At 67.3% G+C, this 57,671-nt stretch carries 54 protein-coding genes and 4 pseudogenes (1 of these 58 running past the window's edge); 30 read left to right on the top strand and 28 right to left on the bottom strand.

The window, feature by feature from the left end; all coding sequences use genetic code 11:
* Positions 1-106 precede the first annotated feature (106 nt).
* The 14 genes and pseudogenes from OG817_RS12875 (at position 107) to OG817_RS12810 (ending at position 10,404) form a co-directional block, all read left to right on the top strand.
* Positions 107-1,336, top strand: a complete 1,230-nt coding sequence (locus OG817_RS12875) for an ABC transporter substrate-binding protein (RefSeq protein ID WP_406054390.1) — start codon at positions 107-109, stop codon at positions 1,334-1,336.
* Between the two features lie 13 nt (positions 1,337-1,349).
* The gene (locus OG817_RS12870) at positions 1,350-2,279 is read left to right on the top strand and encodes a carbohydrate ABC transporter permease (protein WP_406054388.1); all 930 of its coding nucleotides are present in this window, start codon (positions 1,350-1,352) and stop codon (positions 2,277-2,279) included.
* 25 nt (positions 2,280-2,304) lie between these two features.
* Positions 2,305-3,204: a carbohydrate ABC transporter permease gene (locus OG817_RS12865; RefSeq protein ID WP_406054386.1), complete on the top strand. Its 900-nt coding sequence runs from the start codon at positions 2,305-2,307 to the stop codon at positions 3,202-3,204.
* Positions 3,201-5,327: a hypothetical protein gene (locus OG817_RS12860; protein ID WP_406054384.1), complete on the top strand. Its 2,127-nt coding sequence runs from the start codon at positions 3,201-3,203 to the stop codon at positions 5,325-5,327. Before OG817_RS12865 ends, OG817_RS12860 begins: the two co-directional genes overlap by 4 nt.
* Positions 5,324-6,382 (top strand): aldo/keto reductase family protein, encoded by a 1,059-nt coding sequence (locus OG817_RS12855; RefSeq protein WP_406054382.1) that lies wholly within the window; start codon positions 5,324-5,326, stop codon positions 6,380-6,382. The genes OG817_RS12860 and OG817_RS12855 overlap by 4 nt, the downstream gene beginning before the upstream one ends.
* Positions 6,383-6,400: 18 nt before the next feature.
* Positions 6,401-6,841 (top strand): RbsD/FucU family protein, encoded by a 441-nt coding sequence (locus OG817_RS12850; RefSeq protein ID WP_406054380.1) that lies wholly within the window; start codon positions 6,401-6,403, stop codon positions 6,839-6,841.
* Positions 6,842-6,898: 57 nt separating this feature from the next.
* Entirely contained in the window at positions 6,899-7,588 is a 690-nt protein-coding gene (locus tag OG817_RS12845; protein WP_406054378.1) for a GntR family transcriptional regulator, read from the top strand.
* A gap of 30 nt (positions 7,589-7,618) precedes the next feature.
* Positions 7,619-7,837: pseudogene (locus OG817_RS12840) on the top strand (transposase); the annotation flags it as partial.
* A 77-nt stretch (positions 7,838-7,914) separates the two neighbouring features.
* A complete protein-coding gene (locus OG817_RS12835; protein WP_406057679.1) occupies positions 7,915-8,127 on the top strand; it encodes a hypothetical protein in 213 nt (70 codons plus the stop codon).
* Positions 8,128-8,277 carry a transposase gene (locus OG817_RS12830; protein WP_406057426.1) on the top strand — a complete coding sequence of 50 codons (150 nt, stop codon included), beginning with the start codon at positions 8,128-8,130 and terminating at the stop codon, positions 8,275-8,277.
* Positions 8,278-8,669: 392 nt separating this feature from the next.
* Positions 8,670-8,762: pseudogene (locus tag OG817_RS12825) on the top strand (hypothetical protein); the annotation flags it as partial.
* Between the two features lie 65 nt (positions 8,763-8,827).
* On the top strand, positions 8,828-9,136 hold the full coding sequence (locus OG817_RS12820; RefSeq protein ID WP_406054376.1) for a sulfatase/phosphatase domain-containing protein: 309 nt from the start codon (positions 8,828-8,830) through the stop codon (positions 9,134-9,136).
* A 177-nt stretch (positions 9,137-9,313) separates the two neighbouring features.
* A pseudogene (locus tag OG817_RS12815) lies at positions 9,314-9,718 on the top strand (sulfatase-like hydrolase/transferase); the annotation flags it as partial.
* Entirely contained in the window at positions 9,601-10,404 is an 804-nt protein-coding gene (locus OG817_RS12810) for a sulfatase/phosphatase domain-containing protein (protein ID WP_406057424.1), read from the top strand. The pseudogene OG817_RS12815 and the gene OG817_RS12810, both read left to right, overlap by 118 nt.
* Here the strand turns inward: OG817_RS12810 and OG817_RS12805 are convergent.
* Positions 10,316-11,305: a DMT family transporter gene (locus OG817_RS12805; protein ID WP_406054374.1), complete on the bottom strand. Its 990-nt coding sequence runs from the start codon at positions 11,303-11,305 to the stop codon at positions 10,316-10,318. The genes OG817_RS12810 and OG817_RS12805 overlap by 89 nt on opposite strands.
* Positions 11,306-11,378: 73 nt before the next feature.
* Here OG817_RS12805 and OG817_RS12800 point away from each other — a divergent pair.
* Together OG817_RS12800 and OG817_RS12795 are read left to right on the top strand one after the other, a co-directional pair.
* Positions 11,379-11,516 (top strand): annotated as a pseudogene (locus OG817_RS12800) (Lrp/AsnC family transcriptional regulator); the annotation flags it as partial.
* Positions 11,517-11,543: 27 nt separating this feature from the next.
* A complete protein-coding gene (locus tag OG817_RS12795; protein WP_406057422.1) occupies positions 11,544-11,873 on the top strand; it encodes an Lrp/AsnC family transcriptional regulator in 330 nt (109 codons plus the stop codon).
* 365 nt (positions 11,874-12,238) lie between these two features.
* Here OG817_RS12795 and OG817_RS12790 read toward each other — a convergent pair whose 3' ends face one another.
* From OG817_RS12790 to OG817_RS12755, 8 genes are all read right to left on the bottom strand, one after another.
* On the bottom strand, positions 12,239-12,880 hold the full coding sequence (locus OG817_RS12790; RefSeq protein WP_406054372.1) for a TetR/AcrR family transcriptional regulator: 642 nt from the start codon (positions 12,878-12,880) through the stop codon (positions 12,239-12,241).
* A gap of 50 nt (positions 12,881-12,930) precedes the next feature.
* Complete coding sequence (locus OG817_RS12785) at positions 12,931-13,686, bottom strand: ABC transporter ATP-binding protein (RefSeq protein WP_406054370.1); 756 nt, start codon at positions 13,684-13,686, stop codon at positions 12,931-12,933.
* On the bottom strand, positions 13,683-15,578 hold the full coding sequence (locus tag OG817_RS12780) for a dipeptide/oligopeptide/nickel ABC transporter permease/ATP-binding protein (protein ID WP_406054367.1): 1,896 nt from the start codon (positions 15,576-15,578) through the stop codon (positions 13,683-13,685). The genes OG817_RS12785 and OG817_RS12780 overlap by 4 nt, the downstream gene beginning before the upstream one ends.
* Entirely contained in the window at positions 15,578-16,585 is a 1,008-nt protein-coding gene (locus tag OG817_RS12775; RefSeq protein WP_406054365.1) for an ABC transporter permease, read from the bottom strand. Before OG817_RS12775 ends, OG817_RS12780 begins: the two co-directional genes overlap by 1 nt.
* A 17-nt stretch (positions 16,586-16,602) precedes the next feature.
* Complete coding sequence (locus OG817_RS12770) at positions 16,603-18,213, bottom strand: ABC transporter substrate-binding protein (RefSeq protein ID WP_406054363.1); 1,611 nt, start codon at positions 18,211-18,213, stop codon at positions 16,603-16,605.
* A complete protein-coding gene (locus tag OG817_RS12765) occupies positions 18,210-19,334 on the bottom strand; it encodes a threonine aldolase family protein (RefSeq protein ID WP_406054361.1) in 1,125 nt (374 codons plus the stop codon). The genes OG817_RS12770 and OG817_RS12765 overlap by 4 nt, the downstream gene beginning before the upstream one ends.
* Positions 19,331-19,972 (bottom strand): TetR/AcrR family transcriptional regulator, encoded by a 642-nt coding sequence (locus tag OG817_RS12760; RefSeq protein ID WP_406054359.1) that lies wholly within the window; start codon positions 19,970-19,972, stop codon positions 19,331-19,333. Before OG817_RS12760 ends, OG817_RS12765 begins: the two co-directional genes overlap by 4 nt.
* A gap of 79 nt (positions 19,973-20,051) precedes the next feature.
* Positions 20,052-20,435, bottom strand: coding sequence for a cupin domain-containing protein (locus tag OG817_RS12755; RefSeq protein WP_406054357.1), 384 nt, complete (start codon positions 20,433-20,435; stop codon positions 20,052-20,054).
* A gap of 127 nt (positions 20,436-20,562) precedes the next feature.
* Here OG817_RS12755 and OG817_RS12750 point away from each other — a divergent pair, with 127 nt between their 5' ends.
* Complete coding sequence (locus OG817_RS12750; RefSeq protein ID WP_406054355.1) at positions 20,563-21,924, top strand: alpha/beta hydrolase-fold protein; 1,362 nt, start codon at positions 20,563-20,565, stop codon at positions 21,922-21,924.
* The gene (locus tag OG817_RS12745; RefSeq protein ID WP_406054353.1) at positions 21,921-23,336 is read left to right on the top strand and encodes a M20/M25/M40 family metallo-hydrolase; all 1,416 of its coding nucleotides are present in this window, start codon (positions 21,921-21,923) and stop codon (positions 23,334-23,336) included. Before OG817_RS12750 ends, OG817_RS12745 begins: the two co-directional genes overlap by 4 nt.
* 92 nt (positions 23,337-23,428) lie before the next feature.
* On the opposite strand, the gene OG817_RS12740 is transcribed toward OG817_RS12745, so the two are convergent.
* From OG817_RS12740 to OG817_RS12725, 4 genes are read right to left on the bottom strand one after another with little or no spacing between them, the layout of a single operon-like run.
* Complete coding sequence (locus OG817_RS12740; RefSeq protein ID WP_406054351.1) at positions 23,429-24,586, bottom strand: acyl-CoA dehydrogenase family protein; 1,158 nt, start codon at positions 24,584-24,586, stop codon at positions 23,429-23,431.
* A gap of 9 nt (positions 24,587-24,595) precedes the next feature.
* A complete protein-coding gene (locus tag OG817_RS12735) occupies positions 24,596-26,017 on the bottom strand; it encodes an aldehyde dehydrogenase family protein (protein WP_406054349.1) in 1,422 nt (473 codons plus the stop codon).
* Positions 26,014-27,585: a thiamine pyrophosphate-binding protein gene (locus OG817_RS12730; protein ID WP_406054347.1), complete on the bottom strand. Its 1,572-nt coding sequence runs from the start codon at positions 27,583-27,585 to the stop codon at positions 26,014-26,016. The genes OG817_RS12735 and OG817_RS12730 overlap by 4 nt, the downstream gene beginning before the upstream one ends.
* Positions 27,585-29,693 carry an acetate--CoA ligase family protein gene (locus OG817_RS12725; RefSeq protein ID WP_406054345.1) on the bottom strand — a complete coding sequence of 703 codons (2,109 nt, stop codon included), beginning with the start codon at positions 29,691-29,693 and terminating at the stop codon, positions 27,585-27,587. Before OG817_RS12725 ends, OG817_RS12730 begins: the two co-directional genes overlap by 1 nt.
* A 126-nt stretch (positions 29,694-29,819) precedes the next feature.
* On the opposite strand from OG817_RS12725, the gene OG817_RS12720 reads away from it, so the two are divergent.
* The 4 genes from OG817_RS12720 to OG817_RS12705 all read left to right on the top strand — a co-directional run bounded on the left by OG817_RS12720 (position 29,820) and on the right by OG817_RS12705 (position 33,141).
* Positions 29,820-30,437, top strand: a complete 618-nt coding sequence (locus tag OG817_RS12720; protein WP_406054343.1) for a TetR/AcrR family transcriptional regulator — start codon at positions 29,820-29,822, stop codon at positions 30,435-30,437.
* 85 nt (positions 30,438-30,522) lie between these two features.
* Entirely contained in the window at positions 30,523-31,722 is a 1,200-nt protein-coding gene (locus tag OG817_RS12715; protein WP_406054341.1) for a Glu/Leu/Phe/Val dehydrogenase dimerization domain-containing protein, read from the top strand.
* Between the two features lie 16 nt (positions 31,723-31,738).
* Positions 31,739-32,158, top strand: a complete 420-nt coding sequence (locus OG817_RS12710; protein WP_406054339.1) for a cupin domain-containing protein — start codon at positions 31,739-31,741, stop codon at positions 32,156-32,158.
* 2 nt (positions 32,159-32,160) lie between these two features.
* Entirely contained in the window at positions 32,161-33,141 is a 981-nt protein-coding gene (locus OG817_RS12705) for an NADPH:quinone reductase (protein WP_406054337.1), read from the top strand.
* Between the two features lies 1 nt (position 33,142).
* Here the strand turns inward: OG817_RS12705 and OG817_RS12700 are convergent, their stop codons facing one another.
* On the bottom strand, positions 33,143-33,436 hold the full coding sequence (locus OG817_RS12700; RefSeq protein ID WP_406054335.1) for a hypothetical protein: 294 nt from the start codon (positions 33,434-33,436) through the stop codon (positions 33,143-33,145).
* 164 nt (positions 33,437-33,600) lie between these two features.
* Here OG817_RS12700 and OG817_RS12695 point away from each other — a divergent pair, with 164 nt between their 5' ends.
* From OG817_RS12695 to OG817_RS12680, 4 genes are all read left to right on the top strand, one after another.
* Complete coding sequence (locus OG817_RS12695) at positions 33,601-34,011, top strand: hypothetical protein (protein WP_406054333.1); 411 nt, start codon at positions 33,601-33,603, stop codon at positions 34,009-34,011.
* Positions 34,008-34,130, top strand: a complete 123-nt coding sequence (locus tag OG817_RS12690) for a hypothetical protein (protein ID WP_406054331.1) — start codon at positions 34,008-34,010, stop codon at positions 34,128-34,130. The genes OG817_RS12695 and OG817_RS12690 overlap by 4 nt, the downstream gene beginning before the upstream one ends.
* 659 nt (positions 34,131-34,789) lie before the next feature.
* Positions 34,790-34,996: a helix-turn-helix domain-containing protein gene (locus OG817_RS12685; protein ID WP_406057420.1), complete on the top strand. Its 207-nt coding sequence runs from the start codon at positions 34,790-34,792 to the stop codon at positions 34,994-34,996.
* A gap of 309 nt (positions 34,997-35,305) precedes the next feature.
* Entirely contained in the window at positions 35,306-36,586 is a 1,281-nt protein-coding gene (locus OG817_RS12680) for an ATP-binding protein (RefSeq protein ID WP_406054329.1), read from the top strand.
* Between the two features lie 539 nt (positions 36,587-37,125).
* On the opposite strand, the gene OG817_RS12675 is transcribed toward OG817_RS12680, so the two are convergent.
* Entirely contained in the window at positions 37,126-37,359 is a 234-nt protein-coding gene (locus OG817_RS12675) for a hypothetical protein (RefSeq protein WP_406054327.1), read from the bottom strand.
* A gap of 94 nt (positions 37,360-37,453) precedes the next feature.
* Between OG817_RS12675 and OG817_RS12670 the strand changes: the two genes are divergently transcribed.
* The 4 genes from OG817_RS12670 (at position 37,454) to OG817_RS12655 (ending at position 41,848) form a co-directional block, all read left to right on the top strand.
* Entirely contained in the window at positions 37,454-37,717 is a 264-nt protein-coding gene (locus OG817_RS12670) for a hypothetical protein (RefSeq protein WP_406054325.1), read from the top strand.
* 472 nt (positions 37,718-38,189) lie between these two features.
* On the top strand, positions 38,190-38,945 hold the full coding sequence (locus OG817_RS12665) for a hypothetical protein (RefSeq protein ID WP_406054323.1): 756 nt from the start codon (positions 38,190-38,192) through the stop codon (positions 38,943-38,945).
* A 10-nt stretch (positions 38,946-38,955) separates the two neighbouring features.
* Positions 38,956-39,492: a hypothetical protein gene (locus tag OG817_RS12660; RefSeq protein ID WP_406054321.1), complete on the top strand. Its 537-nt coding sequence runs from the start codon at positions 38,956-38,958 to the stop codon at positions 39,490-39,492.
* A 229-nt stretch (positions 39,493-39,721) separates the two neighbouring features.
* Entirely contained in the window at positions 39,722-41,848 is a 2,127-nt protein-coding gene (locus OG817_RS12655; RefSeq protein WP_406054319.1) for a DUF4157 domain-containing protein, read from the top strand.
* On the opposite strand, the gene OG817_RS12650 is transcribed toward OG817_RS12655, so the two are convergent.
* The 13 genes in view from OG817_RS12650 to OG817_RS12590 are tightly spaced (at most 56 nt apart) and all read right to left on the bottom strand, a layout consistent with a single transcriptional unit that may run on beyond the window.
* A complete protein-coding gene (locus OG817_RS12650) occupies positions 41,841-44,819 on the bottom strand; it encodes a lantibiotic dehydratase (protein WP_406054317.1) in 2,979 nt (992 codons plus the stop codon). The two genes, OG817_RS12655 and OG817_RS12650, sit on opposite strands and share 8 nt — an antisense overlap.
* The gene (locus tag OG817_RS12645; protein WP_406054315.1) at positions 44,816-46,105 is read right to left on the bottom strand and encodes a lanthionine synthetase C family protein; all 1,290 of its coding nucleotides are present in this window, start codon (positions 46,103-46,105) and stop codon (positions 44,816-44,818) included. Before OG817_RS12645 ends, OG817_RS12650 begins: the two co-directional genes overlap by 4 nt.
* Positions 46,078-46,440, bottom strand: a complete 363-nt coding sequence (locus tag OG817_RS12640; RefSeq protein ID WP_406054313.1) for a hypothetical protein — start codon at positions 46,438-46,440, stop codon at positions 46,078-46,080. The genes OG817_RS12645 and OG817_RS12640 overlap by 28 nt, the downstream gene beginning before the upstream one ends.
* On the bottom strand, positions 46,427-47,932 hold the full coding sequence (locus tag OG817_RS12635; RefSeq protein ID WP_406054311.1) for a tail fiber domain-containing protein: 1,506 nt from the start codon (positions 47,930-47,932) through the stop codon (positions 46,427-46,429). Before OG817_RS12635 ends, OG817_RS12640 begins: the two co-directional genes overlap by 14 nt.
* An 18-nt stretch (positions 47,933-47,950) precedes the next feature.
* Entirely contained in the window at positions 47,951-48,157 is a 207-nt protein-coding gene (locus tag OG817_RS12630) for a hypothetical protein (protein WP_406054309.1), read from the bottom strand.
* Between the two features lie 5 nt (positions 48,158-48,162).
* The gene (locus tag OG817_RS12625; protein ID WP_406054307.1) at positions 48,163-50,166 is read right to left on the bottom strand and encodes a hypothetical protein; all 2,004 of its coding nucleotides are present in this window, start codon (positions 50,164-50,166) and stop codon (positions 48,163-48,165) included.
* A gap of 56 nt (positions 50,167-50,222) precedes the next feature.
* A complete protein-coding gene (locus OG817_RS12620; RefSeq protein ID WP_406054305.1) occupies positions 50,223-51,914 on the bottom strand; it encodes a phage tail protein in 1,692 nt (563 codons plus the stop codon).
* 1 nt (position 51,915) lies between these two features.
* The gene (locus OG817_RS12615) at positions 51,916-54,135 is read right to left on the bottom strand and encodes a putative baseplate assembly protein (RefSeq protein WP_406054303.1); all 2,220 of its coding nucleotides are present in this window, start codon (positions 54,133-54,135) and stop codon (positions 51,916-51,918) included.
* Positions 54,135-54,521, bottom strand: coding sequence for a GPW/gp25 family protein (locus OG817_RS12610; protein WP_406054301.1), 387 nt, complete (start codon positions 54,519-54,521; stop codon positions 54,135-54,137). The genes OG817_RS12615 and OG817_RS12610 overlap by 1 nt, the downstream gene beginning before the upstream one ends.
* On the bottom strand, positions 54,518-54,865 hold the full coding sequence (locus OG817_RS12605; RefSeq protein WP_406054299.1) for a hypothetical protein: 348 nt from the start codon (positions 54,863-54,865) through the stop codon (positions 54,518-54,520). The genes OG817_RS12610 and OG817_RS12605 overlap by 4 nt, the downstream gene beginning before the upstream one ends.
* A 16-nt stretch (positions 54,866-54,881) precedes the next feature.
* Positions 54,882-56,465 carry a phage baseplate assembly protein V gene (locus OG817_RS12600; RefSeq protein ID WP_406054297.1) on the bottom strand — a complete coding sequence of 528 codons (1,584 nt, stop codon included), beginning with the start codon at positions 56,463-56,465 and terminating at the stop codon, positions 54,882-54,884.
* Positions 56,462-57,256, bottom strand: coding sequence for a LysM peptidoglycan-binding domain-containing protein (locus OG817_RS12595; RefSeq protein ID WP_406054295.1), 795 nt, complete (start codon positions 57,254-57,256; stop codon positions 56,462-56,464). The genes OG817_RS12600 and OG817_RS12595 overlap by 4 nt, the downstream gene beginning before the upstream one ends.
* Before the next feature lies 1 nt (position 57,257).
* Positions 57,258-57,671: the 3' portion of a DUF4157 domain-containing protein gene (locus OG817_RS12590; RefSeq protein WP_406054293.1), read on the bottom strand. Its footprint extends 525 nt past the window's final position; the window shows 414 of its 939 coding nt (coding positions 526-939); the start codon falls outside the window, past its right edge; the stop codon is at positions 57,258-57,260.

Genomic DNA, 57,671 nt, shown 5'->3' with positions numbered 1-57,671 from the left:
GTGTTCGTCGTCGAGCCCGACCACGACCTCGTTGGTCGAGTCCAAGCTCTACCCTGCCACAGGCGCCCAGAAGCTCAACGACAGCTTCGATTGGGGGAAGTCGGCCGTGGCCGACCCGAAGTCATCGGTGACCATCACGGTGGCGCATTCGTGGTCGCCGGCGGACTTCGTACGTCAGCAGCAGTTCGACTACTTCTTCCAGAAGCGCCATCCGAACATCAAGATCGTGGCCGAGAACGCCGGTGACAGTTCAGCCGACTACTTGAAGAAGTACTCGAGCCAGGCCGCGGGCGGCAGCCTGCCGGACGTCATGTACAACGGGTTCGGCTTCGCGCAGAACTTCATCGGTTCGGGTGCGTTCCTGGCGCTCAACGACTACATCTCCGCCGAGCCCGGCTTCAATCCCTCGGATTTCGCAGACGTGTCGACCGGGTATTACAAGCGCGACGGAAAGCAGTATTCGGTGCCGTACGACTGCGGACCCGTCATGATCTACTACAACAAGAGTATTTTCTCGAAGGCGGGCGTCGACCTGCCGAGTGCGAGCTGGAGGTTCGACGACCTGCGCAACGCGGTCCTTGCGACGACCAGCGGCCAGGGCGGCTCCAAGATCTTCGGCCTGTCCCTGCCGGTTACCCCCGCGGACACGTTCTGGGACCCGGTGCGCCTGGCTCCACTTGGTGGCCACTATCTGAGCGACGACGAGTCGCAGGTCCTCCTGGACCAGCCCGAGTCGATCGCCGCAGTGGAGTGGTGGGTGGACATGTACCTGCAGAAGGGTGTGTTCCCCTCTCCGTCGGAGTTGCAGGGGTTGTCGCAGGCCGACGCCTTCACCCTCGGCCGGGCCGCCATGAAGGTGGACGGATCCTGGGGAGCCCCATCGCTGCGCGAGCAGGCGAACTTCGAGTGGGGCATCGCCGACTGGCCGGCCGGCCCGAAGGGCCACTCCACGGCCGCTGTCGGCAGCGCCTACTCGATCACCACCAAGAGCGGGAACAAAGACGCGGCCTGGATCTACCTCAACGAGTATCTCTCGACGTCGGGCCAGGTGTTCATGTTCGCCAGCACGGGCAAGGGCAACATGACGAGGAAGTCGGCATGGCCGGCATATCTCAAGTCGGAGGCTGCGCCGGAGGGCGCCGACGCCATCTACCGCGCGCTCAACACCTATGCGACCAGCAAGGGCGTCGTGTTCGGTCCGGCGACCCCGCAGATCACCAATGCGGCGACCCCGATCTGGGATCAGGTGATGGGAAAGTCGCTCGGCGTCTCCGACGCGTGCAAGAAGATCGCGGCGATGATCCAGCCGCTCCTGAAGAAGAACGTCGCGGGCTGAGACGAGAATCGGTATGGCACAGGCTGCACCCGCACTCGAGACGAGGACTCGACGGAACCGGCGCACCAGCAAACTGGCGCGCCGCGAGGAGCGAGCGTTCTACGGCTTCGCGTCTCCGTGGATCCTCGGCTTCATCCTGTTCGGTGGCGGCCCGGTCGTTGCCGCACTCCTGTTGAGCTTCGCCCACTGGTCGCTGCTCTCCACGCCGAGCTGGGCGGGCCTGGCGAACTACCGCAAGATGTTCGCAGATCCGCTGTTCTACAAGTCGATCGTCAACACGATCTACTTCGGCGCGGGCTCAGTCTGCCTCGGGGTGGTCACGAGTTTCCTGCTCGCGATCTTGCTCAACCAGAAGGTGCGCGGCCTCGGGTTCTTCCGCACTGTCTTCTACCTGCCTTCTGTCGTGGCCGGCGTCGCCACAGCTATCCTGTGGGTCAACATCCTGCAACCAGACTCAGGCCTGATCAACAGCTTCCTGAGGTTCTTCGGCATCGAGGGACCGGGCTGGCTGGTCGACGAGCACTGGGCGATCCCGGGCCTCATCCTCATGTCGGTGTGGGGCGCGGGCAACACCATCGTGATCTACCTGGCCGGTCTCCAAAGCATCTCCCCCACGCTCTACGAAGCTGCCCGCATCGACGGCGCCGGATGGTGGGACCGGTTCTGGAACGTCACCGTTCCGATGATGTCCCCGGTCATCTTCTTCAACGTCGTCACGAGTCTCATCGCCAGCTTGCAGGCCTACACGCTGGTCCTGGTCATGACTGAGGGCGGACCGAACAACGCGACTCTGATGCTGGGTCTCTACATCTACCGTCAGGCGTTCGAATACTTCGACATGGGCTATGCGGCCGCCCTGTCGTGGGCGATGTTCGCCCTCATCGGCGTTGCGACCGCCCTGCAGTTCGTTCTCGCTCGCCGCTGGGTGCACTACGACGCCTGACCCGACCATGGATCGGAGCTCCACCATGACCTTGACAGCGACGCCGCCCAGCCAGACCCGGCCGGTGCAACGCCAGCCCCGCACCACCAGCCAGACCTCCGTCGCGCGAGTCCGGAAGACGAGCACCTACATCCTGCTGATCGCCGGCACCGCGGTCTTCGTCATCCCGTTCCTGTGGATGTTGACAACCTCCCTGAAAACTGCACAGGAAGTGCTCGCCTACCCGCCCAAGTTGCTGCCGGCCACGCCGCAGTTCGACAACTATCCCACGGCGTGGACCTCGCTGCCGTTCACCACGTTCCTCATCAACTCGATCATCATCACCGGCCTGTCGGTGATCGGGAACCTGGTGTCGTGCGTGCTACCCGCGTACGCGTTCGCCCGCCTTCGGGCCCGCACCCGATCCGCGATGTTCGCCCTCATGGTCGCAACCATGGCGATCCCCGCCGAGGTGACGCTGGTGCCGACGTTCATCATGTTCAGCAAGTTGAACATGGTGAACACCTACTGGCCGCTGTTCCTGCCGGCCTGGTTCGGCTACGCCTTCTTCATCTTCCTGCTGCGCCAGTTCTTCCGGTCCATCCCACAGGAGATCACCGACGCTGCCGCCATCGACGGCGCCGGTCACCTTCGCACCCTCTGGTCGATCTTCCTGCCGATGTCCAAGCCAGCGATCGCGGCCGTCGCCATCTTCAGCTTCGTCGGCAACTGGAACAACTTCCTCACACCGCTCATCTATCTGCGGACGCAGAACAACTTCACGCTCGCCCTCGGCCTCAGCTTGTTCAAAGGCCAGTACGAGACGCAGTACAACCTGATGATGGCGGTCGGGATCATCTCCCTGCTCCCGATCCTCATCGTCTTCTTCCTCGCACAACGGACATTCGTCGAAGGCGTGCGGCTGAGCGGACTGGGGGGCCGATGAGCACCGTGTATCTCGTCAGCGAAGTGCGGTCACCCCTTGTGGACTTCGGCCTCGCAGAGGTCCGCCAGGCTCTCCAGACAGCCGGCCACGATGTCGTCGGTCCTTCGCCGGTGCTCCGCAACGACCCACGTCTCACGCCGGTGATCGTCGTACGAGCAGCCGGCTCGTACGACGAGGTCGACGCGTTCATCGCCGGAGCCGACGGCCGGCCAGGCCCGACGTACCCGGACGAGTCCTTCACCATCGCCGGCGACGGGAGCCGGATCGTCATCGAAGCCGCCCACCCCCGCGGTCTCCTGTACGGCTGCCTCGAGGTCGCCGACCTCGTCCGGGCGAAGAGCTGGGCCGATGACGGACTCGAGGTGACGAAATCGCCATCGCTCGCGGTCCGCGGCGTCAAGTTCAACCTGCCGTACGAGCCCTACTCCAACGGCGATCCGTTCAAGCAGAACCTGGAGACCTGTTTCGATCTCGAATTCTGGCGGGACTACCTCGACGAGCTCGCCCGCAATCGCTACAACTGCCTGAGCTTGTGGTCGCTCCACCCGTTCCATCTGATGGTGAGCTCTCCCGAATTCCGCGACGCGAATCCTTTCACCGACAAGGAGATCGCCGACCACGAGAGGTTCTTCCACGCGCTGTTCGGCCACGCCCGCGATCGCGGTATCGACATCTATCTGTTCACCTGGAACATCTACCTGCCCGAACCGGTGGCTCGTGGCCTCGGCCTGCCGGCCGCCTTGGCGAACAGCAGCGAAGGCACCGAGACCATCAATCGCTGGGATGCCGCGCGCGCCAGGCAACGCGCCCCACAGGTGTCCGCCTACTACGAGGAGATGATCTATCGCCTCCTCATCACCTATCCCGAACTGGACGGCATCGGCACCAGTGGTAGCGAAGCCATGAGCGGGACGGGCAGCGAGAAGGAGCAGTGGGTGGTCGACACCTACCTCCGGGGAATCGAGCGGTCGGGGCGGCGGGTGAAGTTCCTGAACCGCACCAACATGCAAAGCACCGCCGACATCATCGCGCTGGCGAAGCCGAGGATAGACCCGAGTCGCTTCTACATCAGCTGGAAGTACTCGATCGCGCACTGCTACTCACATCCCCGTCCTGCCTTCGAGGACTTGCTCCACGCGTGGGACGGGGTGGATCTCGAGGAGACACAGCTCCTCTTCACCGTGCGGAACGACGATGTCCACACGCACCGCTGGGGTGACGTGGAATACGTTCGGGAGTATGTCCGCGGGATGGTCGAGAAGACCTACGTCCACGGCTTCTACTGGGGCGCGGACGGGTATCTCTGGGCCCGTGACTTCCAGCATGTCGACCACGGCCACAAGGCCTGGCGCTGGGATTTCGAACGACACCGATTGCAGTTCCAGCTGTGGGGCCGGCTTGCCTATGATCCCGACACCGCTTCGGAGGTCTTCGAACGCTTGGCGCGAATCGACTACGGCGACGACGCTTCGAACCTGTACGAAGGGCTCCGGCACGCGTCGAGAATCATCCCCGCGGTCAATCGACTGTGTTGGCGGGACCTCGACTTCCAGTGGCATCCAGAAGGATGCCTGACTCGCGACCACGGGCTTCGGACCGTGCTCGACTTCCTCGACAGCTCTCCCATGCCGGGTGCCGGGACGCTGGGCATCCGCGAGTTCGCGCGGGCCGAACGACGCGGCGAAACGTCTGCAGAGACTCCCCTCGACGTGATCGCAGTACTGACCGAGGAGTCACGCGCGGCCGAAGAATTCGCAGCGGCGGCAGAGGACCGCAACCCGGAATGGCAAGAACCGCTCGCCACCTGCGCCATCCTCGACCTCCGAGCCACGGCTGCACTGGGCAGGTACTACGCGGCGAAGATCGAGGCAGCATTGGAACTGGCCCGTGCCGAGGAGCGCGGGGAGCCGGAGCGCGCCGTACGGTCGGCCGAACTGCTCGACGAGGCAGTCGAACACTGGACAGCCCTCGGCTTCTTCTGGAGTCAGCACTATCGGCCGTACCAGATGGCTCGCGTCGACCGAATCTTCGGCTACCTCTTCTACCTCGACGACGTGCGCCGCGACGTGCACCTTGCGCGCAGTTTCGGGGACAACCTTCTACCAGGAGAACTCACGCCATGACGTTCCTGCCGACCGAGGTTGATCCTGGTCTGGTGCCCTCGCGGGTGCTCGCATCCGGAGCACCTATCCCCCTGATCGGAATGGGCACCTTCGGCTCCGACCGCTATTCCGCGGACGAGATTGCTACCGCAGTCGTGGGGGCAATCCGCAGCGGCTATCGCCTCATCGACTGCGCCGCCGTCTACGGCAACGAGTCGGAGATCGGCGTTGTACTGGAAAGCGCGATCGCGGAAGTCGCACCTCGCGAGGACCTCTTCGTCATGTCGAAGGTCTGGAACGATGCGCACGCCCCGGCGGCTGCAGTGGGCTCTGTCCACGAGTCCTTGCGACGGCTTCGACTGGAGTACCTCGACGCCGTGTTCGTGCACTGGCCGTTCCCCAACCATCACCCGCCGCACGCGGTGGCCGAGATGCGCGACCCGCGGGCCACGCCGTACGTGCACGAGCGGTACATGGAGATGTGGCACGCTCTCGAGAACCTCGTCGACGCAGGTCTGGTGCGCCACCTGGGCACGTCGAACGTGACGATCCCGAAGCTCGCGCTCATCCTCCGGGACGCTCGAATCGCTCCCGCTCTCATCGAGATGGAACTCCACCCGTGCTTTCAGCAGCCGGACTTGTTCCGGTACGCCGTTGACCACGGCGTCCAGCCGATCGGCTACTCCCCCTTGGGCTCGCCATCACGTCCCGAGCGCGACCGCAGCGAAGACGATCTGGTTGACGTGGATCACCCCACCGTCCGTCGCATCGCACGCAACCATGGAGTGCATCCGGCCCTCGTCTGCCTGAAGTGGGCCGTCACGCGCGGTCAGATCCCCATCCCGTTCTCTGTCAAGCCGGAGCAGTACACCGCGAACATCGCCGCCGTCCTGTCCGACCCGCTGACGCCCGCCGAGATCGAGGACATGCGCGGAGTCGAACGCAACAACCGCCTCATCAAGGGACAGGTGTTCCTCTGGGAGGGATCGGAGTCGTGGCTGGACCTCTGGGACGTCGACGGCACGATCCCGGGCTGGAACGGCTACGGATCCCCGCGCGCCCAAGACGACCGCTGATCAGGGAGAGAAATCCATATGCTCAACCACGAGCTCATCCACCCACCGCTCCTCGAGGCCCTGGCAGTTGCCGGGCACGGTTCACGGATCCTTCTCGCAGACGGGAACTATCCCTACCTGACGATGATCAATCCGTTGGCCCGTCTCGTGCATCTCAATCTCGCACCCGGCATGCTCACGGTGACCGACGTCCTGCCGCTGATCCAAACCGCCGTGAACTTCGAGGGCGCCGTCGTGATGCGCCCCGCCGAAGGAGTGGACGCATCCGTGCAGGAGGAGTACCGCCAACACCTCGGGAACGACGTGCCGATGGAGCAGGTCGACCGATTCGACTTCTACGACATAGTCCGCTCCCCCGATGTCGGCCTGGTGATCGCGACCGGCGAAGAGCGTCTGTACGCGAACCTTCTACTGACCATCGGGCTTCGCTCCGCCGCAACGGCGAGTCCAGTCAACTAAGATGCGCATACCGACCGAGACCCGAGTCGGGTGCACAAGCTGAAGGAGGCGGCACGAGTGAGTATCGAACTCGAGAACACCTCGCTGACCGACTCGCTCACCACGGCACTGCGCAAGCAGATCATCACCAGTGAGATCCCACCGGGTGAAAAGCTGTCGGAGATCTGGGTCGCACATCGATTCACTGTCGCCCGGCCCACCGCCAAGGCCGCCCTGGATCGACTCACGAACGAAGGACTTCTCCGCCGCGGCCCCCGCCGTACCGCCGTCGTGCCGCAGCTGTCGGCCGATGATGTCAGTGACCTCTACTTCGCCCGGGAGCCGATCGAGTCCCGGGCAGTGGTGACGCTCGCGCGCCGCGCCGAGGTGCCCGGTGACGCGGACCGCTCGTTGGTTCTGATGCGAATGGCCGCCGACCGCAACCAGCACGGCGAGCACACCGAGGCCGACATCTCGCTGCACCGAGCGTTGGTCGCCGCCACCGGCAGCAAACGCCTGCGCCGCATGCACGAAACCGTGATGGGCGAGACGCAACTGTGCATCGCACAGGTTCGCGCCCACGCCGGCGTCGACCTCATGGCCCTGACCGACCGCCACGCTGCGATCCTCGATGCCATCCGCGGCGGCAATCCGGACGAGGCCGTGACCGCGCTGCTCACCGACCTCAACAACTGCCGCGACACCCTCCTGTCCGATCTCAGGGCAGCACAACGGCGAGGCGAGGTCGCGGTGGGTTTCCCGTCTTAGCGTGGAGACATCCCCTTTGAGGTGAGGGTGATGGCTGAGGTGCGTAGGAAGTTTGATCGGGAGTTCCGGGAGCGTGCGGTTCGGATTGTCCGGGAGACCGGCAAGCCGGTCGCGCAGGTGGCCCGGGAGCTGGGTGTGAACGCGGGCACGCTGGCGAACCGGGTGGCCAGAGACAAGCGGGCCTACGGTGGTGACGGTCTGTTGAGCGAGGACGAGCGGGCCGAGCTGGCCAGGTTGCGGCGGGAGAATGCGGAGCTGGCGATGGAGCGTGATGTCCTCAAGCGCTCGGTGGCCCTCTGGGTCAAGGATGCGATGGGCCGGCAGCCGTGGCCGCCTTCATCGTCACCCAGAGGGACGACTACCGGGTGCCGCACGCGACGAGTTGCCGGGCACTGGGGGTCAGCCAGGCCTGGTTCTACAAGTGGCGCCACGTGATCAGGTACGGCGACGCTTCGCCCCGGCATGCCCGACGCGAACAGCTCAAGATTGCGGTCGGGCAGTGGTTCGCCAAGCATCACCGGACCTACGGGTCGCCCTGAATCACTGCCGACCTGCGCGACGAGGGCTGGCGGCTCAGTGAGAACACCGTCGCGCAATTGATGCGGGAGCTCGGGTTGAGGGCGCGGCGGAAACGACGCCGCAAGCAGACCACCCGTCCGGGCGGGGCCGGTGGCGGGCACCGGACCTGATCCGGCGTGACTTCGGTGCCAGTCAACTGAGCCGCAAGTGGTACGGCGACGGCACCGAGGTCCTCACCGCCGAGGGCACGCTGTTCTTGGACTCGGTGCTTCACATGGCGTCGCGGCGCATCGTCGGCTTCGCCTTGGGCGAGCACCACTACACCGAACTCGCCTACAACACGCTCGTGATGGCGGTCGCAGTCCGCGGTGGCAAAAGACGCGATCACCGGCGTGGTCATGCACACCGATCAGGGTCATGTATCTGTGCACCTCACCGAGGCCCACCAGCTGAACGGTCTCAGCCCGGCGATCGGCATGAGCCGTGACGCCTACGCGCTCGCCGAGACCACCATCGGGCTCAAACCGAACATCCGTGACGACTCACCGTTTCGCCGCGAACCATTGACCGGCCTCAGCAGCCTCGGGGCCATCAGTGCAGCCTGGCATCGATCGACGACAACGTCGGCCGGCTCACGGACTGGCTGCGCGAACGCGGCGAGCTGGACGACACGCTGATGGTGTACTCGTCCGACCAGGGCTTCTTCCTCGGCGACCACGGATGGTTCGACAAGCGGTTCATGTACGAGGAATCTACGGACTTGCGGGCAGCGGCGTCTTCGAGTACCCGCCCGAGTGGGAGCTCTTCGACCTCGACACCGATCCTCACGAACTGCGCAACGTCTACGACGATCCCGCGTACGCGCAGATCCGCGAGGAGCTCAAGGTCAAGCTGTACGCCGCGCAGGCCGCGGTCGGCGACGAGCCCGCGACGAACGACCAGCCGGCGCAGGACGAGCGGGCCTCCGTGCTCGCACGGTTCACGGGCAGCTCGGACAGGAACCCCGTCGTCCCGGCCGGCCGGAAGTGACCGGCATGACCTCGGCCGCACCGCCCAACATCCTGTGGATCTCGACCCACGACATCAACCCCCACCTCGGGTGCTACACCGGCGTCTGGCCTGGTGCCGAGGTCGCGCGAACGCCGAACCTCGACGCGCTCGCCGCCGCCGGGGTCCGCCTCGACCTTGCTGAGCGAGAACTTCCGGATGGCCGGCTACTACGCAACCAACAACGTGTTCACCGATTTCCAGGTACCGGTGCCCGGCATAGCCTTCGACGATTGCTCGCCCACTGCGCACTGGCGGAGCCGCCCGTCCGGCGAGACGCCGTTCTTCGCGATGTTCCACGGCATGACGACGCACGAATCGCAGCTGTACGTCGACGACGCGCGATTCGCCGAAGTGACTCGCGAGCTCCCCGATGAGCACCGGCACGGCCCCGGCTCGACGCCCGTCCCGCCGTACCACCTCCAGAACGACGTGTTCGCGACGGCCTGGGCCCGGTACCACGATCTGATCTCGGTCATGGACGCCTGGGTCGGGCGCCTACTGCGCGAGCTCGAAGACGACGGTCTCACCGACAACACCATCGTCGTCTTCTGGAGCGACCATGGCGCAGGCTTCCCACGAGCGAAGCGCTGGGCACCGAGGCGGGTCTTCGCGTTCCGGTCATCGTCCGCTGGCCGGAACGCATCGCCGCCGGCCAGGTCCGCGACGACGTCGTACACCTCGCGGACCTGGCTCCGTCGATGCTGCGGATGGCCGGACTCGACGTCCCTGCTCACCTGCAGTTCTCGGCCCTGTTCGACGCAGCGGGCGCGAATCTGATCCAAGGCGAGTACACCTTCGGCGGTCGCGACCGGATGGACGAGCAGCGCGACTCGGCGCGTACCGTCCGGGACGCACGTTTCCGCTACGTCCGGCACCGGCACCCGGACCGGTCTGGGTTCCAGTACCAGCACTACGCGGACCAGTTCCCGACGTGGAAAGAACTGCGCCGAGCCGTCAACGACGAGGCACGCCAGCGCGCCGCGGGCCAAGCACCCGACGCTTGTCCACACTGCAGCGCCGAGTCACCGCCGAACGGAAGCCCCGTCACGAGCTGTACGACGTACAAGCAGATCCCCATGAGACGACCGATCTGGCCGAGGACCCTCGGTATGCCGACACCCTGCACAGACTCGAGGCGGCGTTGGACGACTGGATGTCTCAGGTTGTACACGTCGATGCGGGAGGCAATGTACCCCCCTCGGCCCGGCCGGCGCTTTGGTCGCCTGCGAAAGCCGACCCGGGGGTGACGAAGTTCCGGAGTCGTCTGGGATATGGCAGCGACACGACGACCAGACCGCCGAGCAGCATCAAACAGCCGGCCAGCGCGGTTGCCGAAAGACGCTCACCGAGGATCAGGACGCCCAGAACGCTGGCGGCAAGTGGTTCGACGAGGCTCAGTGTGCCCGCCGTTGTGGCGTTCACGTGATTCAACCCGGTCGTGAACATCCAGTACGCAGCGGCGCTGGTGACGACGCCCAACCACGCGATCAAGGTGACGGACCGCAGGTCGGGCAGTCCCGCCGTGTCCGTGGCCATCCAGGGAAGCAGCATGAACGCACCTGCGACCAAGGAGATCGCAGCGGCTGCCGGGGCATCCACGTCAGGGTTCTCGAGGGCGAATTTCTTGGCGAAGACCGTGTACAGGCCGTAGCAGGCGCCGGCCACACCGCCGAGCAGTAGGCCCACAGCGTCCACTCCGGCGCCACCTGGCGCCAGCAGCAACGCGCAACCTCCGACGGCCGCGACAGTGCTCACCAACCAGCTGGCGCGAATGCGTTCGCCAGTCACCCAGCGGGCACAAACGCCGGTGGCGGCCGGCGCGGTACCCAAGGCAACGACCGTGGCCAACGCAGCACCTGTTCGCGACACGGAGTGGAGAAATGCCACTTGAAAGACACCCGTTGACACAGCGCACACCAAGATCGTCCGCCAGGCCCGTCGCACCGTTGGGAGGCGAAACCTCCGGAGGTGCGGCATACAGAACACACCGAGTACGACGCCTCCGATCAGCAGCCGCCATCCGCCCAGGGCGGACGGCCCGATCGGGGCTTTGGCCAGGACCTGCGCCGGCCCGACCGTGCCCCACAGCACTGCCGCGCCGACGACCGAACCTGAGCCCAGCAAAGATCTGCTCTTCTGACTACTCATATTCGATTATGCTAGGCACTCACGCGGATGTATTTCCCACCAATCAAACTTCCTGCGGCAGATTGGCAAAATTGTGGAACTTGATGCGGTAGACCGGGCACTTCTGAGGGAGCTGCAGCACGATGCACGGCAAACCAATCGCGACCTCGCAGCGAAAACAGGAGTCTCTCCGTCGACCTCCCTCGAACGCGTCCGGCTGCTCCGTGAGCACGGAGTCATCACGGGTTTCCATGCGGCGTTGGATCTGGAGGCCGCGGGGCGCGCCGTCCAGGCCCTGATCTCGGTGCGGATCCGGCCGCCGGCGCGTCCCGTCATCGAAGAGTTCCGCGAGTGGGCGGCGCAACTGCCCGAGACCATCGGCCTCTTCGTGACGTCCGGCGCCTATGACTTCGTGATCCACATCGCCGTACCGGACGTCAACGGCGTCTACGCCTTCGTCATCGACCGTCTCACCGAACGCCGTGAGGTCGCCGACGTCCAGACGTCTATGGCCTACGAGCACGTCCGGTCCCACGACATCGAACCCGCCGGCGACGATCACCGGCGCAAGGCCTCCAGATCTCGATGACGCACCACCGGGGTTCTGATGCTCGTGCCGACGCCGCCGTCACAATGGCAGATCCGTCGGTGCGGCACCGGCCCACTGGCGTCCCGCCGCAAAGTTGTTTGGTGTCGCTCAGCAAGACGAGGTGCTTCTTCACGAGCGCGCGGACCCGGAAGACACCGGCCGGACCGTTGAGCGGTAAGCACTGCCCCGGCGCTCCTACCTGATGAACGCAGTCGCGTCGGAGACTCCGTTGCCCTTCTCCAGTCGCGAGACTGCGCGAGCAGTGCGGGCTGGGAAGGAGGACGGGCCGAGGGCAGCGCGTCGCCCCAGGCTACGTTTTCGGGTACCGAACAACGAACGACGGAGAAGTAGAGCCGACCAGCGGATCAGCGAGCGTCCCAGCCACTGGCGAGGAGAGACAGCGCGTAGTCGCAGGCGTCTGCCCACGCTTCCGGCGACACGAGAGCGGACTTCATCTCCGAAAGCCCGTCGAGCATGCCCATCCAGGCCACGCACAGCAGGTGCAGGTCGTTCCTGGACATCCCCGCCGCTTCGGCCCGCGGAAGCAGCGCACCGACCAGTTCCTCGGTCTGACGGACCTGCTGGTTGCGGCTCGCTCCGCGCAGAATCGGGTCGCTGTTGATCATCCGCATGATCTTGACCGACCGTTTGAACTCGGCCTTGGTCAGATCCCGCTGACTGTCGTTGATCCTCCGCAGCGCCTCGATCGGGCCCTCCGCGGCGGGCCGGGCAGCCAAGGCCGCCACGGTGCGGTCCATGCTGCCCTGGTACTGCAGGACGGCATCGACCAGGTCGGCGCGGCTCGGGAAGTAGTTGTAGACGGTGACCTCGGACAGGTCGGCGGTCTCGGCGATGCTGCGGACCGTCGCATTCGCCACGCCGTCCTTGGTGAAGTGCAGCCAGGCGGCGTTCAGGATCGTCTGCCGCGTCCGCAGCCGCTTGCGCTCCCGCAGGCCAAGCTTGGGCTCGCTCGGATCAGGCGCCGGCCTGGTTTCCGGCAGCACCATGCTTCCTCCTGCTGGTCAGAACGTGTAGTCGGCTAAGAGTATCTTTCTTTCTAAACGATTCCAGAGATCTGTGGTGTCTCGTCGAGTTCCAGCCGGGCCGCGTCCAGCAGTTTCCGGGTGTACGGATGCGACGGGGTGTTGACAATCTGTTCGCTCGGACCGGACTCGACGATCGATCCCTCGCTCATCACTGCGATCCGGTCGCTGACGTACCGCACGACGGCCATGTTGTGCGAGATGAACAGCATCCCGATCCCGAGCGTCGTCTGCAGGTTCCGGACCAGGTTCAGCACCGCTCCCTGCACCGACGCGTCCAGAGCCGACGTGATCTCGTCCGCGACGATCACCATCGGCTGCGCCACCAGTGCGCGGGCGATGCCCACCCGCTGGCGCTGCCCACCCGACAGCTGCGCCGGCAACAGGTCGTAGCGGCTCGGATCGATGGCGACCTGAGCCAGCGCCGCTTCGACGGCCGACCGACGCTCGCCGCGTCCCAACCTGGCCGGCAAGGCTTCGGCAATGCTCTTGCCGATGCTCATCCGCGGGTTGAGCGATGCGTAGGGGTCCTGAAAGACCATCTGCAGCCCAGGGTTCGCGCCGCGCCGCACCGGTTTCCCGGCAAGCCGGACAGTGCCCGAGCTGATCGGCTGGAGCCCGACCGCCGCCCGGGCCAGGGTCGACTTCCCGCACCCGGACTCCCCTACCAGACCGACGATCTGTCCGGACGGCACGACCAGGCTCAACGAGTCGACTACCTTGTGGTCGCCGTACGAGATCGTCACGTTGTCGAACTCGAGCTCGCTCATACCAGACTCTCCTGGGTCGTCGGCCGGACGCGATCGGCCGCCAAGTCCGGGTAGAAGCACGCCACCCGGTGCAGTTCGCCCGCGGGGACCAGTTCCGGCTCGCTCGCGCGGCACTTGTCAGTGGCGTAGTCGCACCGCGGGGCGAACGGACAACCCGGCCCTACCTCCGACGGGTCAGGGGCTCGCCCCGGTATGACAGTCAAGGGCAACGAGCGGTCCGTCTCCAGATCCGGTACGGCGGACAGCAGTGCCGCCGTGTACGGGTGCAGCGCCTTCGTCTCCAGCTCTGCCGCCGGAAGATCCTCGATGACCCGGCCGGCGTACATCACCAGAACTCGCCGGGTGGTCCGCTTGATCACCGCGATGTCGTGCGAGATCAGCAGCAGCGCCGCGTTGTCCCTCTCGCACAGGCGTTTCAGCAGCTTCAGTACCCGGCTCTGCGTGGTCACGTCCAGCGCTGTGGTCGGCTCGTCCGCGATGATCAGTCGTGGACTGCCCATCAGTCCCATCGCGATCATCGCCCGCTGCTGCATCCCGCCGGAGAATTCGAACGGGTAACGCTCGGCTTGAGCCTCCGGCTCGGGCAGGCCCACCTCCGTCAGCCGACTGACGGCTCGGTCGTGGGCCTCCTGACGGCTCATGCCGAGGTGACGCTGTACTCCGTCGGTCAGCTGGTGACCGATCCGGCGGATCGGGTTGAACGAGGTCATCGGGTTCTGGAAAACGACGGCCAGTGCGGTTCCGAGCAGGCGGTTCTTCTCGGCTTCCCCGACGGAGCGCAGTTCGTTGCCGTCGAACTCCAGCCGGGCCGCCGTCGCACGGCCTGGTGCTTCGATCAGCTCGGCGATACCGAGCGCCGTGAGCGACTTGCCGGAACCGGACTCTCCTACGACGCCGACCGAGTCTCCGGCCTCGATCTCCAGACTCACTCCGCGGACCGGGCTGAACGAGTTCTCTCCCGCGCCGAACGTCACCTCCAAGTGCTCAACGCACAGCACCTTCGGCGAGCCCGGGCGCAACCGTTGCTCACCGGCAGCCTCATTCTTCGGGTTCCGCGTGCTCGTGGCGGCCGCGCGTCCGCTGACCGAGTGGGCAGCTGCCTCACCGAGGAAGTTGAACCCCAGCCCCGCCAGGATGACCGCCGCGGCCGGCCCGAGCACGGCCATCGGGTTCACGTAGAACTGCGAGAAGCCGTCATTGAGCAGCCGGCCGTAGTCGTACTGCGGCGGCTGGATCCCGATGCCCAGGAACGAGAGACCACCGAACGCGAGCATCGCCGTACCGGCACACAACGTGGCATTCAGGATCAGCGCCTCCGCGACGTTCGGCAAGACGTGCCGGACCAGGATCCGGGGCCGGCTGACGCCGATCACCTTCGCCGCGTCGACGTAGCCGAGGCTCTCGACGGAAGCCGTCAGTGTCCAGGTCAGGCGCGCGAAGACCGGCGCCGTCGCGAGTGCCAGGGCCAGCACCGCACCGGTCGTGTTCACACCGAAGATCGCCGCGAAGAACAGGACCATCAGCAGACTCGGGAACGCGTTCGTCACGTTGATGAACACATCGACCGCTCGCCCGGCCACCGGCCCCAGGAGCACTCGTCCCGAGCCGACGACGACGCCGAGAGCGACACCGACGACTGTGGCCACCACAGCGAGCGCCAGCGACAGCCGGGTCGCGACCATCACCCGCGCGAAGATGTCCCGCCCGAGCGAGTCGGTCCCGAACCAGTGCCCGGCCGAGACCCCTTGGTTCAGGCTGTCGGTGTGGACGGTCGACGCCGCGTCCGCCCAGACCTGCGGGCCGATCACCGCGATGACGACCACGGCCGAGACGATCAGCAGGCCCAGTACGCCGACCGGACGACGTACAACCGCTCTCCACGGACTCGCCATCAGCCCTCAACCGTCCCACGTTTCAGGGCCGACCTCGGGTCGATGGCGGCCAGGATGATGTCGACCACGAGGTTGGTCACGATGACGCCGAAGCCGTAGACGATCAGGATCGCCTGAACCATCGGGTAGTCCTTCTGCCGGATCGAGGTCACCATGCTGGTTCCGAGCCCCGGCCAGGAGAAGACGTTCTCGACGAGGATCGTGCCGGCGATCAGTCCGGTCAGGATCAGCCCGGCCATCGTCAGTGTCGCGGTCATGGCGTTCGGCAGCGCTTCCCGGCAGTACAACCACCAGACCGGTAGCCGTTTCGACCGGGCTGTGCGGATGAAGTCCTGATCCAGCACCGCCAGCAACTCGACTCGTACGATCCGGGTCAGGATCGCTGCCGGAGTCACTGCCAGCGCGACGACGGGCAGCACGTACGACGAAAGTCCTGCGGCGCCCGCAATCGGGAGCCACTCCAGCTTGACCGCGAAGACGTAGACCAGGACCTGTGCCAGGATGAACGAAGGGATCGTCGCCAGCACGATGCTCCCGGTGGTGAACCCCAGCTCGAACTGTCGCCTTCGGCCACCACGAGTCAGTGCGCCGGCGACAACACCGAGCGGGACCGCGACCACAACGACCAGCGCGAACGCGAGCAGCGCCAGGTTCAGCGACGCGCCGAACTGATCCCGGACAGTGGTCGCGACGCTCTGCCCGGTAAAGATCGACTCCCCGAGCCTCCCCCGCGGCACGTCCCACAGGTATCGCACGTACTGCGTGAGAATCGGATCGTTCAATCCCAGCTCGGCCCGGCGCGCCTGGACCAGCTCCTCCGCGGCGTTCCTGCCGAGCGCGGCCCGCACCGGGTCGCCGGGGACCAGGTGGATCATCAGGAATCCTGCGGTCAGCAAGATCCACAAGGACCCGACCAGTCCCAGCGCCCGGTGTACGACGGCCCGCGCGGTACGGCGCATCAGTTCGGTGTTCGGTGCTCCGAGTACGGCGACATCGGTGCCGGCCACGATCGGACCCTCTTCCCTCAGTTGAGTCGCAGACTGGTCGGCACCGGTACCCGGAGGCTGTTCGCCTCCAGCGTTGCGCCCCTGCTGGTGAAGACCTTGATCGAGGCGTCCGCGATCGGGGTGAAGTCGGCACTCTTCAGGATCGCGTTCTCCGCCTGGACCCAACTCGCGCACGCGTCGTCGCCGAGCTGTGCCGTTGCTTCGGCCGCCCGGCTGTCGTAGGCCTTGTTCTTGACCGCGGCAAAGTTGTACCCGGCCGGAGGAAGGGCCCCGGAGATGTACTGCTGCAGGTTGGTCGGGAGTGGTACCGCGTACCCGCCGTACGTGGCGTCCCAGTCACCCGTCCCCTTGGTGAACAGGTCCTGCGCTTCCTGGGCGGTCGTGCGGTGCAGCTTCGCATCGACGCCGACGGCCTTCAGATATTTCTGGAACAGTTCCAGGACGTTGTCGTCGCTCTGGAAGAAGATGGTGAAGGTCAGTCGGCGGCCGTTCTTGACGCGTACGCCGTCGCTACCAGCCTTCCAGCCGGCCGCCTCCAGGGCGGCACCAGCCCCGGCCGGGTCGAACGACGGCAGCATCTCCTGAACCGAGGCACCCGCGCACGGCAGCGGTTTGCCTGCCCGGAGGCCCGTCGCGGGTGTCCCCTTGATCACCTGTGCGACTGCCTTCGCGTCGATCGCCTGGTAGATCGCGCGTCGTACTGCGACGTCCGAGCCCACGTGGTCGGCCCGCTCGTTGAAGCTCAGACCGACCTTCTGGTACGGGTGTTCGGTGTGCGTGACCTTCGCCGCCGTCAGGCGGTCCACGTCCGGTCCGTTGATCCGCCCACCGTTGAGCTGCCCCGCCAGGATCTGCGATGCCGCGGTCGTGAAGTTGGTGACCTCGGTGAGGACCAACTGCTGCGGGGTCCCCGGTACGTCGGTCGTCGCCCCATCGGGGCCCCAGGTGTACCCGGACCGGTTCTCGAGGGTGTACGACGTCTGGTTCGACGATTTCAGCACGTAAGGCCCGGTGCCCGCCGAGGTCGTTGCCATCGCCTTGCGGTTCTTCAGCCCGGCCGCACAGACGATCGGGATGTTACCGACGGTCTCGAGCGAGAAACCGAACGGTTGCTTGGTCGTCACGGTCACCGTGCCGGTGGTGTCGTCGCCGGCCACCTGGTACGGCACCGTGGCGTAGTACGGCGTGAGATTCTTCGGGTCGCCGACGAAGTTCAGCGCGTCGGCGACCTGGGTCGCCGTAAGCGCCGTGCCGTCGGAGCAGGTGACGCCCTTCTTGAGCACGAAGGTGGTCTTGGTCGTCCCGACCTGCCAGGTCTCGGCCAGGCCCGAGGCGAACTTCCCGTCGGCGGTCTGGTTCACCAGCGGGTCGTAGGCGAAGTACGCAAGGTAGGCCATCTCGCCGCTTCCCGCGTTGCTGGCGTAGGGGTCGAACGACGGAAGGTCGACCGGTACGGCGAAGGTGAAGGTGCCGCCCTTCTTCGGCCCGGCCGAGGCTTCGCCGCCACCGGTCGAGCAACCGGTCTGGGCGAGCATCGCCACAACGACGAGCGCCGCCGCCGTCCGGCCCCTGCGGGTGGGACGCCGAGCGGCGTGCACCATGCCCATAAAACCTGATGAAGTCATCATTGGTGATCCTTTGTCAAGGACGTCCCCACCGGGGACGAACTGTCGGCCCGAGCGATCAGTTGCGCCACGAACCCGGTGATCTCGGCGGTCGAGATCGAGTCCGCCGCGGCCGAGACGGAGATCTCGAAGCTGCTGCGGTCCGGGGTCGTGCCGGGGCGGAGGAAGCGGCAGAGTTCGATACCGGTCTCTGCGCTGAGTTCACGGTGGGCAGCGGCTGCCGCCTCGGCGCCCACCGGTAGTTCGACCATGAAGAACGGCGTCTGCGGCGGTGACGGGCGCGTGGACACACCGACGTCACGCAGCGCAGCCGCGATCTCGAGAGCACGCTCTCGATAGGCGGCCATCCGCGGCAGAACGTTGCCCACCGCATACATCCCGGCCACGGCCATCGGCCAGTTCCCGGCGGACTCCCCGCCGAGCCGGATCGCCCAACGAGATGCCTTGTCAATGAAATCCTGTGTGCCCAGCAGGACTGCGCCCCTGGGAACCTCCAAGGACTTGTACAGCGACACGTAGACGGAGTCGAACTCGGCGGCGATCTCCTCGAACGACACCTGGTAGAACGTCTGCGCCTCCCACACCCGCGCACCATCCAGGTGCACTCTGGCTCCTGCCATCCGCGCAGCAGCGATCTGCTCCGACAGTGCCTGCCGGCCAGGGAGCACACCGCCGATCTCTCGCTGAGGAAGCTCCCATAGCACCGTACTGACCGGTGTAGCCAGTCCCTCGATGTCAGCCCGATCGAACAGCCGGTCGGGATCTCCCAACGGCGCGAATGTCAGGTCGTGCACCAGGGAATAGCCGTCGAGCTCCCAGTAAACAAGGTGTGTGGACGGGTGAGCCGCGAACGTACGCACACCGCTGTCGTCAGCCGCAATCCGTAGCGCGATCTGTTGTGCCATCTTTCCGGTCGGCAGGATCAGAGCAGCTTCCTTGCCGAACATCTCGGCCATCTGCAACTGGAACTGCCACACCGGATTCTGCTCACCGAACGCTGGTGTTGCCTCAGGCATCCAGTCCAGCCACTGGGTCAGGGCGGTGTGCGGCCGGCGGTTCGGCGAGGCGCCGAGGTACAACGAGCGCTCAGCTGGGACCGTCGACTCGATCGGGACGAGGTTCACTTCACACCTCCCCAGCCGTTGGCCAGTACGACGAGCGCGCCGTCGGTGGCATCGGCCCAGGCCTTGGCGGACGCCAGCGCCGCCTCGTCCTCGGACAACGCGTCGATGATCCCAGCGAACGCGCAGCAGAACAGTTGCACATCCCGACGCGACATCCCGATCCGCTCGGCCCGGGGAAGCAGTGCGTCGACCAGTTGCTCGATGTAGCCACCGAGCTGCCGACGGTAGGCGCCCCGCATCACCGAGTCGTTGTTGATCATCCGAACAATCTTGACCTGGCGCCTGAACTCGGCCTCGGACAGCTCGGCTTGACCTTGATGAATGGCCCGCATCGCCTCGATCGGACCCTCCGAGGCCGGGCGCTCCCGGATCGCCGCCACCGCGCGCTCCATGTTCCCGCGACTGGACATCACTTCGTCGATCAGGCACTGGCGGCTTCGGAAGTGATGGTAGAGCGTCACCTCCGACACCTCGGCCACCTCGGCGATGCTCGCCACCGAGGTCTCGGCCACGCCGTCGCGGGTGAACAGCAACCAAGCCGCGTCCAGGATCAGCTGTCGCGTCCGCCGGACCTTGCGTTCCCTGCGGCTCTCCGCGGCGGGCTGCTCGGACGCAACGCCTTGGGCTGGCAGCACCATCGCAACTCCTCGGGACCCGTCCGGTGAACTTCAGGTTTCCATGACAATGAACTTGACTTAGTTTCTTGTCAACCCTTAACTAATTTTCGAAGGACACGAAGGTCTTCAACAACCGCTCAGGAACCTGCCACTCCCCCACCCAGCCGGACGGAGAGTAGACGCTGGCCCCAGGTCCAGCCTCGATCTGCTCACCGCCGCGCTCGCGCAGGATCATTGACCCCTCCAGCACCTGGAAGAACTCTGCGCGACCGACCATTTCCATCGGCATCCAGCCGGTCGTGGGCTCGCAGCGCCACACCCCGACCGCGACCCTGCCATCATCGCTCTGCGAGTGGATCGTCGTTCCACACTCGACCTCGTCCTGATCTGCACCCAGACCGGGGATCATCCGCACGATCTCCTCGCCACCTGCCGCCGCCCCGTCGAAGACGACGACCGCCGGCACCTCTGATTGATCAGCCATCCGTGACTCCCGCCCTTCATCTGCGGCGGGCCATCTTCGAACCCGCCGGCCCTTGTCGACCGTGCGGCAAAGTCTGTAGTGTTCTAAAAGATTTCACAAGACATAACCCTGCCGGAAGGTTGCCCCGATGACCATCTCCGTCCAACCGGACCTTCGAAGCCCGGCACTTCGGACCTTCGTCGCTGACAGTGCGGCAGATCAGGCCGCAGCCCTGCAACGACTTCGCGACGAGCTGTCCGCATCCGGTGGTCCGTTGATCGAGGAGGACGGTTCCGGCGCCACGTTGGTGACCTTCGTGTACATCGGACCGGCCGCCGAATCCGTGGCGGTCGACTCGCACGCCGTGATGTCCCGCGACACCGGTGACCGCGCCCTGATGACGCAGGTTCCCGGCACCGAGGTCTGGTACCAGAGCATCGTCACCGAGTACGACGAGCTAGAGGTCAGCTACCGGTTCCTCGTCGACAGCCGGACGGCGTTGTTCAACGTCGAGCAGATCGAATCGTCGACCAGAACTGCCGAGAGCCTCAACGCGTACGCGCTGGACCGTCAGCTGGCATTCCGCGACGACCCGTTCAACCAGGACCGGATGATGCTCGACGGCAAACAGCTGTTCGAGGAGAACCGCGCGGTTCTCGGGGACGCCACCGACCTGGTCCGCTGGGAGAACATCCTGACCCTGCCGAAGGGCCGCACCAACCAGGCCCTGATCGCGCGAGCGCGGACCCGCGAGACCACCTTGACCGAGCATCGGATCTGGTCGGAAACCTTCGGCGACGAACGGACCGTCTCGGTCCACGTCCCGAGCGACCAGTACGACGGCCCGTACTCGGTCTTCTTCCTGCTCGACGGCCCCGGCGGCATCGCCCTGGGGCTTCCCGCTCTGATGGACGAGCTGACCGAACGCGGCGAGATCCGCCCGACCGTCACGGTCTACGTGCACAACAAGGACTTCTGGTCCCGCTCGGTCGAGATGGTCTGCAATCCCCAACTCGTCGATCAGTACGCCGGCGAGCTGCTTCCCTGGGTGCGCGAGCACTACGACGTCAGCGAATCGGCAGCCGACGTAGCCGTGTCCGGCGGGAGCTACGGCGGGCTTGGGTCCTCGTGGCTGGCCTACAGCCGACCGGATCTGTTCGGAAACGTGTTGTCGATGTCCGGCTCGTACTGGTGGGGCATGAAGGGTGCTTGGGGCAACAATGACGCCGACTCCACCGTTTACGGCATCGAGGACGAGCCCGAGTGGCTCACCCGCCAGTTCGCCGCCGCGGAACGCTCCGCCGTGCGCTTCTACATCGCCGCCGGCAAGCTGGAGTCGCAGCACCTCGACGGCGGCATCTCGCTGCTCGCGGCCAACCGCCACCTGCGAACGGTGCTCCAGGCCAAGGGGTACGACGTCCACTTCGACGAGTACCACGGTGGTCATGACCGGGCGGGCTGGCGCGGTGCCCTGATCGCGGGCCTGCGGTACCTGCTGCCGGCCCGATGAGCGCCCGAGGGCAGGCACCGTTGGCCGATGTCCCGGCGGCCGTGGATCCCCTCCTGCCTGCCCTCGTGGCTGACCTTCTCGAATTGGCCGCGATACCGTCGATCGCCTTTCCGGGTCACCCGGCCGAGCCGATGGTGGAGGCCCACCGATGGATCGTCGACGCATTGGCCGCCGCCGGCGCGGATCAGGTTCAGGATCTCGAGGTCGGTGATGCGGCGCCGACGATCCTGGCAACCTTCCCAGGCTCTCGACCCGACGGACCGGTTGTGCTCCTCTACGCGCACTACGACGTTCAGCCACCGGGCGACGGCTGGGACACGCCGCCGTTCACGCCGACGCCGTACGAGAGTGAGCACGGTCCGGCGATCTGGGGACGAGGAGTCGCCGACGACAAAGTCAACGTGATCGCCCAACTGGGCGCGCTGCAGGTCTTCGACGGCCGGCCACCGGTGACGGTGAAGGTCCTGGTCGACTCCGGCGAGGAGTACGGCAACGAGCTCGAAGCGCTCGTGCTCGACCAACCGACACTCTTCGCGGCGGACGTGGTGGTGATCGCCGATCTCGGCAACCTTCGGCCGGGTACTCCGACGCTGACGACCGCGTTGCGCGGTTCCGCCGACCTTCTCGTCGAGGTCAGGACTCTCGCCGGGTCGTGCCATAGCGGTTCTTACGGCGGCGCGGCGCCAGATGCGCTGCTCACCCTGCTGCAGGCCCTGGCGAGCCTGCACACTCCGACAGGCGACGTGGCCGTGCAAGGTTTGCGGCGAGAGTCCTGGACCGATTCGGAACTGACCGAGGGCGAGTTCAGGAAGCTCGCCTCCGTCCACGACGACGTCCCGCTGCTCGGCACGGGTGGGTTGGGCGAGCGGCTCTGGTCCGGTCCGGCGATCACGGTGACGGCTCTGGACGCGCCGTCTGTCGCCGACGGCCCGGCCGCCGTCCAGCCGTACGCCCGAGCCCGGGTCAACATCAGGGTGCATCCGGCCCAGGACCCGTACGAGGCGCAGCAGTTGGTCGCCCAGCACCTGGAGAGGGCGATGCCGTTCGGGATCCCGCTGAAGGTCACCCGTGAGTACGCCGGCCCAGGCTTCGACGGGTCGACGGAGGGGCCGGCGTACGAGGCGGCGGTGTCAGCTCTCCGTGCTGCGTGGGAGACCGACACCGTGAGTCTGGTCGCCAACGGCGGCTCGGTGCCACTCGTCAACGCTCTCGCGGCCTCCGGCGCGGAGGTCCTGCTGTTCGGCGCCCAGGACAACGGTTCACGCCAGCACGCCGCGAACGAGCGCGTCGTCATCTCGGAGCTGAGGGCGACGGTCATCGCCCTCAGCACCTTGTTGACCGAGCTAGGGCATCGGTGCGATGGCAGCACCGGTGCCGTCGGCGACGACGCGCACCTCGCGCCACCGGCGTAGCGACGCAACGCCCTCTGGCAAGACCTCGATCACCGGGGCACCGCGCTCTCCCACGAGCATCTTCTGCTCTTCGGCGGTCAGGTGGAGGCCGGTCATGGCAGATTCCGGGAGATCACCAGCCTCATGATGTCCGAGGTGCCTTCCTCGATCTCCTCCAGCTTCGCGTCCCGCATCCACTGCTCAACCGGGTACTCCCGCGAGTAGCCCCACCCCCCCAGCGTCTGGACCGCGGCCCACGCACAGAACATCGCCGTCTCGGACGCCGTCAGCTTCGCGATCGCCGCGAGCCCGGTCGCCTCGGCGCCGGTGTCGATCACCCGCGCAGCGTGCAGGACGAGCAACCACGCGGCCTCGATCCGGGCAGCCATGTCGGCCAACCGGAAGGCGACGGCCTGGTGCTCGATGATCGGCTTGTCGAACTGGATCCGCTGCCGGGCGTAGTCCCGCGCGTACTCGTACGCCGCCTGCGCGGCGCCGACCGAGGCCGCGCCGAGCACGACCCTCGAGATGTCGAAGGTGCGCATCAACGCGCGGAACCCGTCGCCCTCCTCCCCCAGCCGGTGGGCGACCGGGACGAAGACGTCGTCGAAGTAGATCTCCCGGCAGACGATCGCGCGCTGTCCCATCTTGCGCATCGGCTCGCCGAAGGTCAGGCCGTCGCTGTCCGCCTCGACCAGGAAGGCCGTCACGCCGCGGGACCGCAGCGCCGGATCAGTTGTCGCGAAGACGACGTAGTACGCCGCCGCGCCCGCATTGGAGATCCACGCTTTCTGCCCGTTGAGCCGGTAGCCGCCGTCCACCTTGGTCGCGCTGGTCCTGATCGACGCGGCGTCCGAGCCGACGCCCGGCTCCGTCGTCGCCAGCGCGGTCATCGGCGCGTCCGGGCCGACCAGCGGGGTGAGCCAACGCGCGTGCTGGTCCGCCGTACCGAGTGCTAGCACCGGGTCGGCGAAGAAGCCGTTGGAGCACAGGAGATTCCCGATGCCCGGATCGCCGAAGCACAGTTCCCGTTGCACGAGGCACTGGGTGAAGACGTCGGTGAAGCCGCCACCGCCGACTTCGGCCGGCAGCATGAAGTCGGTGATGCCGACCTTCGCTGCCTTCTTCCAGACGTCGACCGGGGTCACCACGTCGGCCTCGTCGACGGCCCGGGCCCGCGGACGGATCTCGTCGCGGGCGAACTGGCGGCACAGCGCCACGATGTCGCGCTGTTCCTCGGTGAGCGGCCACGGCTCGGCTTGGACAGTCACAAGTACCCCTCAGATCTGAACGGACGTGAACTCGCAGAACTCGTGCACACCGTGCCGGCCGAGCTCACGCCCGACCCCGGAGCTCTTCCAGCCGCCGAACGGCGCAACCGGGTTGAACGCGGCACCGTTGAGGTCGACCTGCCCGGTCTGCATCCGGGCGGCGACCTGCAGCGCACGGCTCTGGTCGGTGGACCAGACCGCACCGGCGAGGCCGTAGTCGCTGTCGTTGGCCATCCGTACGGCGTCGTCATCGCCGTCGTGGGCCTGAACGACGAGCACCGGGCCGAAGACCTCTTCGCGGCTGATCTCGTCCGCCGTACTGACGTCGGCCAGGATCGTTGGCAGGAAGTAGTGGCCGGCGTCGAGGCCGGGCGGGCGCTCGCTGCCGCCTGCGACCAGTCTCACGCCGTCGGCGATCGCGCGAGCGACGTGCTCGGAGACCGTGGTTCTTTGGTCGGCGGAGACCAGGGGCCCGAGATCGGTTGCTTCGTCGGTGGGATCGCCGACGGCCAGAGTGTTTGCTCGATCGGCCGCTAGTTGCAGTGCTTCCTCGTAGTACTGGCGAGGGACGAGCAGTCGCGTCCAGGCGCTGCAAGTCTGACCGCTGTTGTAGCAGGCCGACTCGACCGTTGCTCTGACAGCCGATGGCAGGTCCGCGTCGTCCAGTACGACGCTCGCCGACTTGCCACCGAGCTCCAACGACATGCGCTGCAAGGCTTCGCCTGCCGTGCGGCCGACCTGCCGGCCGACCGCGGTGGACCCGGTGAATGACACTGTGGCGATGCCGCGATGACCCACCAGCGCGGCACCGACCTCGGTCCCCGAGCCTGGTACGAGGTTGAGCATTCCGGCGGGGAGACCGGCTGCCAGCACTGCATCGGCCAGAAGATAGGCCGACATCGGCGTCAGTTCGGCAGGTTTGGCGACGACGCTGCAGCCGGCCGCGAGAGCCGCGCCGACCTTCGCGATCAACTGGTAGAGCGGGTAGTTCCACGGCGTGATGCAGGCCGCGACACCTGCGGGTCGGGCCAGAACCAGGGACGATCCGGCCCGCTCAGGCTCGGCGAGTTCCTCGGCGATCGGGACGAAGCCGGCCAGGACATCCAAGGCCTGGTCGACATGAGCTTCCCGCGCCAGCCGGATGGGTGCACCGAGTTCGGCGACGATGCAGTTCGTCAGCTCGTCGCGGCGACCTTTGAGTTCGGTGTGCAAGGCCGTCAGCCCTTCGGCCCGCACACGCGGCGGCGTCGCTCGCCACTCGACCAACGCGTCCCCCGCGGCGCGGACCGCTGCGTCGACGTCGGCCCGGTCAGCTTTGGCCGCACACCCAACCGGCCAGCCGGTGGCGGGATTGACGACTTGGTGCGTACGCCGTACCGGCCGCCACGTGCCGCCGACGAGGATGTCGTCGCGATACCAGTCCGACGTCATCGAGCCACCTCCTCTGGCAGATGCACCAGCGTCGGCCGGTCAGCTTCGAGCGCCGTGTTCAACGTCTCCTCGAGTCCGCTGGAATCATCGACGCGGACCCCGTAGCAGCCCAGCGATCGAGCCAGCGCAGCGAAGTCCGGCGACGGCAAATCAACCGCCTGCACCGGATCGCCGCGATCGGCCATCTCGTTGCGGATCTCGCCGTAGCCACCGTTGTCCACCACAACCACCGGCAACGCCAGGCTCAACTGCGCCGCCGTAGCCAGCTCGGCAACACTGAACATGATCCCCCCATCCCCATGCACCACAACCACCGACTGTTGCGGCCGAGCCACCTTCGCCCCAATCGCCGCAGGAAGCCCGTAACCCAACGTGCCCAACCCAGTCGGAAAGAGAAACGCCCCCGGCCGATACGCAGGAACGTTGCCCAGAGCCCCGTAGTAGCAGGCCATCGTGCTGTCCCCCGCCAGAACCCCGTCCTCCCCCAACACCCGACCCAGCGCCGCCGTGAGCCCGGCATAAGCCGCGCCCTCGGCCTGCGCATTCTCCCCGAACAACCTACGCGCCCCGGCAGCACGGTCCTGCCCATCCGACAGTTCCGGCAACTGCTCCAGAAGCATCCGTACAGCGAGGTCGGCGTCGGCAACGATGTTCACGTCTGGGTTGGCGTTCGGCGTAACGGCGTCTATGTCGATGCGGATCAGCGTTCCAGGCCCGTCCAGCGGACCGGCCCAGAGATCCGAGGGAGCCAGTTCGGTGCCGATCGCCAGGACCAGGTCGCTGTCGCGTACGAGATTGCTTACGGCAACGTGGTGAAGGCCCGAGCCGACGGTGAGCGGGTGATCCCCGCGGACTACACCTTTGCCGTTGGCGGTGGTGACGACCGGAGCGCCGAGCCGCTCGGCCAGCGCCTGGACCTCGGCACCGCGACTACCACCGCCGGCCACGATCACCGGCCGCTCGGCGGATGTCAGCGCGGTGACCGCCCTCGCGACCTCGCTCGGCGCCGGTACGCGTGGGCCAAGCACGATCGGATCGACCAGGTCGACGGCGGCGACCTGATCCAGCAAGTCCAGCGGGATCTCCACGTGCACCGGGCGGGGCCTGCCGCTGGTCATCGCCGCAAACGCATTGGCTACGACGGCCGGAATCTCTTCGACAGAGCCCACTCGGTGGCTGTAGGAGACAATCGCGTTCATCGCCGCGGTCTGGTTCTTGACCTCGTGCAAGTAGCCGTTACCCGCCGCCGGGTGGTTCAGCGGCAGCCCTGGCGACACCAGCAGCACCGGAATCGAGTCCGAGTACGCCTGCGCCATCGCCGTCGCCGCGTTGAGTACCGCCGGCCCCGTCGTGGTCAGACAGACCCCCGGCCGCCCAGTCGTCCGCGCCCACCCGTCCGCGGCAAAGCCGGCGCCCTGCTCATGCCGCGTGACTACGTGGCGTACGCCGTACTTGGCCAGGGCCACATAGATCGGCAGATTGTGCGTCCCGGGAATGCCGAACACAACATTCACCCCGTGCGCATCGAGCGCTGCAACCACAGCCTCGCCACCGGTCAGCTTGCTCATCACTCGCACACCTCGCCGTCGACGAGCAGCGCATCCACGGCAACCGCGCCGTCGACCCCCACCCGCAGTGGATTGATCTCCAGCTCGACCACCGCACCGCCGTACCGAACAATCAGTTCGGACACAGCAACGATTGCCTTGGTCAACGATTCGATGTCCACCGCCGGCCGACCACGCCAGCCGTCCAGCAGCACGGCACAGCGGGTCGCCCGCACCATGGCAGACGCCAGCTCGAGATCGACCGGCGCACACTCGGTCACCGAGTCGACCCGCAGCTCCACTTCGGTGCCCCCGGCACCAACCATCACCATCGGCCCGAGCTCCAGATCCCACCGAGCCCCGACGATCACCTCGACGACATCCGGCCGAACATCCTGCTCTTCAACCACGAACACACCATCACCAAGCCGCTCACGCATCCCCCGAAACTCCCGCACCAGCGAGCGCCCGTCAGCAATCCCAACGCGCACTCCGCCGACCTCGCTCTTGTGCTCCACCCAGGCAGCCTTCAACACGTACGGAGCCCGCAGTCCCGCAGCCGCTTCAGCTAGCGCGACCTCGTCGACAACCTGCCGAGCCGCCATGAAGACCACACCTATGTCGCTCAGCAGCTCCCGCGCTCCCCAGTAGCCCGGGAGAAGTGGATCCCGGCTGTCGCCGGAGTCAGGTCGCGGAAACCGCGAGTCAGCTCCAGGTACGGCCCGCGCAGACCTCTCGGCCTTGCTCAGGGCAGCGGCTGCGGCCAATGCGCCTGCGGCCGACTCGATCGTCGCGAAGACGGGCACCCCGGACTGGCGGAGCACCTCCGCCGTAGCGGTGTCGGCGCCCATCGAGTGCGCGAGCATCGGGCGACCGGTCCGTCGTACGGCAGCTCCCAGTTCGCGAGCAACCCGCTGTTCCGAATCGGCCAGCGACGGGGTGTCGACGACGTACCTGCCGAAGTACCCCGACAGCAGGACGGCATCGACGTCACCCGATCCCAGAAGCGTCGACGCGACATCCGAGTACGTGTCCAGATTGCTCTCACCCCCGCCGGCCAGATCGACCGGATTCGCCGTCCCGGCTTCCGCGGGGAGCCCTTCCGCCAGGCCGGCCACCGCGCCGACGCTCAACTCCGGGACCTTCAGACCTGCCTGACTCAAGCAGTCGGCCGCGAGCGCACCCTGCCCTCCGCTGTCACTCAACACACCCACCCTCGGACCTGCCGGCAACCGACTCGTCAGCACGTACGCCGCCAGATCGACCAACTGCGACGGCGTACCAACCCGTACGGCGCCCGCCGCCCGGCAGGCCGCGTCAACCAGGTCGAGCGGCGACGAGAGAGCACCTGTGTGAGAGCGAGTCGCCCGGCGACCCGCCCGGCTCGCTCCAGCCGTCAGGAAGCAGACGAACTTCCCCGCCGCCCGCAGTACCCTCACCGCGTCGAAGATCCTCCGCCCGTCGGCGAAGCTCTCCAGGTAGACCGCGACAAAAAGCGTCCCCTCGTCGGCGACCAGGTCAGCCAGCAGCTCGGCAGTCGTCACGTCCAGCTGAGAGCCCACCGAGACGAACCGCGAGATCCCGATCCCGGCCCGCGCCGCGAGCTGCGTGATCTCGCTGCCGACCTGTCCACTCTGCGACACGATCGCCAGTGGCCCGGGTGTGAAGTTGCCCCAGGCAAGGTGCAGCTCGGCCGCGGCGTCGTACAGACCAAGACTCGCCGGCCCGATCAGCCGGGCACCGGTGGCGGTGATCCTGGCCGCGAGTTGCGGCGCCTCGGGGATTCCGGCGGTGATGACCAGGAAGCCTCGAACGCCCAGGACGAGCGCGTCGTCGACAATCTGCGGCACCTGCGCTGCGGGGACACAGAGCGCGACCAGTCCAGGAGCTTGCGGCAACTCCGCGAGTGAGCGCGCCGCGGTCACGCCGAACAGCTCGCCGCTGCCGCGGTTCACCAGCTGCACCGATCGTCGATGCCGACCAGCCAGAGCACCCCGCGCCAACCAGTAGCCCCACTTCGCCGGATCCTGAGACGCGCCGACCACCGCAACGGAGGCCGGATCGCGAAACACCTGCAGCCCGCCCGCCCCAGCAGGCGTTCCGGTTTCCGGCACGGCGGACGTGGTCATCGCGGCTTCTCCTCCGGGTTCCGACGCTTACTGACTGGCGATTCAGTTAATGATTGGAGCCTGCGGGATCGGGCCGGGTTTGTCAACGTCTCCGCCGGATCGTCTCGAATGACCTACGCTCGGGACGTGACACGCAGCCGCAAGGACACCACCGTGCGCCGGGACGAGATCCTGCGCGCCACCGTCGCCCAGATCGAGAAGGTAGGCCTGCACGCCCTGCGCATCTCCGACGTCGCTGAGTCGCTGTCGGTCAGCCCCGGCCTGGTCGTGTACCACTTCAATGCCAAGGAGGCACTGATCGCCGAGGCCTTCACCTGGGCGGCTCAACGCGACCTCGACCAGCTCGAGAATCTGACCGCCGACCTGCCGACCGCGCTGGCGCGACTGACCACTGCGCTCGACTGGTACGCGCCCACCGGCAGGGCGAAAGGCTGGACCCTGTGGATCGAGGGCTGGGCCGCCGCACTGCGCGATCCCGAGCTCAGGCAGGTCGGCCGCGAGCTCGATCTGCGCTGGAAGGAGTCGCTGACCGCGATCATCCAGGACGGCGTGTACAGCGGCGAGTTCGTCACCGACGACCCGCGAGGCGCTGCCTGGCGGATCACCGCCCTGCTCGACGGACTCGCCGTCCAGGCGATCGTCCACCGTGGCATCCAGAACCAGCGCAAGGCCACCGAGTGGGCCGGCGGCCTCGTCGCCCACGAACTCCAATTGCCCGCCGCACCCGAGTCCGGGGGCCGCTGACCTCAACCCCGCGGACCCGTTGACAGGCCCACCTGCTCTACTGCATGGTGATTCAGTAAATCTGGCGAGCGGCGAACGGACACCGATGACCACGATCACCACCGGCCGGTCCACGGCGCCGCACCTGCAGCTGATCTGGACCGACCCCGTCACCGGCCGGCAAGGGTTCGTCGTACTCGACCGGCTGGTCCGAGGCGTCGCCAGCGGCGGACTCAGAATGCGGGCCGGCTGCACGCTGGACGAGGTCCGCGGCCTGGCCGCCGGGATGACCCGCAAGGAGGCGCTGCACTACGACGCCGGCAATCGGTACGTTCCCCTCGGCGGCGCCAAGGGCGGCATCGACTGCGACCCCCGTGACCCCGGTGCCCGTGAGATTCTCGGCCGATTCATCGACGCGGTCCGGGCCGTGCTCGAACGCCACTGGACCACCGGCGAGGATCTCGGCGTACGGCAGGACACGTTGGACGAGGTTGTCGCGGAAGCCGGGATGACCAGCTCGATTCAGGCGATCTACCCGCTGCTCGACGACGCGACCGAGGCCCGTCGGCGGCTCGCGGACGCGTTTGCGATCGACGTCGACGGCGTCGCCCTGCCCGAACTGGCCGGCGGGCTCGGCGTCGCCGAGTCGGCCCTGACCGCGCTGGACCACTACGGGATCCGGTACGGCTCAGCGCGAGCGGTCATTCAGGGATTCGGTTCTATGGGCGGCGCGACCGCCCGCTACCTCGCGCAGGCCGGTGTGACAGTCGTCGCGATCGCCGACGCAAACGGCCTGATCGTGAACCCCCACGGCCTGGACGTCGAGCGACTCCTGCTCACCCGCGACCCGCACGGGGCGATCGATCGCGAGCAGCTCCGCCCCGCGGACCAGCAGTTGCCCGGCGAAAGCTGGCTCGACGTCGACTGCGAGATCCTCGTCCCCGCCGCCGTGTCCTCCTGCATCGACCTCGCCAACGAGCACCGCATCCGCGCCCGCCTGGTCGTCGAAGCGGCCAACCTGCCGACCCTTCCGGATGCCAAGGCCGCGCTCGCCGGCCGCGGAGTCGCCGTCATCCCCGACTTCGTCGCGAACTCGGCCACCAACGCCTGGTGGTGGTGGACCCTGTTCGGCGACATCGGCGCCGACGCCGTACAAGCCGCCCACAAAGTGCGGGACGCCATGCGCACGATCGTCACCGACCTGCTCACCACCGCCGACCGAGACCGGATCACGCCGCGCGCCGCCGCCCTCCAGGTAGTGGACCGCAAACTCACCGAGATCGAGCGGCGCTTCACCACCCATTGACCCGAGAGGCTTCGCCATGGACGCGTCCGAGCACTTCAAGACCGACTTCTCCAACCAGCCCGAGACCCCGGGGCGGTTCCTCCGGATCGAGGACATCGAACCGGTCCAGTACGTCGAAGGGCTGTCGTTCCAGCCAGTCCTCGGCGAGCAGACCCTGGCGAACTTCGTCAGCTACGAGCCGCACACCGAGGCCCCGCTGCACGCGCACGTCGAGGAGCAGGTCGTCGTGATCCTGGAGGGCGAGCTGGAGTTCCACATCGGCGACGAGGTCCGGATCATGCGGCCAGGCGACGTCGCGGTCATTCCGCCGTGGGTGCCGCACAGCGCGCGCACCCATGCGGGGACCTGCCGGCAGATCGACTTCTTCACGCCGCCGCGGAACAACCTGGTCGACTACGCCGGCGAGGTCCGGGATCGTCTGACCGGGCAGGTCTGAGCGTGCCGCGCGGCATCGTCGCCCGGGAGTTCGGCGGGCCTGGAGTACTGGTCGCCGAGGACGTTCCGGATCGAGAGCCTGGTCCAGCCGAGGTGCTGGTCCGGGTTCACGCGGCTGGGGTGAATCCGGCCGACACCTATATCCGGACGGGCGAGTATTCGTTCTTCAAACCGTCGGTGCCGTACACCCCGGGCTTCGACGCCGCCGGTGTCCTCGAAGCAGTCGGCTCCGAGGTCTCGAACCTCCAGTATGGCGACCGGGTGTTCGTCGCCGCCCTCGGGCTCGCGTCATCCGGAAGCTATGCCCAGCAAGTCGTCTGCGACGCCGCCGCCGTCCACCCGCTGCCCGACCGGCTGAGCTTCCACCAGGGCGCGGGCCTAGGCATTCCCTGGACGACGGCGTACCGGGCACTGTTCCAGCGAGGCAACCTCCAGCCCGGCGAGACCGTGCTCATCCACGGCGCCAGCGGCGGGGTCGGAAACCCAGCGGTCCAGTTGGCCATCGCGGCCGGCGCCACCGTGATCGGTACGGCCGGCAGCGAGGAAGGCCTCGAGCTGGTCCGATCCCTCGGCGCCCACCACGTCCTCAACCACCGCAGCGCCGGCAACCTCGACTCCGTCCCCACCCTCACCGGCGGCCGCGGCATCGACCTGGTCGTGGAGATGCTCGCGAGCCAGAACCTCGAAGCCGATGCCGAACTCCTGGCCCCACGCGGCCGGATCGTGGTCGTCGGCAGCCGGGGATCGCTCACGTTCACCCCGCGCGTCCTCATGGTCCGCGAGGCCGACGTACGAGGCACTGCACTGTGGAACATGACGCCGGCGGAAAGGAAGCAAGCCCAGTCGGCCATCAATCAGTTCTCGGCGGACACCGGACCGGCTACGGCGACCGCCACCGTCTTCCCACTCGACGACGCAGCGAAAGCGCACGAACACCTCATGTCGCAAGCAGCCTTGGGCAAATGCCTCCTCGACTGCACCTGATTCAGACGATGAACTCCACCCACAGCGGGTAGTGGCCGGAGACACGGAACGAGAGTTGCGTCTTGGTCAACTCGGTGAGGACGAACGGGACGAAGTCCAGGCTGCCGCAACGGTTGGTGAACGGCAGGCCGTTCAGCATCGGCGACAGGTCCGGAGTGGTCGGGTCGTTGCACCAGGGGTCTGGTCGTAGTACCGGTGTGGTCATTGCCGTCGTCGAAGATCGTGCGCGGGACGAGGTGGACGGTGCCACCGGCGCGGGTGCGGGTGGCGCGCTTGCGTGCCTGTCCTTCGTCATCGTCATCTCCATCGGTGACCGGGGAGCCCACGCCTCCCGGCCGATCAGATGGACCAGTCCGGGAAAGCTTCGTGCACGTGAGTCCGTGACTCCTGTCCTCGTCACCGCGTCCTGCGTGGGAGGTGCGCAGTTCGGAAGCTGGCAGAGCTTGATATATCTGGGGCGTGACAGCTGCCGAAACGCCCGTGATCGCCGGGACGATCGGATCGCTGCTCGGCAGGACTGCGGCGGCCTGGCGTGTACCTGAGTTCGGGCTGTCGGCTGCGGACCGGCTTGTCGTCACGTTCAGCGATGGCAGCGCCGCGTTTGTCAAAGGGGCCAGGACCGAAGAGACCGCGGGCTGGCTGCGCAACGAGCACCGGATCCTCGATCACCTGCGCGGCACCAGCCTCGCCCCCGAGGTTCTCGGCTGGCAGGACGACGGCACCGCGGCGCCGGCCACGAGTTGCACGACCTCGTGCAGCTGCTCCCCACGCTTCATCTGGAGGGTGGTCCGCCGCCGTGGCAGGTGTGCACCGAACCCGCACCCCTCATCGCCAGGCTTGCAGGGCCGTCGCTGCAGCGCGCCTGCGTGAGCGAGCAGCCAGACTGGCTCCGTCACGTGTTCATCGACCTCGCCTCGATCAACCTGAAGTGGCTGGCAGCGGCCCTCGGGCTGCCACTGCCCATGCCGGATCACCACACGCCCGGTTGACCCGCTCTGGTTCCCATTTCATGACGGTCCCGCGTGGATATCCCTTACAAAAATGGATTCCAGGCGGGTTCGACCTCCGCGACTGCCTGCACCAAGGACTCAGCGATCTCCTAGTTGATCATGTTCCAGATCACGCCGGAGTCGGGGACGGTTGTCGCGGTGTAGCCCGCCGATGTCGTAGTTGATCAAGGTTGGCCCGTAGGAAGCGGCAGCCCCTTGTGGGCCCGCCGGCACTGTGCCGTCTTCCGTGTCGCTCGAGGCTCCGGGTGCAAAGGAATCCTCGGGTTGGCGGACATGGAAACGAGCGCAGCGCCGCCGTCCGATCAGCCGAGAAGCTCTTGCGCCCGGAGGTGGCGACATGGCATCAGGGCCACCGCTCCCCCGGCCGGCTCTGGCGGAATGACCGTCCAGAGTTGCTCGCATGGTTTGTCGAGCCCGGGCCTGGACGGTCAGTCCGCCCGTGCGCTGGCCAGCCGCGGCCTCGCCCGTGTCGGCCGCAAGAGCAAGGTCTGGATGCCAGGAATCACGGAAGCGGGCGAGTTCTACCTCACCCACGGTCATCCGATGCCTAGGCCAAAGCCACCCGAGACCGACATAGCAGCGCTCCCGGCGCAACCTCCTGCGCTTGCCCGCCGAGAGGAACCCGCCCCGGATTCCACATCTGGGTCTCCGCTGACGGACCGCTGCTGCTCAGCATCAGGGACGCCGCGAAGGCGCTCGGTATCAGCTACTCCACGCTCTACCAGATGACTAACCAAGGCGACATCGAGTGGGTCGCGATCGGCAACCGCAAGTTCATCTCGCGCGAGATCCTCATGGACTTCATCAAGGCCAACACCCACAAGGGCTACTACGTCGCCCGGTGATGCCCGGTGGCCAAAGTTGAGCCAGTTCGCCCTTCGCCTCTCCCCATGACTCACCGCGAAGGATCTGCCGAGTAGCAGGTGGTTAATGTTCCGACCCTTGACTATCACTTGCGAAACTTTCATCAATGAAAGTATCATCCATGCAAGTATTCGACGGAGGTGCTCACAGTGGACGGTTTCGTCGGACGGCATACCGAGCTCCGTCTCCTCGACGAGTTGCTCGGGTCCGTCAGCACCCGCGGCCGCGGGACGCGGCGGGGGCGCGCTGTCCTCATCCGGGGTCGCCGGCGAGTCGGAAAATCCCGTCTCGTGGAAGAGTTCCTCGAACGCGCCGGACTCCCGCATGTCTTCTTCACCGCGGTCGGCGGATCCCGGGACGGAGATCTGGCCGCCTTCAGCGCCGAGGTCGCCACATCGTCGCTACCCGAAGCATCGCGCTACGCGGACTTCACCGTTCCGCAGACGTGGGACGCGGCCCTGAGCCTGCTCACCACCGCACTCCCGACCGACAGACCCAGCATCGTCGTCATCGACGAAATGCCCTACCTCGTGCAAGAGGACCCCACCTTCGAGGGCGCACTGCAGAAGGCCTACGACCGGACCCTGTCCAAGCTTCCGGTTCTGTTGATCCTGATCGGCTCCGACCTCGCGATGATGGAACAGCTGAACACCTATGGCCGGCCCTTCTACCAACGCGGCACCGAACTGGTCGTCTCTCCGCTCAACCCGGCCGAAGTCGGCGGCATGCTCGACCTACCACCAGCCGACGCACTCGACGCCTACCTCATCAGCGGCGGCCTCCCGCTGATCCTCGAGGAATGGCCCTCAGGCGCAGGCCCGATGGACTACCTCGAGCAAGCAGTACACCGACCAACCTCGGCGCTGCTCGTCAGCGGAGAACGCGCGCTGGCGGCCGAGTTCCCTACCGAAGCCCAGGCGCGCCGCGTACTGACCACCATCGGCCACGGCGAGCGCACCTTCACCTTGATCGGACGCGCGTCCGGAGACCTCAATCCAGGCGCGGTCAAACGCTCACTGGACCTACTCACAGCACGCCGGATCGTCGCCGCCGATACACCCCTGTCCACCCGGCCGAGCCGCGAGACGCGCTACCGGATCGATGATCCGTACCTGCGCTTCTGGCTGTCCTTCGTAAGCCCGGCAATCCCGCTGATCGAACGCGGCCGAGGCGACCGGGTCCTGGAGACGATTCGTGCGAGCTGGACGACGTGGCGCGGCCGAGCTATCGAGCCCGTGATCCGCGACGCCCTATGGCGCCTGACCGACGGATCCGTCCCCGAGGAGACAAACGCGATCGGTGGCTACTGGACCCGCACCAACGACCCGGAGATCGACATCGTCGGCGCCGACCGGGCACCGATCGCCAAGAAGATCACGGCCGTCGGATCGATCAAGTGGCTCGAGAACAAGCCATTCGACTCCCGCGACCTCGCACGCCTCATCCACCACAGATCACAACTACCAGGCGCCTCCGACAACACACCCCTGATCGCAGTCAGCCGCAGCGGCTGCACCACACCAGACATCACCCACCTCACCCCCGATCACATCCTCGCTGCGTGGAGCTGAAGCGCTACCGCGACAACACCCCACGTTCGGCTATGCAACACGATCAGACGAGATCCGGTCAGCCACGCGCCGCGTGGCAGCGACGGAGCTGGATCCGCCCGCAAATCTGCCGACACCCTAACTGCAGATCTGCCGCCCATGTGCTTCCGTCAACAGCTTTCCCGCCCCGTCTCGAGCAGACCCACGGCGCGCCATAACCGGCCACCAACGGCGACCCCGCGGAAACCGGGCTCACGTTCCGGCGGAGGTCTTCCGCACCTCTTTACGCACCTCAATCAACGCGAGAGGATGGTGAGCGATGAGAACCGATGCGCACGAGGCCGCCCCAGAATCCCTTACCAGTAAGAGCTTTCGCGCACCACCGGCATACGGTGATCAGACTCAGCTCGAAATCAGCGGGTTCGGGGTTCGAGGCGGCACTCCCCCGCCTCAGACGTTGAGCTCTAGGCGTGTGGTTAAGGTGCGTGTCCCCCCTCGGACACGGTTGCTAACCCATGCAGGCGGGGGTGATCGATACTTCCGCCACCTGCTCTCGGTGGTCATGAGCGAAGACACTCGACGCACTCCCGCCGGATGACCGTTACCGCGAACGTGTCGACGCGCTGCGAGAGCGGCTGACCAGGCTGGGCGAGCAGAGCGACGGCCCGGGCGTGGCAGTCGAGGCGATGACCGCAGGTCGGCCGCGCACCCGTCACACCGCCGACGTCACGGCTGGCGTCGTACCCAAGGTGCGCCGGCTCCTGCCGGATCGGGTGTTCGATCGCATAGCTCAACGCCTCGCTGCTCCGTCGAGTGAGGCTCAACGAACTGCTGCTGTCCTCGGAGGTTGCCGGATGGAGCTGGGATTCAAGTTGATCGCCGAGGCCTATGGCCCGGTCGATATCGTCGAAGGCGCTGCGGGCGGAGGAGGCCGGGTTCGACTTCGTCGAGGTGAGTGATCATTTCCACCTGGGTGAGCGAGCAGGAACATTCCGGCTTCGCGTTCTCGATGCTGGCGACGATCGCGTCCGTACTGACGCCGCGATCGTCCGGGCCGGGCATCACGGCCGCAGCGCTGCCGTCGCGGCGCAGCGTGAACCCCGTCCGGCCTCGCGACGGAGGAAAGTCGTACCCGGCGGGCGGAAGACTTGAACCCCTTCGTGATCCTCCTCGTGCGAATGCAGCCACGAGGCCACGAGCACAGCAGGACGACCCTCAGGCGATGTCATGTTTCCTGTCCCCCATCAGTGGTCATCGCCACGCCTCCGAAACAACCCTCCACCACGAGAATGCATCGGGAAACGATTCTGTAAAGCCCGGAACATGACGAATAGATTCGTCAAATGAATGCTCCATCCGAGGCGTCGACAGTTGATGCTTGTATTACAGCCCAACCGCGAACGCGGCATATCAAACACTTGCTTCCTTGACGGCGCATTGGAGCGGGAGGATTGTTGAAGGTTGACGCTGCATCGGGTGACGAGGCGTCTGGGGGTTGCGGTCGGTCGGCGTCGACGATGGGGGCGGGTGCGCAGTCCGTGCGTCCCGGGGCCGCTGCTGGTGGCAGGACTCCTTGCACTGTCACGGCGTGTGGATTGATCACCTCGGCATCACGGGAGGATCAATGCAGCCGAAGACGGTGGAAATCAAAATTACTCTGGCGGCCGAGGAGTCCGGCTCACAGATCGACGACGCGGTCACCCAGCTGGAGCTCACGGACGCCAAAGAGTGGACGGTGGTGTTCTGCGAGGACGTCACCCCAGCGGTGGCGACGACGGCGCTGCTCGACATCGGAGTCGTGCTACGAGTGCGCGGCAAGTCCGAAACGACGGGTGACTCGACGATCAAACTCCGGCCCAGCCGGTGGTCCCAGCTGCATCCGGACTACTTCGAGGACCGGGAGCGCGAGCCCGAGCGTGAGGAACTGAAGATCGAGGCGGACTGGTCAGGTCTCAAGCGGTCGCTCGCAACGTCGATGACCGTGAAGTGGTCCGACGCGCGACTTTCCACTGCCCAGACCGGTCAGCTCCCGGCAGCCCAGCTGTTCAGCGACGAGCAACTGAAGTTCCTCAGTGCGTGCGGCCCCGGCAGGGTCAACCTCGCAGCGGTCAGCCTGCTTCCACCGCTCGCTGCGACCCGCTGGGACGAGTTCAAGGTCACGGGGGTAAGCAGTGAGGTGCGCGCCGAACGCTGGCGGGTCGACGACGAGATCGACTTCCTCGAACTGTCGATCGTTGCGCCGCCGGCGGAAGCGGTCACCGAACAGGAAGCGCTGGCCGCATTCGTGACCGACCTGGCGCTGCCCGTGGACAATAGCCCGTTGAACAAGACTCAAAGGGTTCTGGACTATCTGATCGCCAAGTCCCTTCGCGGGCGGTGAGGGACCGACCATGACCGGACCTGTCGTCGACATTCACTGCCACAATTTCAACGCTGACGATCTGCCGGTGCGAGGCTTCGTCCAACATGTGGCACTGCACGACTCGCTGTTGAGTCCGGCTGTCGCCGGTCTGCTCGATCTGATCGTCCAGAAAGGTGCACCCGGGTACGACGAGGAGAAGGCTCGGCTCGACGCGCTGCTGGGGACGAGCACCTTCGGCGACCGCCTCGAAGGTGTCGTGCCGGCACTACCCATGGTCGATCCGCTCGCGCAACTCGAACTCGAGGTCGACACGGAGCTACGAGAGCTGGAGGCACGCAACCCGGAGCTGGCCCGCCGGGCCGCCCAGGAGCTTGCTCTGGACGACGCGCGAATGGCCGGCCTCGAGGAGGGGCTGATCGACCTGGGTGGCGCGCTCCGGCGGGGAGTGAAGTGGGCAAAGCTGTTCACCAAGTCGCGGCTCGATCTGACCGGCGTGCTCACGGCTGCCTATCCCGGGGAGCCGGTCTTCGTCCCGTTGGACTCCGTCGATCAAATCGTCACCTAGTACTAGTCGAGAGCAGGTGCGGCCGACCATGCGGACCTTCGCACGAGAATCCCGGGTATCCCAACAGAGCTCACCGACGCCGGAGTCAGCACAAGAAGCGGCAGCGCATTGGCAACTCCCCGCAAGCTCGATCCTCCATTTGCAGCGCAAGATCGGCAATCAGAGCGTCCGGCGCCTACTGCAAGCAGACGTAGGCGATCCGGGGACGTCCGGCCTCGCGGTGAGCCGCGTGGACGATCCGAGCGAAGTGGATGCGGATCGCCGGACGGAGCAGATCCTCGGCACCGAGCCGCTCGGCGACGGCAATCAGTCGGCAACTCTCACGGCGCCGCCTGGTGGATCGACCGCCGCGACAGGTGCGCCGCTACCGGCCTCGACACGCGCGTTCTTCGAGCCGAGGCTGGGCGCAGGGCTCGGGCAAGTCCGCATCCACAGTGGTCCGCGGAGCGCTGAGTCGGCGGCACGCCTCGGTGCGCGCGCGTACACCGTCGGCAACAACATCGTCTTCGGGCGTGGGCAATACGCGCCGGGTGCCGCCGGTCAGCGGCTTCTCGCGCATGAGCTTGTGCACGTGACGCAGCAACAAAGGCAGCCCGGCGCGCCCATCCGCCGACAAGTCGCACCCCCGGGCGCACCGGTGCAGACCTTCGCCGACACGCTCGACTACGACCGCATCGCGAAAGACGTGCGGAAGGGCGTCGAAGGCTGGGGCACGGACGAAGAAGGCGTATACCGCGCCCTGCAACGCGTCGGTCGTGATCCGGAAGCGGTCAAACGCCTCCAGGACAAGTACCGGCAGAGGTACAAGGCCGAGCTCGTCGCCGACATCCGCGACGACTTCAGCGGCAGCGAGCTCGAGTACGCGCTCCAGCTGATCAACCTCGGCGACCCCACCAGCGACCAGGCGATCCTGGCCGGGCCGCCGACGACCGATGCCGAGCTGCTCAGCGCCGCACAACGCCTCCGCAAAGCGGTGGAACCTGACGGCACCGACGAGGAGGCCGTGTACGCCGTACTCCTCCCGTTCGGCCGCCAGCTCCAGCTGCTCAACAAGCTCAAGCGCCAGTACGCCAAGGTCTACAACGAGGGACTGGCGGACCGGATTCGCTCGGAGATGAGCGGTTCGGAACAGGACTACGCCCTCTGGTTGCTCGGGGAGCAACCGATCGAGCGCAACGACAAGGGCGCCGAGGCCAAGGCCCGGGACGTGCTGGCGTTCATCAAGGCCGAGGCCGCTGCCCGCGCCAAGACCCCGGGCAGCATCGACACGTCATCGAAGTTCTACCAGCGACTGTCGACGAAGTACCTCGTGGACTACTTCGCCTCCCCCACCGCGGCTCGCGGCAAGGAAGCCGCCGAGGAGCGGATCGGCGCCGCGCTCGAGGGAGCGACCGCGGTCGTCGGCGGCCGCCAAAGGCTAGTGGTGCGAGTGAAGGGCGGCGCGTGGCGTCTGCCCACGAGTGAATGGGAGGTCAAGGCGATCACCTGGCTGAACGGACAGCAACTGCCGGCCCAGCTCGGCCGGCTCAAGGCGCTGCCGATGTTCGCCAACATCCTTGCCCTGCCGACGAAGCTCGGTGCCGCGACCGACATTCTCGGCAAGGAGAACACCGACAAGCTCGGCTACCTCGACATACCGTTCCTGATCGGCGCCGCCAACACCGAGATCGCCGACTTCGACGCCGACGTCCTCGGTGGCGGCAAGAACATCTCCCAGCTCATGCACTGGGCCACCGGGGTCAAGTACGCCGCTCAGAACCAGCTCGGACTGCGCGAGCTCTTCCTGGCCTACGAGCTGTGGCACCTCGAAGGTTTCGAGGTGTTCGGGCAGGACGCGATCAACGACATGATCGCCGAGAACCAGGGCCGAATGCTCGGTGCGGAGTTGCTCAAGGGCAGCGCCGGCGCACTCAAGCAGGCATCCGACCTTGAGCCGTTCCTCAACACCTCGTTCCGCGAGTCCCGCGCCTGGGTCGGGGCCCTGCTGCGGTACCGGCGCGACCAGCTCGACCGGTGGATCACCGCCAAGCAGCAGCAGCCCGCCAGCTTCCACTACATGAACAAGGCCGACATCTGGCACTCCCTCACCGTCTACCAGCAGCTGGCCGACGGCGCGAGCATCGAGGACGTGAAGGCCTCCTCGATCGTGAACGCCGCGATCGAGATCTACACGTTGCTGTACGAGGCCGACGAGTGGGAGAAGGCGAACGGCCCGATCGTCCTGACCCAGCTGGAGAAGGCGCTGATCCAGGGCAAGCTCGACACGATCCTCGCGATCATGGCGAAGGCCGAGGTCGGGAAGGCGTCGACCGGGGATCTGCTGAAGGCGAAGTCGAACATCGACGACCTCAAGTAGGAGGGCGGTAGGCGGCCAGCGAGCGGAGGGTACGGACGAGGAGTCCGAGGGTCAGCTGTTCGGTGGCGTGATCGAGTCCGAGGCGGTTGGCGTGGAGGTGGACGAGGCTGGGAGCCAACTCCTCGGGTGACTGCAGTCCGATGCCGTCGGTCCAGTAAGACTGCAGGGATTCGACGAGGGGTCGTAGCGCGGCCCGGCGCCGGGCCAGCACCGCCTCGATGGTGTCGCCGGCCTTGTCCCAGCCGGCCTTGTCCCAGGCGCCCTGTAGCAGAGCCCTCATCTGGTCCTTGCGTTCGCGGAACCTTGGGCCTGCCGAGGTCTCCCGACCGGCAAGTGCGCTGGCCCATCGTGCTCGCTCGGCGTCGTCCTGGCCGGTCAGCGATGCCAGCAAGTCGGCGATGCTGACCAGCCCGAGCTCGTCGCGACTCAGCTGCCTGGTCGCTCGCAGCAGGTCGCGGACGGCCGCGCTGTCACAACAGGCGATCGCCTCGCATACCGCGGTTGTCTCAGGGCCGCCGTAGCGTGCGATCTCGCGTTCGTAGGTGCTGAGCTCGAGACGGGTCCGCGCTCCGGATCCGATGGCATACGCCGCCCATCGGGTCACCTCGGGCAGGACGCGTTCGACGAGAACGGCGGGGTCGCCGTGGAGACGCAGGCGCAGTTGGCGGTCGGGGTCGGAGTACCGGACGAAGAACCAGCCGTCGGCGTCGCCGCGCTGGACCATCCCGTCGGCCAGGTCTCCGAGGGAACCGATGAGGAGCTCGTCCTCTGTCCGTTGGGGGCCGTCGAGCGCGAGGTAGAGCCAGTCGGACCCCGGCGGGCGCAGGCGGTGCGAGTCCTGCTGTCTCGGCAAGGTTCGAGCCTTCATCCGTGGGACAGGACGCGAGCGCACAAGGGGTACGACGAACTCCGTCATCAGCAGGCCGCGCGGACCGGGGAGCCAGCCATCGTCGGGTCCGGGCAGCGCCTCTTGAACGGTCAGCGAATGCGGACCGATCGCCGCGCGCAGCTGTGCCTGGTGCGAGCAGTCGTCCAGGTCCAGGAGCAGACGGTTGTCGCCGCTGGCGAGATAGACCAGTCGCGGGACACGCCATTCCGTCCGCCAGGCCTCGAACCGCTCGGCATCACGAGGGCTCAGCCGCCACTGCGCCGGCGACAGCACCACCCGGCCGTGGCGGACGCGCGGCAGGAACGGCATCCCGCTCATCGCGCCCCAGTCGAAATCCGAGAGGTACGTCGTACCGTCCGTCGTCAATTCCAGCAACGCCCGACAGACCGGCGGCGCTGCGGCTGGATTGAGCATGTGTCCCGCGGTGAGGACGAGCTGTCGATCCACCGCGTCCCACCACACCCGGAACCGGCCGTCCACCAATCCCACCGACAGCTCGTCCACCTGCACGACCCGATCGGACGGAAGCGTCGGCGCGACGCCGACCGGTAGCTCGTACTCCCTCACCATCGGACGCACGGCGACGTTCGCCGTCCGAGCCCGCAACGGCCGATAGACCAGCTCAGCCACCACCTCGTCGCCACTGCGCACTGTGGCCTCCTCGGCAGCCACCTCGTCCAGCAACTCGCGCGCCTCCGCTCCGAGCAGGTCCGCGAACCGCCCGAGCCCCCGCCCAGCCTCCTGCGCACCAAGATTCGGACCGACCACCAACAGGTAGTCACCCCGGTCGATCGCCGCGCGGTTGCTGGCGGCAACAAAAACACTCAGCTCAACCGACACCGGCAGGCGTTCGGCATCCACAACCCCACCCGACAGCCGCTCGATCAGCTGCTCATCAAGCACCACCTCACGGCTGCCATCACGAATCGCCTCAGCGGCCAGCTCTCGCAGCACCTCCACTCGTCCGGCCGATCCCCCGGAATCTCCATCCCCACGGTGAGCCGACGGCAGCCCGAGCCCAAACCGCGGATCAAGCAGCTCGAGCAGCGGCACCCGGCCGTCGGCCCCGTACCGCCGATAAAACGCCGCCCGGTAACCGGCCAGCCGCGTCCACCCAGGGTTCGGATGCAGGCGGAACAGCAGGTCGGCCGCGCGGCAGACGTCGTCGGCGACCGCCATGCCCACCCCGGTCCGGGACAGCGGTAGGCCCGTATCCACTTGTAGGTCAGCCCCACGATCCTGGATCGCCGCCAGGACCGCCCTGGCGTCGCCGAGTGCTGCGGTGGCGGTGGTCGCGTCGGCGAGGTCAACCCGGCGACAGGCCGCGCCCACCTCCATCAACTGCTCCACCTCAGCCGCCTGGGTCACGTTGAGCTCGCTCAGTACCCGCGCCAACGGGTCGCCGATCAGGGAGGGGCGCAACGCCGGGAGCAGGAACTGCTGCTCGGACAGTCCACTCAGGAGGCGGTCTACCTTCGCGGGTGTCGCAGCTGGGCTCTCGGCGAGGAGGTGCCGGCGTAGCTCAGCGGTGGACATCCCCTTCCCGCGAGCGAGTGCTAGTGCCCGGCGGACCACCGGGGTCGCGCGCACTGACACGTCCGGTCCGGAGCGGACTCCGCCGGTGCCTGGATCGGCCAGGTAGACCCTGCCCGCGTGCTCGAACGCACACGTGTTGGCGTACACGCGCAGGCCCCGGCCCAACTCCTCAATCGCTTCCGACAACCATTGCATGTCCGGTCGAGTACGCGTGGGCCGACGTACCGAACCAACCTCGAGGTCCGTGCGCTCAGCCCAGCTGGCCAGGCCCAGCGCGGCGAAAGCGCCGAACGGGGTGGGGCGGGTAGCGGCTCGGATCAGGTAACGCTGCTGGGCGGCCAGGGCGGCTGGTGGGGCCTTGGCAGGCGACGCGGCCGAGGCCAGCGCGGCGGTCAGGTCCGGTGAGGCGACTGCTAGGGCGAACTCGACCTCGGGGTCGGCCAGCCAACGTTCGGCGTCGAAGTCGGTGCCGAGGTCGGCGAAGGTCGTGGCTGGTAGCAGCGGTGCACGGACGACGAGGCCGCTGAGCACCCGGTAGTTGCTCATGACAGGAGGAACATTCGGTCCCAGGCGTTCTCGCCCGGCAGGTCGAGCAACGCGAGCGCGATCCCGGGGGCGCCGTCCAGCAGTCCCGGATGATCCACGAGTACGCCGCCGGGCTCGATCCCGCGCACGCCGAGCAACGAGTCCGGGTCGTAGGTCGCGGCGATGTCGGCGGCCAACTTCTCGGCGGTGCCGTCGAGCGCGGGGTCGGAGAGATCGACGGCGAACCGACGCAGTACCTGAAGCAGTCCAGCGCTTCCGTGGCAGAACGTTGGCGTCTCCAACCACCACTGCTCCGGACGCCGCCGCGCAATCCCACGGATCGTCTCGGCCGCAAGCTCACGCCAATCGCTCCGCCCCAGCGCAGTCCCCGCCAACCAAAGACTCCGCGACACCCCAACCGCCCCGTAACACCATGCCGCTCGACCGGGCTCCTCTCCGCCCACTTCAAGATCCGCGGGATCCAGGGCGACGGCATCAGGCCAGTCGGGTGTGCCGCCTGACGTGGTTTGATGGGCGACCAGCCAGTCGGCGGTCAGTTCGACCGCCTGCTTGGTTTGGGGGACCTCGACACCGGCTAGGAGTGCGAGTGAGAGGAGCGCCAGTGGACCCGGAGCGCCGTGGGCCAGGCCGCAGTTGTGGTGGCCGTTCAGGTATGTCGTCCGCAGGGTCCCGGCCGTCAGCTCGAAGGGGGTGTGCCAGCGCCGAGGGTGGCTGTCATCTGCCAGCAGCCGAGCCAGGCCGGAGAGTGCCTGGATCAGGGGCTCGTCGTCGCCGCCGTGAGCGTGCCGGGCAAGTAGGTAGACGCCCACCCCGGTCAGCCCGGAGACGAGATCGTGTTCGCCGGCTGCGCATCCGTCCGCGCCGGCCAACCGGTCGGCGGCTTCCTCGACGTACGGCGACAGCGTGACGTCAACCGTCTTCAGCAAGCGCCCGTACCGCGGTCGACCCGCCGCGAGCTGGACCGCCGCAAACCCGACCCCGGTCAGACCCGAGAACAGCGACAGGTCATAGGGTTCGGCCGCCGCCGAAGCCGCCGCGAGGTGCTGGTGTCCCCTCCGGTCCCAGCCCTGGTCAGGGAACCGGCGGTCGAACTCTGCGCAGAGCAACGCGGTCCCGGCCGACCCGTGCGCCAAGCTCGCCGGTCGCCAGGGCAGCAGGGCGGCGTACTGCGACTGCCTCGCCGACGCCTCGATCGCGTCGGCCAGCACGGCCAGGTCAGTGACCCTGATGGCGACGCGTTCGGCAACCTCTGCCGCGATCACGGCTCGTGGCAATTCGATCGGCACGTGAAGCAGTGCGTGTTCGCGAAGGTCTGGCAGACACCACACGTCTCCTGGCAGGTGGCATGACAGGTATCGGGGCACGTCGCACGACAGGTGTCGGGGCACGTCGCGCGACAGGTATTGGGGCAGGTTGCGTGACAGGTATTGGGACATGTGGCCGGGCAGGTTGCGTGGCACGTGTTCGGGCACGTCGCGTTCTGGGTGTTGCAGGTCTCGTTGGGGATGTCGCGGCCGGTCGGCAGGTACAGAACAATGTTCTGCGGACCGCCCAGCTCGCCGAACGCCAGGTCGAGATCGAACTCGTCGAACTCGGCGGCGAGCTCTTCACCCGCGGTCATCGTCGCCGTCCTCCACCGCCCCGTCCTCCAGGCCGGTCACCCGCGCGGACAGCGCCTCGGTCGCGGCCCGCAGCTCGTTGACCGCACCCACGAGTACGCCGGCCAGCCCGGAGTAGTCCACCGCCATCAGTCCGTCCGGTCCCATCGGTACGACGAGCTCCGGGAACGACAAGGCGACGTCCTGCGCGACGATCCCCGCGTGCCGAGTCTCGTCGCCGGTCCCGGCCCGGACAAAGTTCACCGCGCGGACGTCGGCCAGCCGGTCGAGTACACCGACGTACTCCCGGACGTCCGACTTGACCCGCAGATCGGACGGGTTGCAGAACACGGTCGCGCAAATGGTGCCGGCGGCATCGATCGCGAACTGAGGATTGGATTTGTTGACGCCCACCCGGCCCTGGACGAAGACGTTGTGAGAGACCGTGAGATCCGATCCGAGCTGGGCATCGGCGCTCACCGAGAGCTTCGTCAGCTGGGCGTCACCACTCGCGGTGAGCGTGGTCACCTCGGCCTCACCGTTGACGGTCAGCGCGGTCACCGTCGCACTCAGACCCCGAAGCTCTCCTGCCGCGGTGAGGTGACCGTCCAGCGCCAGACTTCCGGCCACCGCAAGGTCGCCGCCCGCAGTCAGGTTCGCTCCCACGGACAGGTCGCTGTCGAGCTGGACCCCGGCGGCCACCGTCAGGCCCGCGGCGAGCGACGTCGACCCACTGACGCGAAGGCCCGCCGCGAGATCGACTTCGCCAGTGCCCAGGACCGAGAGAGCCCGCCGACTGGGTCCGGTCGGCGCCATGACGTTGAGGTCCGCCCCGCCATCGGTGCGAGCGGCGAGCTCAGCAGTAGGCAGCTGCGTCACTGCCGATCCCGTCGCTTCGAGGCTGGGCATGCGGAGCTCGACACGGCTCGCGGGAGCCGAGACGAACCGACGCGCCCCGGGCTGGAGACCATCGACGACTCCCCCGGCGCCCAAGCTGACCGCTGCAAGCACGAGTTGCAGACCGTCGTCCACGAACGTCGCCGGGTCCACGAGCCGCAACCACGGAGCCTGGTGCAGCACCAAGAGTCCGGTGGTCGACTCCTCGACCTCCCGCCAGGTGATCGTGAACAGCAGGTCGCCGGCCAGATCGGTGGTCTCGAAGGTGATCCCGGTCGACGCCACCTGTACGGTCGGGATGTTCTGTACGCCGGTCGGGCCCACGAACGGATCGACGATCGCGAAGCCGCCCTCGGCCAGTACGACGATGTGCCCGTCCAGATCGACCGCGACGCCGGGGGCCAGCGTGATCCCGGTCGACCCCATGGTCGCGGACACCTGCAGCCCGCCGGCCACGCCGTACCCGTACAGGGCCGCGTTCCGCGCCGCGTCCGCGGCCAGCAGATATCCCTCGACATCGGTCCGCGACTCCGCGCGCGACGTCATCCCTGACCGCGGTGTCGGATTCGGGCCACTGACGTTCCAGTACTGCGTCCGCACCAGGCCGGTGATACCCATCGATCTCTCCTCTCGCGCCTACCGAACCCTCAGCACCCGCTCGTCCAGCTCGGTCTCTTCCGGTACGTCGGCCAGCTCCTGGAGCACCTGGATCGCCCCGCTGATCCGCAGCAACGTCTCCCGCAACGCCGACTCCTGCTGAAGCAGCTCCCGCAACTGCCCCTCACCCAGCGCATACTCCCGCCGCAGCTCCCCCAACCGCGCCTGCAACCGCTCATCACTCATCGCCATCACTCCGTCGACTCGTTGCCGGCAGCAACCGGCTGGCCAAACAGCTCCTGCTCGAGCGCCGCGCCGTACAGCTCCGGGTGCAGGAAGGGAACGTCCTGGGTCCCCGGTTTCGGCGTCTCGGGGACGATCCGGTGGGCGTTGGCCCACGGGTCCTGTCGTACGCCGGTGACCAGCCAGTGCACCGTGACTCGGCCAGGATCCGACCGGACCTGCCACCGGTGGCCCGAGATCTCCCCGACCACCGTGACGTGCGGCTTTTCCCTGCCCACTGGGGTCAGCGTGCACGTGACGTCGCGGTTCAGGGCCTCGAAGTACGGCGGCAGTTCGATCCACCCGAAGCCGCCGAGGTCGGTGACGAGCTTGCCGGCGTAGATGTTCAGCATCTCCGGCGACTCGACGAAAGAGTGCGACAGGTACTTGCCGGCCGGATCGACCGGATGGTCGATGGTGAATCCGCCGCCGGACTTCGACAGCGTGCCGTTGACCCTGACATCGCCTTCGAACTGCCCAGCCCAGAGCTGGCCGGTCGAGCGGATGCCGATGTCACCGCTGGCCTCCACACCCACACCCTGGAACAAGATCGGGATGGGGAAGGGCCCAGGGCCCCCACCCGGCCGGCTGATCCGGCCGGCGGCACGAATCGCGGTGAACCCGTCGACGTGCAGCCGGGCCGCCGTTGCGCCGGCGCCGATGCCAATACCCACGCCGGCACCGGCTGTGTCCATCACGATGCCCCAGCCCGCGCCGTTCGCACCGTAGAAGCCGACGTGCGTGTCGTCGAGCATACCCACGAAGCCCCGGTCGGCGTCCTGGTGGAACCAGATCCCAGCGGAGAAGGTCCCGTTCGACCGCACCCGCATTCGGCGGAACACGTCCAGGCCGACGCCGTCGGAGCTTGCTGCCGCGACCGCCCCGGGCCGGACCTTGAGCACATCTTCGTGCGACCACAGGCGGGCTTCGCCGGCCTTGGCATACCAGACCCAGCGCTGACCGCTCTCGGGGGTCTCGACAAACGAGCTCATCTCGCGGTCGGAGAACGAGTACCCGCCTCCGGGACCACCGCTGTGTACTTCGGTCCCCTCGATATGCACGTCCCGCGCCGATGCCGCGTCGCCGAGCCCAACGGCGAGCATGCCGGTCCGAACCGGTCCCCCGACCAGCAACTCCCCCGCGACCGAGACAGCAGCTCCGACCGACAGGGTGCTGCCGACCGTCGCAGCGCCGTCGGCCGTTAGCGACGCGGCCGTCAGAGCGCCGGAGAGCCGAGCGTCACCAGAGTCGGCCGACACCCGTAACGCAGGTATTGCACCGGCTAGCAGCTCTAGTAGGACATCGCCGTTCGGCTCTGCGCCGAGTGTCGCGACCGGAGCTTGGCCGACCGATCCGACCGTTGAGTGCGGTGCTCGGAGCTCGACGCGTCCTGTCGGGGAAGCTGTGAGTCGTCGCAGGCCCGGGGCCAGGCTGGTGACCAGGCCGGCGGCGCTCAGTTCCAGGCTGGCCAGGACTATTTGCTCGCCGCTGTCTGGGAATGTGTTCGCCGGCAGGAGACGCAGCCACGGGGCGTGGAGCAGGGTCGGCGAGTTCCCGCTGTCCCGTTGCACCTCGCGCCACGTCAGCGTCAGCACACAGGACCCAGCCGATCCAGCAGTTGGAAGAACCACGCCGGCCGGGCCGACGGCGACCGTCTCGATGTCGAGGACTGCCGTCGGGTCCACCGCTGGGTCTGTCACCGCGACACCCGCCGCGGACAGCACGATCGTCCGGCCGGACGCATCGAACGCTACACCCGGGGACACCGTTACCTCGCCGGCACCAACCGCCGCGGACACCTCGAGCCCTTGCGCGACGCCCCACGTGTGCAAAGCGGAAGCACGTGCGTCCGTCATCGGCAGCAGGTACTCCTCGAGATCGATCAGGCTCTCGCCATGTCCGGTCGCCCCCGCCCGCACCGTGTGCGTCGGGAGGTTCCAGTACTGCGTCCGCCGTACCAGGCCCTCAACCACCGGACCGCTCCTCGCCGGTCGCTGCCATCTGCTGCCTCCTGAGTCGATGCGTGCGGTCAGAGAATCGAGGTGTTCAGGGTCCAGAGCGTGTGGGCGGGCTTCTGCTCCTCGACGATCGAGCTGATGTTGCCGACCGCCTGGTCGAGCACTCGTTTGCGCTCGGCGGGGTCGTCCGGCAACCGGGACGTGGTGAAGTGGATCGACACGTCGAACTCGAACGGCCGGACCCTGCCCCAGAACGGTTCGAGCCCGGAGGTCTCCGGCTGCCCGGGGTCGCTGACCACCAGCCGGTCGCCGACCGCGGTCATCCCGGTGGGGTACACGAACTCGCCCGGTGCGGTGATCCGAGTGGAGGCCGCCGGTTTCGCAGTCAGGTCCACGGTCAGGATCGCGGCGGGCTCGGCCACCGGGCAGATGAACGGATCGGTCGCCGACGGCGCGAAGGGTTTGAGGCCCACGTCCAGCACGTACAGGCGTCCGTCCCGGGTACGCGCCAGTGCCGCCGGCGCGACCAACGGATTGTCCGGCGGCAGCAGGACCGCCTCCCGCCACGGCGTGTTCCTTCGATCCACTCGCAGCAGATTTCCGGGCAGTCCCGCCGCATCGGTCGGCTCCTGGTCGCCGCCGTCCCCGATCAACAGCGTTCCGTCTGCCTCGATCACCATCGACAACGGCTCGACAACCTTGGTCAGCCTGGTGCGAGTAACCGTCGGCGGGTTGGTCGGCCGCACGGTGACCACCGTCGGTCCGGGCGCTTGTGGCGGCCGTCCGCCCCGATCAAGCGCAAGCAGGTCGCCGGTCGCCGGATCTACGGCCAGCGCGACCATCCAGATCGCCGTACCAGCCACCGCCAAGTTCGCCACCTGTGTCGCAGCAACCCCGCGGAAGGGCGCCGGTATGCCGAACAACCGGCCGGTGCGGGTCAACACATAAAGCGTCTCGGGTACTGCGCCCCGCGCCGGAGCCAGCGCGACCGAGACCACGTCCTTCAGGTTGGCGGTATCCGGGGCGAGCGGCGCCGGCCGCGGCGGCACACCCGACAGCTCGTAGCGGCCGGCGGGGTCCAGATGCCATACCCGGCTCGGCAGCTTCACCTGCACCTGCGCCGTATCAGGCAGGCCGATGTCGCCGACGAAGAGACTCCCGTCAGCCCCGGCTGCGACGCACCACGGCCTGGTCAGTCCCTCAGAACGCACGACGCCCGCGATCACCACAGGCCCTTGGGAGACGAGCGCGGTGACCGTGGACAACGCACCGGTCCGCGGTACCACGCTCAACAGCCGCGCACCGTCATCGACGCTCACCCGAGGTCGCGCCTGTCCGACCGCGTAGAGCTCGAGGTACTGGTTCAGCCCTGTCTTGCGGCCGCGCAGCCGGTAAATCTGCGCGATCTCCGCAGTCACCTTGCGGCGCTGGTACTCCTCCCACAACGGGACACCCTGCAGGGTCGGGAACTCCAGCGCCACCCAAGACGCCAACCAGGGCAGGAACTCCGGCGGCGTCGTCCAAGGGTCGAAGAGCCGGTGCAGGTCGGCGATCTCGTCGCTCAGCGCGGGATGGACATGCGTCTTCGAGGGGTCCTTCGGATCTACGTGCTCGAGCAGGATGTCGTCAGACATCCCGGTCGCGATCTTCTCGAAGATCCGCAAGGCCGCTCCGAGGCGGAGGCCGTGCTCCGACTCGTCGACCAGCGGGTCGTCCCGCCACAGCACCGGTGGGAGGTACGCAAGGTAGCTCGACTCGGACATGTCAGACCTGAACCGGAGTGGTCTTGACCAGCTGTGCAGAGTCGGCGGCCGCACAGACCAGCTCGTAGTCGGCCAGCCGTACCGACGCCCCGAACGGCGACAACGCGAACGGCCGCTCGACGTCGCCCTTGTACGCCCCGCCCGGACCGAGCGGCGGGAAGTGGTAAGCGGGCGTGTCAGGCTTCACCTGCAGCACGCTGATGTACCCGAGATCCTCGGTCGGCATCAGCGCGCGGAAGACGTCGGAGGTGAAGACCGGGTCCCCGACGCTCCAGCCCTTGCCGTCCGGCCCGCCGCGGGTGGGGTGGAGGAACTTCTGGATCTTGGCCCGGGTCTCTGCCTCGATCGTGGCCCGGTCGGCGCCCGCGTTCAGCGCTTCCTGCCACACCATGATCTCCACGGTCACGATCACCGGAAGGTACCGCGGCGCCACCACCTCGAGCCGTGCGGTCAGGTCCCGGCGAGCGTCGAGGTACCCCTGGACGAGCCGGATCTGGTCCTGCGTCGGCTCCGGCCGCGGTACGTCGACGTCCCGGTCGGGAGCGATGATCAGGTTGACCGTGCCCGGCGCGCGGACCAGTCCACCGAACGTCCACGGGTCGCCGGCATTCCACGGCGGCGGCTGTCCGGGCGCGTCATCGGTATGGATCCGCGGCGGCAAGCATTTACTGACCCGCAGGTCGATGCTCGCCTCCCGCGCGAGGAACTCGTAGTCGTCGACGGTCACGGCGCGGTACCGGATCCGAAGCTCCTCCGGCGCGCGCCGCATCGTCTCCTCGATCGGTTCCTCGTCACTCCCGTCGCGGGCCGGACCGAGGTTGGTGACCGATCCGATGCCGCTCACCGGGACCCCAGTGGGTGCGGTACCGAAGACGGTGACCTGACTCGGTCCGACGTTCCCGCCGGCCCCGGAGGCAACGTACCGGTAGCGCAGAGCCTGGATCTTGCTGCCCCGAGGTGGAACCGAGCCACTGCCCTTGCCGGACCGCTCGTCGAAGTTGCCGAACCGCACCTCGCCGGCGACCGGGTCGATCCGGTAGACCTCGCCCGCCCCGGTCGGGAACTCGTCGACCAGCGTCCAGTCCTTCCAGTTCGCCGGGTCGGCCGCCGACGCGACTTGGACCACGAGGTCGGCGTACGGCGCGGTCAGGCCCGGCCGGCGGTACAGCGGACGGTTGTGCAAGGCAACGACCTGGAACCTCTGGCCGGTGCTCTCCCCGAGGTCCTCCGCCGCGCGGACCGAGAGCGCGGTCCGGGCCGGGACGGCGTTGAACAGCAGCCGGTCGATCCCGATCGCCAGAGCCGGCGGCGGATCGCCGCCCGCCGACGGGGCAGCGGCCGGCGCGTCGATCAGCACGCCGACCCAGAACAACGGATCGGTGACCTTGTCTACGTCAGCTTCCGGCGTCACGGTCTGCCACGGCCGGGCCGGATCATCGCCCGCGGCCCGCTGGGCCATCCAGTCGGCCGGAACCGTGAGCCGTACCGCGCCGTCGTGCTGGAGGCCCTCGGTCCCATCGCCGGCCGCCGTCACCGGCGGCCACAGCAACGGTTCGACGTCGCCCTTGGAGTAGGTGAACCGCAATGTCGCCGCCCCGGCGGTTCGCGCCGCCTGGTACAGCCGCAGCCCGAGTGCCACCTCAGCCGTCACCGCCCGATCGAACCCGAGGTAGAAGGCGACCGTCTGTCCGGCGGGGACCTCGACCAGGTGGCTCGCGGTGGGCGGGCCGATCAGGTCGGCCGAGGCCTGGTGGTACGTCGCTCGGTTCGCGTCCGCCGCCAACGGCCCCACCCGCAGCGCCGCCTTGAGCGTGGTCGGCAGTACGACCAGCTCCTCATCCGTCTCGAACACGACCGGCCGCCCACCTGCCGGGTCGGACGTCTGCGCCTGCGTCCCGATCGGCACCGTCACGGGAGTCTCGACCGACGAGCCGTACGTCAGGTACGTCCGCGCGGGAGTCGGCGGGTCGCGGGTGATCCCCAGCAGGTTGAGGAACGCGAGATAGTTCTTCTCCGGCGTCTGGTTCAGCCGGTAGATGATGCTCTCGCCGAGCCAGGCGAACAGCTCGATCAACGTAACGCCGAGGTCGGAGGGGTTCTGGTCGGTCCATTGCGGTGCGTACTTCGGGATCAGCGCCCGCATCTCGTCGACGAGTTCCTGCCAGGTCCGGTCGTCCAGGTTGGGCGGCACGATCCGGCCGCCGCGCGATTCGGGAGACATCAGCCACGCTCCAGCAGGAAGGGAAGGACGAGCAGGTGCTCCTGGGCGGTGGCGCGCAGCCGGTACCGGATCTCGATCACCAGCTGCGCCCCATCGACGTCGTTGATCACCTGGACGTCGAGGACGTCGATCCGCGGCTCCCACCGCGTCAGCGCGTCGGTCACGTAATACCCGGCCAGACTGGCGGTGGTCGCGTTGTTGGGCGCGAAGACCAGGCTCTTCAGGTTGGCACCGAAGCCGGGACGCATCACGCGTTCGCCGTACTGCGTGCCGAGAATGATCCGGATCGACTGCTCGACCCGAGCCACACCCGCCGACTCCGCCAGCCCGGTACCGCTGATCCGCAACGGGAACGACAGGCCCCGCCCCAATACCTCGTCGCTCACGGCTTCACCGCCGCACGCAACCGAGCCTGTTTGGCAACCACAACCAGGTTAGGGGGTGGCGGTGCGCCGTCCGTCAGCCCGGCCAGCTTGTCCAGCAGCACGGAGACCTTCCCCACCGTGAGTCTGGACTTCTCGCCGGCCGAGACCGTGCTGACCTTCGTGCAGTGCTTGATGCCGGCGTTCGGGTTGTCCGGGATCGAGCAGGTGAAGGTCTTGTCGGCGAGCCCGGCCAGCAGGACTTCCTTGCCGCCGACCTTGAGCCTGCCGGTGTTGCCGGCCGAGATGTCGAACCCGTGCGAACACCGGATGCTGCTCGCCGTCGTGAGTACGAACGGATCGGTCATCGCGTCCCCTCCTCGTTCACTTCACGTCCACCCCGTCCGAGACCATCGTGATCGCCGTCTTGCCTCCCACTGCCTCGAGCTTGATCTCGCCGCTGGCCTTGATCGCGAGATCGCCGGCCGCGCTGATCGTGAGCGCCGCGGCCCCCACCGTGTCGTCGAAGGTGATGGTGTGCCCGGCCTTGGACTTGAGCACCTTCTTGGCGTTCTTGTCATCGGCGTTGTCGGCCGGCGGCTTCTGCTGCGCGTTCCAGAGCGCGCCCAGCACGTACGGCTTCGACAGGTCGCCGTACTCGAAGGCGACCAGGACCTGGTCCTTCTTGTCGGGCAAGGCGTAGAACCCCGTGCCACTGCCCGCCATCGGCCGGACGCACGGCGCCCAACCGCTCTTGAAGTTGTCGCCCAGCCCGGGGAAGCTCACCTTGACCCGCCCGATCGCCGGCATGGGCTCGCCGGAGAGTACCTCGTTGTTCTCCTCGACCACTCCGAGTACGACGCCGAAGAACTTCTCGCCCTGGTTCGGCGACGGGGTCTCGACCAGCTTCTTGCGCAGCAGCCCTAGCAGGCTCGAGTGCCCGCGCTGGGTGATGGAGAAGTCGGTCCTGAACCCGTTGCCGTCGATCCGGTGCGTCACCTTGCGCACCCGGTAGGTGCCGCTGAACCGCTTCCCCACTCCGGCGATCGTCACGTACCGCCCGGCCGACAGGTCCGGGATGCCGATGCAGGACCCGTTGCCCTCGTAGAGACCTTCCAGCAGGTTCGACAGGATGGCCTTGGCCACGGTGGCGGCCTGGATCGGGTTGCTGATCCCCTCGCGGCGGATCCCCTTGCGCACCAGGGACATCAGTAGCTGCGAAACCGAGGTACCAAGGCGTTCGACCAGGTTGTCCGGGTCGAGGTCCGCGGCCAGCATCGTCACGGTGAGCGCTTGCGCGAGCTCCTGGTTGTAGACCCGGACCTGCTGCACCCCGGCCAGGCCGGTCGCCGAGATCCGTGGGCTGAAGCTGGTCAGGTTCTTCCCCCACTCCAGGACGTGCGCGGACAACTGCGGCCGGGGGAAGTGGAAGTGCAGCCGGTCCCACTCGACGTACACGTCGAAGAAGTACTGGTTCGCGCACGCCTTCAGGAACGCCATGTCGGTCTCGACCTGGACCCGCTCGGCGTGGAACGGCACCGGGTCGACGATCGGGACGAGTCCGTGCTCGGCGGCGATCTCGGCCGCGATCAGGCTGTCGTTGACGTCGGTGCGGGCGCGCGGCGGTGGCGGCGTGTGCCGCAGCCGGTACGACTTGTCGTACCCCGACAGCGTGATCGTCGGCGGCCCGTCGGCCGGGAACGAGGGCTCGATCGCCGCGACCTCGCCGAGGAACGCCGGGACCAGGTCGTGCGCGTACCCGAGGTGGATCTCGACCGTCTTGCCGATATCGAGCAGCGCCGAGTCGAGCAGCTGGTTGTCGTGGTTGCGCAAGGTCAGACTGAACGAGCCGGCCAGGTCCAGGTCGGTCTCGACGGTCAGGCTCAGCACTTGATCGGCCAGCTCGGCCGCCAGCGTCACACCCGACAGTCGGACGTCGAAGCGAGGCGCGTACGGCGGGGCGCTCACGGCGTCCGCCCCGATCCGTCGGGGATCACCAGCGAGACTCCGGGCTTGACCGCGAGCGGGTCGATGATCCCGTTCGCCTGGGCGATCTCGCGCCAGCGCGCCGGGTCGCCGAGGTACGCGCCGGCGATGCCGCTGAGCGTCTCGCCGGCGAGCACCGTGTGCATCGCCGACGCCGCGGACGGGCTGATGGCTTCGACGATCGGGGTCAGCGCGACGTTCATCAGCGCGGATGCGGTCGGCGATCCGATGAACAGGCCCTGGCTGATCTCGAGCGACACGTCGACGTACTCCTGGAGGCGGACCGACATCGTCGAGCGGACCGGCGTACCGTCAGGCGCGAACATCGTAAAGCGCTGGCTGGCATCGGTGAGCACGCAGCGAAACTGCACTCGGCCGAGCGAGAACAGCAGGACCGGCGGGGCGAGCGTCTGCGGCTGCTTGTCGAGCAGCCGGACGATCGGCGCGGTGTGGAGTCGCACGTCGTCCTTCGACTCGTAGGTGTCGAAGAACAGCTCCATCGTCAGGACGCGGTTCTTGCCCCGAACGTACTGCAGTGGGGAGGCGTTCAGCCCGGGGATACCGACCTCGGCGAACTGGTTGCCCTGCTCAACCTTCAGCTCCTCGGGGTTGTACATCACCACGTGTCCGGTGTTGGTCGTGGTGTCGATCAGGACGGCCTTGGCCAGCTCGTTGCCGGCCGGGAGCGGCGCCAGACGTAGCGGAGTCCGCAGGAGGTCGTGGGCCGGCGGTCGGGAGGGTGGGCGGATAGGCCCCTGGACTGGTGCGGCCATGTCAGCCTCCCCGCTCGGAGTCGGTCCGCAACCGGTGCATCAGGTCCTCGATGATCCGCAGCCGCAGCCCCTCGGAGTCGAAGCCCCCAGCCGTCGGCGACGCCTCCGGCCGGTCGGCATCCGCCCGCATCGGCGTTACCGCCATCGGCGTGGTCGAGGCTCTTGTCGCACTGTTGAAGTAACCAGCAGCCGGTAGATCGTTGGACGGAGGCGGATCGCTGTGCCTGCGTGGGAGCTCAACACCGGCGGCTTCGGGAAGGCGCTGGGCCACAAGCTCGGCCCGCGCCGCAGCAGCCTCTTCCGCCGCCACTCCGCCCGGAGTGTTCAGGGGCGCCGCCGCGCCACGGGCGAGCAAGGCAGTCACGTGAGTCGCCTCGTGCGCCAGGAGCCCGAGGCCCTCCGGTGTGTCCGGCCG

The organism is Kribbella sp. NBC_00889 (assembly GCF_045207705.1).
GTDB lineage: Bacteria > Actinomycetota > Actinomycetes > Propionibacteriales > Kribbellaceae > Kribbella.
Note: the sequence above shows the minus strand (reverse complement) of the source record. Positions and strands in the feature narration are given on the sequence as shown.

Coding starts and splice junctions, on each gene's coding strand:
- OG817_RS12730 (WP_406054347.1), bottom strand. CDS start 27,585: ATGAGCAAGCTGACCGGTGGCGAGGCTGTGGTTGCAGCGCTCGATGCG.
- OG817_RS12660 (WP_406054321.1), top strand. CDS start 38,956: ATGACCGGACCTGTCGTCGACATTCACTGCCACAATTTCAACGCTGAC.
- OG817_RS12780 (WP_406054367.1), bottom strand. CDS start 15,578: ATGGCGAGTCCGTGGAGAGCGGTTGTACGTCGTCCGGTCGGCGTACTG.
- OG817_RS12785 (WP_406054370.1), bottom strand. CDS start 13,686: ATGAGCGAGCTCGAGTTCGACAACGTGACGATCTCGTACGGCGACCAC.
- OG817_RS12790 (WP_406054372.1), bottom strand. CDS start 12,880: ATGGTGCTGCCGGAAACCAGGCCGGCGCCTGATCCGAGCGAGCCCAAG.
- OG817_RS12855 (WP_406054382.1), top strand. CDS start 5,324: ATGACGTTCCTGCCGACCGAGGTTGATCCTGGTCTGGTGCCCTCGCGG.
- OG817_RS12620 (WP_406054305.1), bottom strand. CDS start 51,914: ATGTCCGAGTCGAGCTACCTTGCGTACCTCCCACCGGTGCTGTGGCGG.
- OG817_RS12595 (WP_406054295.1), bottom strand. CDS start 57,256: ATGGCCGCACCAGTCCAGGGGCCTATCCGCCCACCCTCCCGACCGCCG.
- OG817_RS12665 (WP_406054323.1), top strand. CDS start 38,190: ATGCAGCCGAAGACGGTGGAAATCAAAATTACTCTGGCGGCCGAGGAG.
- OG817_RS12820 (WP_406054376.1), top strand. CDS start 8,828: ATGGTTCGACAAGCGGTTCATGTACGAGGAATCTACGGACTTGCGGGC.
- OG817_RS12715 (WP_406054341.1), top strand. CDS start 30,523: ATGACCACGATCACCACCGGCCGGTCCACGGCGCCGCACCTGCAGCTG.
- OG817_RS12725 (WP_406054345.1), bottom strand. CDS start 29,693: ATGACCACGTCCGCCGTGCCGGAAACCGGAACGCCTGCTGGGGCGGGC.
- OG817_RS12630 (WP_406054309.1), bottom strand. CDS start 48,157: ATGAGTGATGAGCGGTTGCAGGCGCGGTTGGGGGAGCTGCGGCGGGAG.
- OG817_RS12605 (WP_406054299.1), bottom strand. CDS start 54,865: ATGACCGATCCGTTCGTACTCACGACGGCGAGCAGCATCCGGTGTTCG.
- OG817_RS12700 (WP_406054335.1), bottom strand. CDS start 33,436: ATGACGAAGGACAGGCACGCAAGCGCGCCACCCGCACCCGCGCCGGTG.
- OG817_RS12760 (WP_406054359.1), bottom strand. CDS start 19,972: ATGGTGCTGCCAGCCCAAGGCGTTGCGTCCGAGCAGCCCGCCGCGGAG.
- OG817_RS12710 (WP_406054339.1), top strand. CDS start 31,739: ATGGACGCGTCCGAGCACTTCAAGACCGACTTCTCCAACCAGCCCGAG.
- OG817_RS12750 (WP_406054355.1), top strand. CDS start 20,563: ATGACCATCTCCGTCCAACCGGACCTTCGAAGCCCGGCACTTCGGACC.
- OG817_RS12770 (WP_406054363.1), bottom strand. CDS start 18,213: ATGATGACTTCATCAGGTTTTATGGGCATGGTGCACGCCGCTCGGCGT.
- OG817_RS12670 (WP_406054325.1), top strand. CDS start 37,454: ATGGCCCGGTCGATATCGTCGAAGGCGCTGCGGGCGGAGGAGGCCGGG.
- OG817_RS12870 (WP_406054388.1), top strand. CDS start 1,350: ATGGCACAGGCTGCACCCGCACTCGAGACGAGGACTCGACGGAACCGG.
- OG817_RS12650 (WP_406054317.1), bottom strand. CDS start 44,819: ATGAGCAACTACCGGGTGCTCAGCGGCCTCGTCGTCCGTGCACCGCTG.
- OG817_RS12745 (WP_406054353.1), top strand. CDS start 21,921: ATGAGCGCCCGAGGGCAGGCACCGTTGGCCGATGTCCCGGCGGCCGTG.
- OG817_RS12635 (WP_406054311.1), bottom strand. CDS start 47,932: ATGGGTATCACCGGCCTGGTGCGGACGCAGTACTGGAACGTCAGTGGC.
- OG817_RS12615 (WP_406054303.1), bottom strand. CDS start 54,135: ATGTCTCCCGAATCGCGCGGCGGCCGGATCGTGCCGCCCAACCTGGAC.
- OG817_RS12865 (WP_406054386.1), top strand. CDS start 2,305: ATGACCTTGACAGCGACGCCGCCCAGCCAGACCCGGCCGGTGCAACGC.
- OG817_RS12850 (WP_406054380.1), top strand. CDS start 6,401: ATGCTCAACCACGAGCTCATCCACCCACCGCTCCTCGAGGCCCTGGCA.
- OG817_RS12805 (WP_406054374.1), bottom strand. CDS start 11,305: ATGAGTAGTCAGAAGAGCAGATCTTTGCTGGGCTCAGGTTCGGTCGTC.
- OG817_RS12755 (WP_406054357.1), bottom strand. CDS start 20,435: ATGGCTGATCAATCAGAGGTGCCGGCGGTCGTCGTCTTCGACGGGGCG.
- OG817_RS12735 (WP_406054349.1), bottom strand. CDS start 26,017: ATGACGTCGGACTGGTATCGCGACGACATCCTCGTCGGCGGCACGTGG.
- OG817_RS12640 (WP_406054313.1), bottom strand. CDS start 46,440: ATGACCGCGGGTGAAGAGCTCGCCGCCGAGTTCGACGAGTTCGATCTC.
- OG817_RS12860 (WP_406054384.1), top strand. CDS start 3,201: ATGAGCACCGTGTATCTCGTCAGCGAAGTGCGGTCACCCCTTGTGGAC.